Here is a 57,671-nt window from a genome sequence, read left to right as displayed (position 1 = left end):
CCACTGCGAGGATCGCAAGGGCCGGTACCATTGTTTCGGCTGCGGCGTCTCCGGCGACCATTTTCGCTTCCTGACCGATCTCGAAGGCTTGAGCTTCCCGGAGGCCGTGCAGCAGATCGCCGACATGGCGGGCGTTGCCATGCCGCAGCCCGACCCGCAGGCCGAGCGGCGCGAGAAAGAGCGCACCAGCCTTCTCGACGTCATGGAGCTGGCGACCGCGTTTTTTGAGGATCAGCTCCAGACCGCGGGCGGCGCCAAGGCCCGCGCCTATCTGCGCGAACGCGGCCTGACAGGCCGCACGATCGAGACCTTCCGCCTAGGCTTTGCGCCCGACAGCCGCAACGCGCTCAAGGAATTTCTCGCTGGCAAGGGTATCGGCAAGGAGCAGATCGAAGCCTGCGGTCTCGTCGTGCACGGGCCCGATGTGCCGGTTTCCTACGACCGTTTCCGCGACCGCATCATGTTCCCGATCCTGTCGTCACGCGAAAAGGTCATCGCCTTCGGCGGTCGCGCGATGTCTCCGGATGCGCCGGCGAAATATCTGAACTCCAACGAGACCGAGCTCTTCCACAAGGGCAACGTGCTCTACAATTTCGCCCGCGCCCGCCGGGCCTCGCAAGGGGCCGCCCGCCTGGGTGACGCCGGGCCGGACGATGCCGCCGGAACGATCATCGCCGTCGAAGGCTACATGGACGTGATCGCGCTGCACCAGGCGGGCGTCGAGAACGCGGTTGCGCCGCTCGGCACGGCATTGACCGAAAACCAGCTCGACCTTCTCTGGAAGATGACGTCGCAGCCGGTGCTCTGCTTCGACGGCGATGGCGCCGGCATCCGTGCCGCCAATCGTGGCGTCGACCTGGCGTTGCCGCACCTGAAGCCTGGCCGCTCGGTGCGTTTCGCGATGCTGCCTGACGGCAAGGATCCGGACGATCTGGTGCGCCACGAGGGTCGCGCGCCCTTCGACAAGGTGCTCGCCAATGCGCGATCCCTTGCCGACATGGTCTGGCAGCGCGAGATCCAGGGTGGATCGTTCGACACGCCTGAGAAACGCGCCGAGCTCGAAGCGCGGCTGAAGCAGGTCACTTCCGTCATCGCCGACGAAAGCGTGCGCCGCCACTACGGCCAGGACATGCGCGACCGGCTGAACGCCTTCCTGCAATCGTCGGGATCGGGGCGGGGGGGCGAGCGTCGCCCATTCGAGCGTGGCGGCGGCCGCGTAGGGGGCAAACGGTCGATGCAGCCCGCGGACGCGTTGAAGGGCGCTATTGTCGAGGCGGGGACTGCTGCCAGTTCGAAGCTTAATCAGTTGTTGAAAGCTGACCGCTCAACGAGGCCGCCAGAGTTACGCGAAAGCGTGCTGGCGTTCACCATCGTCAACCACCCGCAGCTGCTGTTCGACGAGTATGACGAAATCTCGACGATCGAGTTCGACCATCGCGACCTGCAGCGCTGCTGGGCGGCGGTGCTGAATGCTGCTGCCGCGCAGGGGCCGCGCCTGACGCGCGAAGGCCTGATCGAGCAACTGGATGGGGAAGGCTTCGGCGCACTGCTCGCCGCGATCGACCAGCAGATCCGCTATGCGCGGCTCTGGACCGCGACGACGGCTGCAGCCCCCGAGGATGCGCGCGAAGGTTATCTGCAGGCTCTGGCTTTGCACCAGCGGTCCAAGGCGCTGCACTGGCAGCGGCGTGAACTCGAGCGTGAGCTTGCGCATGCGACGGAGGAAGGCGACCTCGAAGCGGTGCCGCAACTGCTGCGCACGCTTCAGGAAGTGCAGCTCGAAGTGACTCGTCTTGAGAACCAGGAGGCGATCATCGAGGGTTTCGGGGTGCTTTCCGGTCGCGTGAAGGGGCCGGCAGCGCGTTAATTTAAAAACTCACGCTGCCACGCTGAAATCCTGCCCGATCTTAACAGAACGCCGACTATTCGCGCCAATGTTCGGCCACCCATGGAGCAGGGCGGATATAGTGGCGCAGGTAGCGGAACGGGTTCTTCTCGCGGCGGTCGCCGTTGAACAGGCGGCGAATATGTCCAAGCGGCGTGTCGACGCGTCCGCGATAGCCATATTGTCCGTCGATCGCATGTTGCGGCAGCAGGCTGCGCGGGAAAAGCACCACACGCGCATCGGCCGGCAGGCGCGGTGTGAAGAAATAGTTGAGCGGGAAGGTCCAATGGCAGTCCTGCCGGTAATGCAGGACCCAGCGCCTTGGGAAGAGCTTCACGCCACCGGGCGCATTGCGCGTGACGAAACGCTGCTCGAAGCGATACTCGTCGGCAATCGCCTGAGGATTGGCGCCAAACTTCTGCTGCAGGGGCACGAGTTTGCCCAGCGGGAAGCGGAACAGCGAGGTCTGGCCGAGGCGCTCGAAGGGCGTTGTCTGATTTCTGGCGAGGATCACGTCGTCGGGTTCGCCGACCTCGAAGAAGGAATCGAGCGATCCGACGATGACGATGTCGAGGTCGAGAAAGAGAACCGGGCCCTGGAGATTGCCGAGCTTCGGTCCCCAGAGCCGCGACTTCTGCCAGATGCCCGGCGTGTTCGTGGGCATGTCCGCGATGTTGAGCGGCGGCAGGTCCTCGCAGAGAATTTCCGGACGCAGTCCTTCGAAGTTGTCGGTGAAGCAGGTGAAGGTGAAGGGCGGGGTGATGTTGCGCGCCACCATGGCATAAAGCCGGTTGATGAACGGAGCGCCGTACTTCGTACCCCAGTTGATGCAGATGATCTGCTTGACGCCGCCGCTCGCCGCTAAAATGTTCGCCATGATGACTTCCTGATTTTTGGGAGCCACTAAAGTACTGCTGCGTTGGCAAGGTCAAGCTGGCAAAAGCTCAATCCCCGACCTTGAAAAGCCTGCTGATGGTGCGGGATTATCACGGCGTTCTCTTCATTTGCCCTGACGGCTATGGCATTGCGGTCACATCTTGCGATGATTGCAGGCAGTGATTCCCGTGAAGGAGACGTGATGGAGTTTGTCGAAAGGGCGAAGCGCGGCGCAAGCGCTGCCAGCCATCTCTTCGACGACGCCGGCCCGGCGCCGCTCGATGTGCTGAAGCGCGTCTATGGCTATTCCGCCTTTCGCGGCAGACAACAGGAAGTGGTCGAGCACGTGACCGGTGGCGGCGATGCCGTCGTTCTTTTTCCGACCGGCGCCGGAAAATCGCTCTGCTTCCAGATCCCGGCGCTCTGCCGTCCTGGGCTCGGCGTGGTCGTCTCGCCTTTGATTGCGCTGATGCGCGACCAGGTGGAGGCGTTGAAGCAGCTCGGCGTCAATGCCGCGGCCCTCAACTCGTCGCTGACCCGCGAGGAAGCGATCGCCGTGCGGCGACAGATCTATGACGGCACGCTCGACCTTCTCTATGTGACGCCGGAGCGGATCGTCACCGATGGCTTCGCCGATCTCCTCGGCGATGCCCGCATCGCGCTCTTCGCCATCGACGAGGCGCATTGTTTTCCCGTATTCACGGTTTCGGGCCTAAAACCGAAGGTATCAGCGGCGCATTAATTCTGCAACCTTATCGGCTGGACGGGGCCGAATTTGTTGGAAGGGTTTTCATCTCTAGAGCATCCGCCGACTAGGCGGATACCGTCTTGTTTTTGTATACGAGCCGTTCGGACGGCGACCGCAGAGTCTGGCTGTCCGTTCGGCACGTATACAAAAGAAGTCGGGCCTTTGGCCCGTCGTTATCGTCGAGCTTGCGAGACGCGTTGGACCCGGCGAAGCTGGGCTTGGTCACCCGTGGCATCGATGTCCAGTGACAAGGTGAAAAGACCAGGAGCGTCCCCGGCAATGAGGTGGTTTCTATGCAGGAGCTTGCAGGAAGACAAAACGTTCAGATCAGCGGCACGCTGTCTATTCGACAGCCGCGACGTCATTCGTTCGCGGACAGTAGAACGTTGCGAGCGACATGAGAGTGCGATAAATGTGGAACATGGCAATGCCACGGGGTTAGGCTATACGCCGACCGCCATGAGGGACCTTCGGGTCCCTTATGTGTTTTTGGGTGGTACCCACTCTTGATACATGCCGTCCTAGGCGGAAGATGTCGCCGCAATAGTCGGGCTTGGGGTAATAGTCTGATCCCGTGTGCTGATTCGAAGGACGGTCTGAAGAATGGAATATGATGCGACGATCTCTCATTGTCCAAAGGGCTGGGCAAATGATCGGCTCCACTTCTTCAAGTACATGTCCGCCGATACTGCCAAGATCGTCCTGAAGAACCGGACGCTGAGATGGTCCTGCCCCCCGTTGCTGAATGACCCGTTCGACATTCAATTTAACATGGAAATCCAAGCGGACCCCGTGCGGATGAAGGCAATGGCTCTGGAAAGGCTTTGGGATGTTTTTGAGGGCAGGGCTACTCCCCACCCGAACAACCCGCTGGGTGCCCTTTTCTCTATGCTGGCTGCGGCTCAGCTGCCCATTAGCAAAGAGGAGTTGCTTACGAAGATCGGACCGGCGTACGATGAGGGGTACGCGAAGATGCTCGCAATGTTGCCTTCAGTCCATGCTGAAGCTGCGGCGATTGTTGCGGATACGAAAATCCTTTGCCTGACTTCTCGCCCGGACAATATCCTCATGTGGTCGCATTATGCGGGCGGACACACGGGCATCGTTCTCCGATTTAGGTCCATACCGGAAATGGATACTCCGTATGGAATGGCAAAGCTTGTCCAGTACGTGGATGAGGTGCCGCCGCTGCTAAGCGAAGAGCAATTGGCGGATATCTTTGCGGGCGTAGGTTCGATGCACGATGCGGGGATATTGGACCGCAGTGTCTACACTAAGTCGTCGGCTTGGTCGTATGAAAATGAGTGGCGGCTAAATACGGGGTCTGGCAGGTCCCCCGGCATGCCCTATGAGGATTGTCCGTTCGGTCCAGAGGAACTAGATAGTCTGATATTCGGCCTTAAGACCACAAAGGAAGTGCGTGAGGAGGTTACCGCCCTAGTGTCGGCCTATCCGAACATTGCGCTGATGGAGGTGCGGCGGGAGGCGTCCAGCTTTGGCCTCTCCATCCAGCCCATATAGACTCTTTCAGAATCCTGAAAACACTTGCACGCCTGATTCCGAGGGCCTCAGCAATGTCGTTGGCCGTCTTGCCTTCTGCTTTCAGCCTCAGGACCTCTTCCGTCTTACCTCTCGCGGTTGGGGCTCTCCCCTTACATTTCCCTTCGGCCCTGGCTTTGGCTGCACTTTCACCAGCAGCTATTACCCGGCTTATAGGGCGTGACCCTAATCGTCCGCGATAATCGCCATGAACTGCTCTCCGTATCGGGCAAACTTTGTCGCACCGACGCCAGAGATTGATAGCATCTGCTGTTCGGTCGTCGGTCGGATGGTCGCGAACGCGATAAGTGTCGTGTCGGGGAACACCACATAGGGCGCGACACCCATTTCCTTGGAGATCGACAATCGCATGGCTCGAAGCGCCTGAAACAGTTTCTCGTCTTCGACCGACATCCCAGACCGGGCTGCTGAAGCGACGGGCTTACCGCGCTCGCGCTTACGCACAGCATCAACTGTATCGCGGCGCAACGTTACCGAAACTTCCTTCTTGAAAACCGCGTGGGCCGATGGCTCCAGTTTCAGCGCTCCGTATTCATCATGGGCGACCCTTATAAAGCCAAGAGCAAGAAGTTGCCGGAATACAGATTGCCACGCATGAACGGTCAATTCCTTGCCGACACCGAAAACGGCGAGTTGGTCGTGCCCGAACTTCTGCGTCCGGTCGGTTGTCTTTCCGAGCAGCACGTCGATCACGTGCGCAGCCCCAAAGCGCTCACCGGTGCGATAGACTGCTGCTAGCGCCTTAATGGATGCTTCGCTACCGTCCCAGGTCTCGACCGGATTGTTGCACGTGTCGCAGTTCCCGCAGCGGGCATGGGCTGCTTCTCCAAAGTGAGCAAGAATGGCTTTCCGGCGGCACCCGGCGGTTTCGCAGATGCCAAGGAGAGCACTTAGCTTCGCCCGCTCTATTCGCTTGATCTCATTCGTGGCGTCGCCCTCATCGATCATTCGCTGCCGTTGGACGATGTCCTGCATACCGTAGATCATGAAGGCTTCAGACGGCAGGCCGTCGCGACCCGCCCGACCAGTTTCCTGATAGTATCCTTCGACAGAGGAGGGCAGGTCGAGGTGAGCCACATATCTGACGTTTGGCTTATTGATGCCCATTCCAAATGCGACTGTGGCGACCAGGCAAAGGTCTTCCTCCATTCGGAACGCATCTTGGTTATCTGCCTTCACACTCGGGTCCATTCCCGCGTGGTAGGCTCGCGCCTTGATGCCCTGCTTATTGAGCCACTCCGCCGTCTCTTCGACCTTTCGTCGAGATAGACAGTACACGATGCCGCTTGAGCCGTCGTGACGCTGAAGGAACCGTAGAAGCTGTGTCCGAGCGTTGTCCCGTTCAGCGATGTGGTATGTGATGTTTGGACGGTCGAAGCTGTCGACGAAGATCGCTGCGTCGTCGAGTTGGAGTTGACGGATGATGTCGTCTCGGGTGTGTGGATCAGCTGTCGCGGTGAGAGCGATCCTGGGCACCCCAGGGTACAGTTCTTTCAGCTTTCCGAGCCCGAGATAGTCTTTGCGAAAATTGTGCCCCCAGCTACTGACGCAGTGGCATTCATCGATTGCGATCAAGGAAATCGGAACATTACCGAATAGATCGGCGAAACCTGGGAGGACGACACGCTCGGGCGTCACGTAGATCAGTTTCAGCTTTCCGGCGCGAAGCGTCGACCTGACTGCACGCGACTCTTCTTCCGATTGCTGAGACCACAGGCACTCAGCTTCAACACCCAGCGCTTTCAGTTCTTCAACCTGGTCTCTCATCAGCGCAACGAGTGGTGAGACGACCACGGTCACACCAGGAAGGCACACGCCTGGCAATTGAAAACAGAGTGACTTGCCCTTGCCGGTCGGGAAGAGCACGAGCGCGTCATTACCAGCCAAAATATGGCGGATGACATCCGCCTGCTTCCCGCGAAAGTCCGGATAGCCCCAGATGCGTCGAAGAGCGTCGAGGGGGTTCTCGATCAGTTGTCGGTCGAAAAGCGCGTTGACGGGAGATTGTTGACTGGATGCGTGCATTGATTGGCGGTGTGTTCTCGAATGGGAGGGCTTCGCAGATAGCCGAGCGGCCTGTTTAGAGTACAGTCAGGAAAGGCTGCTATGCGTTCGCGCGGTGTATCACGATTCGAGGCTGGCCTTGCTTCGGATTAGTGCCATGCAGAAAAATTGAGGGTACGAGGCTCCCGTGGCAGATACCGCAAGATCAACTGTGGACTGGTACGAGGTCGGCTTTGCCGAAGGGGCTAAAGCAGGCCGCGCGGACATGAAAGCCCGTGAAGCGTGTTTCGAGCCGCCGCGTCTCTCGGTGCCGATAAATCCTAAACCCTGCCGCTTGGCAGGGGCCGACTTCCTTCCACCCTCATACGGAAATATCGATGGCCTACGACAGAGCCGATTTTCAAAGACTGAAAGCCAGCTTGAGTGAAACATTGACCGACGACACTGGCGACCCGTTGTCCTGCTTATTGCACGAGACCCCACACTCGCATGGATTGCTGAACCTAAGTTTTGGCGACGCCGAGCACGAGTTTTATCATGTTGCGGAAGCCTGCAATATTGCCAGTGTCATCACTTCAATCGAACGCATCCTTAGCCTGCCTCGGTCGAATCTTGCTTGCGAGGAAATGGCCGAGGTGCTCCTACTGCGTCTTGACGTGCTCAGGGAGTACATTTGCACAGCTATCAGACGATCCCAATCCGTCCAATATGCGGAAACCGAGGCTGATCGGGTAATTCGCCGTTGGGCCGGGTTTCTGAAGCATCCAAATGACTATGTTTTCGCGCACTGTTGTTTCTCTGATCTGGACGTTTCCTTTGACCCTCCCGCTATCGAGATTGACTGCGCCTTCCTCGCCAATTGGGACAGTTTGAAAATCAGCGAGCGAGATCAACGGAAATCCGAGTTGGCGCACCGGATAGTCATCGTGTGCTTGCCAGGGATCGCAAAGATTGAAGCCTTCTTCAAATCTTCGGCCGATCATCTTAAACACCTCATCGCGACCAACTCGAAGGATGGAAGGGCCGCCGAACGCGCGCAATCGTGAACGTATGGCGACTCTGGAGCTTTAAGTGACGGATACTGTGAAATCGGACGAAGATTGGCATGAGATCGGCTTTGCCGAAGGGGCCGAGGCAGGCGGAGCGGAGATGGTCTTCCGGGAGCCATATTTTGAGCCTCTGGAAGAGGCGCTGGCGATGGGGCACGCTGTTCTGAACGGCACCTACAACCTCATTCGTCGCCGCCAAATCGATTTTCATTCTTTTGATGAACTCCAGGCCTGGATGGGTGGTGTCAATGCTGGGATAGTATCGGCTGGCGCTCGTGTTGGATTTCAAACGAGTATCGAGTATCCGTATTCTCGGCCGGATGGCGGCGCTGTGACATATATTCTCGTCACCCGCGATTTCGGACCATGGGATGAAACACTGAACTAGCCGTTGTTCTATTTCCGGGAGGAATTGACTTCGTGTCAAACGACGAGCCCGCTTCGAGGTTGTGAGACAACTTCGAAGCGAAGCTATCGTGCACATTAGGCAGGTCTACCTGCTCTTCACCATGGCCTCGCCCTTTCGGACAACCTGCCGAACCAACACGCCAAGCTCATGAAGCCATACTTTTGCCCGGACGAAACTGGTAGTGAACGGTGGCGGCTTAGCGGTCCTTAGCCTCTGCCGCTTGTCGCTTGCTGCAGACTGGCGCAAGTTTGTCCGTGATATTTTTGGAAAAGTCGTTGTCGCTTAGCGATTCCACTGGACGCGCCGAAGCCCCGGTGATTTACGACTGCGCGCCGAGAGAGAAGCATGCAGCGATTGTGGGTCAACATTAACGGGGACATTGAAGAAATCTGCGTTCCTGCGGAGATTGACGAAGTCATGCCAGGTGTCAGTTGGGGGCGTCCCGACGAGCTTTTCACTCCATCGTTCTGGAAGTATCAGGCGGAAGCTCAGGTGCGCCGTGACCGGTACAGCCACCACAGGCTGGGCTCAAACCTGTTGGAAGAGATCGCCGTATGCCTGCTTGGTGGTTATGGCATTCCGGCTGAGATTGGAATGGCGGCTTTCGAACGGCTGAAGCGGGAAGGGATGCTTCTTGGGGACACGAGTGAGCGGGAAATTCACGCCCAACTCTCGCAGCCCTTTGCCATGCGCGGCAATCAACGGCGTTATCGTTTCGCTGCTCAGAAAGCCTCTTATCTGGCACGTTCGCTTGACATGGCGAAGTACATCCAGGCTATCGATCCGCCTCGGGTTTTACGTGATCGACTGCTCGAACTTCCAGGTATAGGCCCGAAGACTGCCTCCTGGATCGTTCGAAATCATCTCAATTCCGATGATGTGGCGATCATTGATGTCCACTTGCATCGCGCTTGCGTCATGATGAACGTGTTTGAGGCCAAGTCTGACCCGGCCAAGGAATATTTCTCACTCGAAGCCCTGTTCCTTCGATTTGCTGAGGCGATCAAGGTTCGGGCGAGTGTTCTGGATGCCATCATGTGGGACTTCATGCGCCGCATTGGTCCAACAGCACGGAATGGGACGCCCCAGGCTCACCAACTCCAGTTGGCTTTCTAATCTCCCGCTTTCCTGCCAAGCGCGACCACTCCGACAGGGATGATTTCCGGGGTGCCGGGCAAGAGAGCGGCAACAATCTCGCCACCTAGTACGCCCAGGGGGCAAAAAGCCATTTCTTGCGCTTCCGCCGATAGGGCCATCAACTGGATCACCGCTCCGGCATCGCGCCATACAAGGGACTCGTGGTTTGAATAGAGACGACGCACGTTCCGGCTATCGGCGATGAGAGCCACCCAATGGCCGTTTGCGTCTGGAAGGACGGTCTCGCAAGTTCGCAGGAACGCTTCGAAAGCAACGGCATCTCGAACATGTACTGACAGAAACTGGTCCACGCTATCATCATAGACTATGGGCGCTTGGTTGCGGCGTAGGATCACCGCCTTCACTGGATGCAGGGCTCCGGCCGACAATACCGCTTTCAGTTTTCTACCCTGCTTCTCTCCATGGCCTACAAAGTCCGCCTTCAGCGTCTCCCGCACGACCCGAGCGACCTCTTCAAGGCTCGCTGTCGCTATGAACCGATGCGATCTTCGGGCTCGGACAACATTCGCAAAGAGCTTTTCGGGCGGAGCTGACCTGAAGACCAAATCGATGGCGCGTGGCTCAAGCCATTCCAAACGTTTGGAGAGAGGTTTGTCGCCTGTGGGCTCAGGATCAGTATGGCTCAATCCCGACAGCCTCCATCGTTTCGTAATGCTTCCGGCAGCCTCTGCAATGTCCGCAGGAATAATCGCTGACGTGACATGAGTGGGACCATGCTAGGATTTCCATGGGAATACCTGAGACGCGAACCAATTCGTCCGCGCTGTAATCAGCGGCAGGGGCGGCCAGCTTCAAGCCGCCTTCCTGCATCGACAGGAGCGCACTGAGAGCCTCGACGAACTCTCGGCGTCCATCGACATGGAACCCGTCGGTCCGAAGTGCTCCGATTTCCAGGACATCGATCTTGTGCTTTATGCATTCCATGGCAGCTAACGTGACCAGCATCTGGTTCCGGTATGGCCACCATTCGCTGGCGGGTGCATTCGGGTCAGCTGGTGTTCCCGCAAGGTCACCACTCCCCAACGCTGAAAGATCGGCTCGGATGACGCGTTGTTCGATGCTCAACACATTGCACACGGCCGATGCTGCCCTGATTTCTCCCTCTGCGGCCTTGTGTCCATAATCAATTGTGATCGCGAGATCAGGTTTTCGCCAGTATGCGAGGCAGGTGGAATCCATACCGCCGGAAAGAAGGAGAGCCCGTCTCATCAGCGCCACGCAATCTGGAACAATGCGCTAACGTAGTCGTCATGCAGATAAGCTCCCGAGCCCTTTGGAAGTTTGACATCGACGTCCCGCATGTTTTGCGTCACGCAGAACACTGGTTTTCCAAGTGCGCGAGCGTAGCCCACTTCGAAGACTGTCCCCGGACTGCTGCCATTCAAAATTGCGAAGACAGCGTCGCACTGGTCCACAGCGCTCAAGTCTTGCTTCACGACGACCTCCGCGACCCCAGGCCCGATGTCGTGAATGGGACTGAAAACGTCCATCCCCAAGGACTTCAAATGAGAGCGGGCGTCGTTGACAAACAACCGCTGTCCTGTTTCTCGAAATGGTCCCGCGAGATAAATTTTCCCGCCAGCCTTTCTCGCAACATCGCGCTCTCTAAGTTCTTCCGGGGGCAAAATCGGAAGGGTCTGGGTCTCGACGTAATTTGCAACGGATCGACTCGCGAAAAGAGCCGCCTCAGTAGGAGAGTTCTTTCTAACGGCCCAAGCGAGGGCAAAGGCGGCCACGAAGACGTCGCCCGATCCAAGGCTGAACACATTTCTGGTTTTGAAAGCGGGGATGCGATGGGACTGGCCTGCGGTGTAAACCGTTGCGCCATCTATCCCATCCTTTACGACAACCACCTCCGCTTTCTCGCGCGCGACGATGATACTCACGGCATCGTCAACCGTGCTCGCGTTCGCCATTCGGAGGATTTCTCCTCGGTTCGCGACTACGGCTAGGTGATCAGCGGACGATCCGGAAGAGGTGAACGCCTGGGGATTCTGAGGGGCTTGCGGATCGAAGATGACGTATTTGCCGGTGACTGTCGGGTCACTCTCCATCATGCCGAACTTGATAATGATTTCGGCAGCTATACGAGGAATATCGATTGGAGATGGGGATGGTCCGGGTGAGATCGTTGGGACTGCCAATGTGTGGATGTAGTCAAACTCGATAGCTTGCGTCCGTTCCTGCAGATGCAAGTCGATTCCCATGGCTGCAAACGTAGCGGTCGCTGTGATCTTTTCGTGAGCTGTTACGGCGCTATGCAGCCGGATGGTATCAACGTGGCCCGCCAGTGATGTCGCTGCGCGACCTGCTGAACCCAATAATTGGTCCCAGTACGGAAAGGCCACTTTTTCTCGATAAATACCGCCGACGACGTGGATTTCACTCATGCAGGATAAATCTCTACCCGAACTTGGCCACCGGCGATCTGCGTCACCCTGGCTTCATAAACCTGCCCGTGCCGGATGCATTCTATAATGTCAGCAAGGCGTGCAGAGGTTATGGAGCCAGTTATGACTCCCTGATGTATGGCCACCACCCGCAACGGACTCTCTTGGAGTACCACGGCGAGGACCGTCCCGACGCTTAAATTGCTAATGGCTTCCGCGTTTGGTGACGCAAGGACCGCCAGCTCCGTAAACATGCAGGGATTGGGACCTAAACCGCCACCCGAACCGATTCCGCCAGCAGTTCCATCCGACGGTGGGACTGAGGAGACAGGTCTCCAATTCTTTTTGTCATCATTAGAGTCGCCGCCACCGCCAGGTCCTGACATTACTTCCCTCCAGGTTGTTGAGACGATGCTACTTCCACTTAGGGGCAAGTCAACGGGTAGAATCGCTCAAGAGTGGCACTTTCAACGAGTGATATTTTTGGGGAAGTCGCCTACAGGGCCTGTCTTCGTATTTCCAACTCGCTTATGGGTGTAAGATGAGGCCGAATGCTGCCCTGAAGGCGCTGAGTGCTGAGCAAAGGACGGTCATGTGAGTGAGTACCAAAGCAGGATTACTGAGCCCAACCAAGTGCCTGACTTCCGTAAAGACTATAAGCTGGATCGCCTTGCCGAGCATTTTAATGTAGCCCAGTTTGTCAGCTTCGCTCCCTCCTATGGCGAGCCTACACAGCAGTACGCTCGGCTAGCGAATTTGCCTGAAAATTCCAAATTCACATCACTGTCCGCAGCTCTGGAAGCTCTTTTTGAGAGAAGCGCCGATGGAACTATCAACGTCCGGAGCTTCAGCGAGACAGAGTCCCAGAGCCGGGAATTTCTCTACGCGCTAAGGACGGTAGATGAAGCAGCCGCCGCAATTCGTCGGATTGCGGGGGAAGGGGCCTACACCATCGCGAATGAGACGATTGACGTTTCTGACGGCGGCGTGTCGGGCGTTGCCATGGGCGGCCTTGTCGAATTTCGGCCCGATGCTACGCCACGAGGCGTGGAGCAGCCGGGCTTCGCGAGCCTGCCCACAGCTTGGGCTACTCAGCTTTTCAAGATTGTCTATGGGTTCGATCCAGGTCTTGAAGCCAGTGAGAGCACCCGGATCGAGTTCAGTTTGCATCCTCGTGCGCGGGGATGGCGTCAGACTAACACCGTCTTTTGGGAATATGGCTATATCGATCATTTTGACCGGTCTGCCGACGTGCGGTGGCCGAACGACTTCAGCCGCCTGATCGGCGATAAGGCTTATGGGCTCCTGATAGGCCATTTGGCTGGATTGCCTGTTCCTCGCACTACGGTCATTTCCCGCCGCATCGCCCCCTTCACATTCGGCCGCGATACAGGTTCGGCGGAACAGTGGATCAGAACAGCCCCCTTTGTCCAAGTGCCCGGAAAGTACACGACGTCCCGTGGTTGGCAGGACCCGTTCCGCCTGATGCAAATTGAAGACCCAGAGGGTGTCGCCATAGCATCAGTCCTGGCTCAACAGGGCGTCCGAGCTAACTACTCAGGCGCGACTATCGAAGCATCTGACGGCGAACTGATCATTGAAGGCGCTAAAGGTACCGGGGAGGGCTTCATGCAAGGGAGCGTTATGCCTCAGGCCCTTCCGAGTAACGTCCGTGATGCCGTGGGCGCAACGCATGCCGAACTTCGCCAACGCCTTGGTAGTGTGCGCTTCGAATGGGTTTTTGATGGCTCCAAAGTTTGGGTTGTCCAGCTCCATATCGGAGCGAGCCAATCGCTTGGCGCAGCGTTGGTCCCTGGCGAAGCAAAAAGTTGGATAGACTTCGACGTTGCCGAGGGGCTGGAAGCTCTACGACAGCTTGTTGCAAGCTTGGATCAGGATACTGGCATCTATCTCAATGGCAGTGTGGGGCGCACGAGTCATATTGCCGACGTTGTCAGAAAAGCGGGCGTCCCAACACGTCTCAAGGGAACTGGCGATCACGAAAAATCTTAACAACGTTCGAGAAACAGCAGGCGGAAGGGTTGCAATAGGCAATTTCCCGCTCAATCATCTTTATAGATTCTACGGACTGGCCAACGAAAAAAAAGCTGACAACCGTGAACGAAACGTAAACGAATTCGTTTATAATGGTAAAACAGCACTGATTTGTTTGGCACGCACAGGAGGCAGCAATGGCTTATGCAGCAGTGATCGACGTTCGGGAAATTGCCGACAAGAAAATGGACACCTATAAGGAAGCCATGGTGCTTCGCCGCGCGCGACTCGAAAGAGAGGCAGCGAAGCGCGCGCAAGAACAGCAGGCCAAGGAAAACGACCAGAAGTGACAACCGTTAAGCTTTATGATGAAACGGACTTCGAGCGCCCAGCGAAGAAGAAGGATGCGCAGCACAAAGAGTGGCGCACGCACATAAAACGAGACTACGGTCGCATTATTCACAGCGCCAGCTTCCGACGGCAGCAGGGAAAGACGCAAGTCTTTCCGGGGCACGAGTCTGATTTTTTCCGCAATCGTTTGACCCATTCCTTAGAGGTCGCTCAAATTGCGGAAGGTATCGCTGACCGGTTGAACGTAATTTACAGAGATGAGCTACGTGGGAACGAGATCGATGGCCGCCTTTGTGCTGTCGCTGGGCTCGTTCATGATATCGGACATCCACCATTCGGACACAACGGCGAGCGGGCTCTCGACGAGCAGATGTTGGAATTCGGTGGGTTTGAAGGAAATGCTCAGACACTCCGCATTCTCAGCCGCTTGGACAAAAAAGTGAAATACGCCGACGACGTCGATGGCGACGAAAGGGCGGGACTAAACCTATGCTACAGGACACTTGCATCAATTCTGAAATATGATGCGGTAATTCCTGGCAAGCGGGAAGTGGGTGCCAAGGTAAAGAAGGGCTACTACGGGTCTGAGCAGACGCTTGTTACAGATATCAAAAAGCAGGTCCTGAGAGGAAAGACACTTCCGTCTGGCGTGGAATTCAAAACCATCGAATGCCAGATCATGGATATTGCGGACGATATTGCCTACTCGGTTTATGACCTGGAAGACAGCCTGAAGGCGGTTTTTCTCACGCCAGCCTCGATTCTGGCGTCTGGCGACAAGTTGCTCGATACCGTCGTCGAGGCAGTTTCCGAACAGTTGAAGCAGCCGGTCACGAGAGCCGACATTCTTGACGCCTTTTTTGAGGTCTTTGCCGATGTGACCCCCGCTGATGACGCAGAGAAAATTGAGGCCGTCCAGTATTTTATGCAGGCAACTCAAGCGTCAAACGCGTATTGCAACGATGGCTACGTGCGGACCGAAAAATCGTCCGAGCTGGTTCACAAGTTCATCAATGGTGTGGAGTTCAAGCTGGATGAAGAAAATCCAGCGCTTTCGAAGGTTTGGTTGAAACCAGACATTCGGAAAACTGTCGAAATTCTCAAGCAGTACACCTTTAAGGCGATCATTTACTCGTCGCGGGTGAAGCTCGGTGAATATCGTGGCACCGAATTGGTCACCGATATTTTCAAAGCGTTGAACGCCGAAAAGGGCTATCTTTTGATGCCGGATGACGTGCGCGAGCGGTTCCTTGATGCGAAGGACAAAGGGACAAAAGCGCGGACAATCTGCGATTTCGTGGCTGGTATGACCGACCGTTACGCGGTGGAGTTTTGGGCTCGTCTGCGCTCTGATGGAGCGGAGAGCATGTTCAAGTCGGTGTAATCGAATTCCTTGAAGCTTGGGGCTTCAACGCCCCAAGCTCGCCCGGTCCTACATCCCGACGGTTACCCGTCAACACTTCAGCCCGACGAGTCAGCTGTTCCTTGCCAGGAAGGCGAAGATGGCAAGTAGATTTGTTGCGCTGATACGTGTGTAAGCTCCACTTCCTGTTGTGAGCACGTTGAAGTAGCGATTTGCAGCTGCTAGATGTTTATTCAACAACTTGGGGCATGTTTTTGCGAATTTTGTAGGTAGGCCATGAGTGGAAGGTCGCGTGTCGAGACGACTAGCGCAGAAGATCAATCAATTGGTTTCGACTACCAGTATTATTACTTTCTCAATGAGTTGCTAAATTTGAAGAGCGGCCAAGTTGTAGGCTTGGAGGTTCTGGATGATGTCCACATTGAACGTCCTGACGGCAGCTATTTGCTAATCCAGCTGAAACATACGGTTCAGAGGAACGCACAAGACCTTCCCATCAATCTTACGACCATGGACAGTGATCTGTGGAAGTCGTTTTCGAACTGGTGCAAGGTGATCGCTGACCCTGCAGAGGGGCGAGTAACCGTCCCCTCCCAGCTTGCCTTCATTGAGAAGACCGGGTTCTTGCTCGCCTCGAACAAGTCTGACAACGACAAGAACACCATGTTGGTGTCAATCGACGCTTTCAAAGCTGGCACCAAAACCCACGCTGAGCTGGTCGCAGATGTTACATCGCTCAAAGCTCAGAGCAAAGATGCGACGATACATGGCTACATCGACGATGTGCTCAAACTTGATCCCACTGTGTCACAGAGATTCTTCTCGCAGTTGCGGTTCGCATTAGGTCGAGACCAGATCATCGACGAATGCAAAACATCAATCGCCGAGAAGCAGATAGACGCATCACGGATCGATGATGTGTTTCATGCCATCGACTCCGAGATACGGCAAAACTCCTACACGACCGTCAAGGCAGGGAAGAAGATCACGATCAGCTTTGAAGAGTTCACTCGGAAATACCGACGGCATTTCGATAAAGCCCGGAGCGGTGGGCTGCTTTTCAGGAAATTTCCGCCTGTTTTGCCGGACAACCTTCTTGGCCAGACGTTCATCAAGCAATTGGTGGACATCGATGATATCTCGGACAATAACATTGAGTTCCATACGAAGTTCACCACCAGGCGTCTGCATTTTCGCGATAACCTGGAACGGCTGATCCAAGATGGAGACATCACCCAATCCGATATTGACGAGTTGGAGGAGGAGGCTTCCGCCATGTGGGAAGGCAAGTTCCTCGAAGCCTATTCCGGCCCACAGGCAACTGACGAGGTAGCATCTGCCCGCGCTATTGTCGGCGATTTGCGACAGAGAAAGCTGACGCTTGCATCGCAGGCGATGCCGATACCCATGAGCAACGGCGGGTTCTACGATCTCTCTGATCGACCGGTGATTGGCTGGTTGAGTAACTGGAAAGATCGCTACAAGTGAAGTTCAGCTCATATTACAACAACCTGGGGATCAATGCGTTCGCGATCTCATCTGTTCTGAAAGAGGCAGGATTTCTAACGCTTCCCAAGATTGCGTTGATTTTGCCAGTTGTTGCGCATCGCGAGATGGTAAAAAAGCTTGCCCATGGCAGGTTCCGCTTTGTCAGCTTCGAGCAGTACCTAATTGATAACATCGAATTCTTCTACAACTTCAATGAGCGATACTTGGCGTCGCTTACTCCGACCGTTAATGCTCTCCAATTTTTGCATGAGATTGGCGTCGTCCAATTGAAAGATGACGGCGCGATGATTGCATCTGATTTACCTTTCGACGCCTCAATGGGCAAACGCGCCGAACGTGTGAAGCGGGCGTCAGCGAACATAGCTGCCCTAGTTTCGGGAAATGCTGACGTTTTCTACCTCAATGCGAGGATCGAGCTGTGAAATTCTACATTGAAAGCCTGAACCTGTGGCTCCGTAGCGGGCAGAGAAGGTCTGTAATCTTCCTGCCGAACAAGGTGAATGTGATCACCGGTGAAAGCCACACCGGTAAGACAGCCATCTTGGACATCGTCGATTACTGCATGTTCGCGAGCAAGCATCGAATTTCCGAGAGCATTATCAACGAGAATGTCCTCTGGTACGGGCTCCGCATTCACGTGAACGACAAAGTCTACACGCTGGCAAGAAGCGCGCCGGTGGGGACGAGCCCGTCGTCCGATTACTATTTCTCCTCGGTAGGACAGGTGCCGGAAACCACGCCCAGCCCGAATATCAGCGAAAGTATCTTGAAGAAGCAATTGAGCGCTGATTTCGGCATCGACCAAGACGTCAAAATTCCTTTTGGTGGGAGAATGCTGCAAACCGGCTCTCGGGTGTCGCTGCGGTATTTCCTGCTCTTCAACACGATCTCTCAAGACATAATCACTCATAGCGATCAGTTCTTCGACAAGCAGAACGAGTCTCGCTACCAGGAGGCGTTACCACGCATATTCGACATAGCTGTGGGGATCGACACGGTCGAAAACATTCTAAAGCGAGAGAAGCGAGCGGAATTGGAGCGAAACCTTGCCCGCCTGCAAAAATTATCGGCGAAAACCCTGGAAAAGCGCGATCAATTTCATGCCCAACTGGCTGAAACCGTCGCGCGGGCTAAGGGCTACGGACTCGTTGCTGACGATACGGACGCTGATGCCTCAGTCGACGTGTTGAAGCGAATGGTGACCGAGCGGGAAAGTGGCTCCGACCTCCACGTATCGGCGCAGTATGAAGAAATTTCTTCGCAGATGTACCGAGTTTCTCGAAAGATCAGGGGGCTTCGCAAGTTCGCAGCGGAGTATGGAAACCATAAGGCGACCCTCAAGGAGACAGCGGATAGCCTCCAGCCCGTTGAGTATCTGATGAGGAACTACGAAGAGACGGTTCGGACGTCTGTATTCGACGACATCGTCAAGAATCTTTCCGAGGGGCTACAGCAGATCAAGGACGCTACCGCCAAAAAGACACCACTGGACAGTAACATCTCTGAAATGATCAAGGCGCTCGAATCTCAGCGCCAGAAGCTCCAAAAAGACCTTCAAGCCCTCCCTACCGAGATGGAAAGCTTCGAGACCGATAAGGATAAGTACATCTTCATTGGCGAAACGAAGGCGAAGCTTGAGCTGTACGCCGATCCAGCGTGGGAAAAGGCTCCAGACAACAGCGAGTTGATCGCAAATCTAGAAGCGCAGATCGAAGACCTCGCCGTATTGCCTGCCAACGACCGGCAAGAGCAGTTTACCAAGGTCCTAGATGAAGCAATCCAGGACTACATCTCTCTGACGAAGGCAGCGCTCGGGAACTATGGCGACTATCGCTCCGCCTTTAACTACACGGAAAAGAAGCTGCATCTGCGCAAGCCCAGAACCGCATCGACTGAGAACGTCGGCAGCAGTTCCAATCACATGTTCCTTCACCTATTTCTCTTCCTTGGCCTGCATGAACTGATTATGCGGAACGACGGCATTCACGTGGCCCCGTTCCTTATTATCGATCAGTTCTCCCGGCCTTACTGGGGTGAGGATGACGAGCAGGACGAAAAGGACGTCGACGAGAGCGATGTCGCAAAGGTCAAGTTGGCGCTGGAGCTTTTGGACCAGTTCATCACTACGGCAAATGAAATGGGTAGAGAGTTTCAGATGATCGTCTTCGAGCACATAAACCCCCGATATTGGGAGGGGCTTAAGAACGTTCACCTGGTTGAAATTTTTCGAGATGGAAACGCCCTGATCCCCACTTCCAAGAAGGAGTAGGGGTGTCGGGCTTCAGCACAGTGCCAATTTTCACCACTCGAAGTAACCTGGAGGGGTACGTCTGCCTCTCAATGGACAGCATCCATGGCAATCCAATCACCATTTCCGCTCATCGCCCGCGCCTTTCAGCTTCGCATTCAGCCATCCCTAGTCGCTATTTATGCGCCGCACTCGCATCGACCGAACATTGTAAATCAGGTAGGTACTGGTTTTCTTGTGTCGCACAACGAAAGACCCGTAGTTGTCACGGCTATGCACACTCTCTACGGACGGTCATTTTCTGAGGACCCGGGGGAAAAGAGCTTTCATTGGAACGGTCAGCTTCATTTCATTGATGGTTCCAGCCGAACGATCCTACAGAATAAGGTCCATGACATCGCCGCGTTCTACGCTGATGAACTGGCAACGAAGCCCCAGCTCAGCCTATCGAGCATCGCGTTGCCCCGTCCCTTACCGACGTTCATCACTATCGGCGGCTACCTCGCGAGAGATTTCAACCGGCATGGTGCCAGGCTTGCGCCAGCCCCATTAATTCACACCGATCAGCGTCTATCCGCAGCAGCGGGGACCGGGTATGTGGCAGTCAGATACACGAAGCGCCGGAACAAGAACAGCTTTTCAAGCACCCGAATCCAGGCAGCCCCTGTACCAAGCGGGCTGTCCGGTGGACCTATGGTAGACACCCTCACGCTTTTCAGGCCGTTTCCCAACGTGGTCGGAGTTTTCACTGATCTCGAAAACGGTCAGGGTTATGGCCCAGATGCTGACATCGTTACGAGACTGTTGGCGGGCATATAGGAGACCTACTGGCGCATTTTTCTGGGGTCCGATAACGAATGTTATTGGACGCCAAGGCCCGAAAACCGGCAATTGCGACGTTTGAAATTACCGCGAGTTAGGCTCAAACAGGACGAAGCGCTGCCCGGATTTCCTCGGTCACGTCCTTCACGTCAGCACCCGACGGAACCGATAGGTAACCTACACCCTCCAACATGGAGAAGTCGGCTCCTCCCGAGGTCGATTATCAAGATGGGATCAGCTGGCTCCAGTGCGTCGGCCAGAGGGCTCTGCTACGCGGTTCTGAACGGGTCGAAACTGCTAGGGACGCCGCTTTCATCTCAGTTAACCCTTTCGAAACCATATTCTGGACCCCGAACAATCTATGCGGTACTCACTTGCTACCTATAACCTGTGGTAACCACAATAGTTCTGGAAAACATGGCCACTCCTCGATTTGAAGCACTGAATCGGCTCTGGGAAACAGTTCGAGAGTCCAATCATGATTTTCGGTCTACGACCGATGTTTTTCCGATTATCGAAGTCGAGAAGGTCAGCCGAACCCTCGAACTTGTGGAGCGTGGAACCGAGAGCGGCTCCGCGAACCAGCCGCCAAAATCTGCCCGCGCGCTCGATGATACAGAGCAACGGATCGTGGCAAAGGTCGAAGCCGAGAAAAAGGCTTCCTATCAACTTCTGGAAGATCGGTTCGATCATTTCTCTGACCGTTTGAAGAGCCTGGATTTCCAGGGACAGTTCAGTCTCATACGCAGCGCAAACGCAAGTAGCCTCTCCGACTTCAAGGCAGAGGCGGTCAGAGGCGAGGACGAGCTTCACGTCCTTCGCGACGATATGATTGTCGCCGAAAACCAGCTCGTTAAATTCAAGCAAAAACACAATCTGGAACGTGCCGCGAAAATCACCAGCCCGGAAATGTGGGCATTCAAGGTTTCGGTTATCGTCTTCCTGGTCCTGATCGAAACCGTGATGAACGGCAACTTTCTTGGGGAAGGCAGTTCGCAGGGTCTGGTCGGGGGCATCATCGAAGCGTTTGTCTTTGCCGTCGTAAACATCGGGTATGCACTCGCACTCGGACTTGCCTGTTCCAAACTTCTCGCGCATCGGTCCATCGTGTTCAAGTTAGGCGGCTATCTCACCTTCGCGGCGTATGTCGTCGTTGCTGTCGGCATCAACCTGGCGCTCGCGCACTACCGTGAAATCGCTGAGGTGAGTTTTGAAGGCGCTAGCACCGCAGTTATGGAACGATTGCGAACGAATCCTGCCGGGTTGGCTGACCTGAAATCATGGTTGCTTCTCGGGCTTGGCCTCCTGTTCTCAATTGTGGCCTTCGTTGACGCCTGCCTGATGACTGATCCATACCCCGGCTTTGCATCGACAGAGAAGCAGCGCAACGTAAAGCGTACTCGCTACAGGAGCCGGAAAGATCAGCTGATCGAAAATCTTACCGACATCCGTAACGACCATAACAACAAGGTCAACGATATCATCCGGGAGCTTAGCAACCGCCGTCAAGATTTCCAGGCAACGATTGCCCACCGCGCTCGTGTGATCTCGTTGTTCAACGGACATCAAAACCAGCTTGAGCAGGCCGCCAACTCGCTTTTGACCATCTATCGTGAAGCGAACCGAAAATCACGGACGAGCCCGGAGCCAAAGTATTTCGGAACGACTTACAATATGGACCGGTTGAATGCTGTGCCTCACGTGCATGAAGAATGGAACGATCAGGAACTCGCTGTCGAAATCAACAAACATCAACAAGAGCTGACAGAACAGGTGAAACGGATTGGGGAGGCATATTCAGTTGCCATCGACCGTTATCACCAGCTCGATACTATTTTCCCGGGGACATAAATGGCCAGACGCAGACAAAGTAGCTCAGAAAGCAATACCGGGCTGATTATCGGGACGATCCTGTTTGGCCTTTGTTCTATAGGGTTGGTGGGCGCATTTTTCTGGTTCCAGGCAGAGGCCAATTCCAAGCCGAAGTTGGACAAAGTAACGATGTGCCCCGAGACCGGTCCGAAGGCGATCACGGCGGTACTTCTTGATGTCACCGACCCTATTTCCGATGTCACGGCGCTCGATCTGCGCAATCAGTTCCAAGATATCGTCAAATCAGTCCCCGAGGGCGGTCTCATCGAGGTGTATGCGCTGACGGATGAGCAAGGCGAGCTTGGCCAGACCTTCAGCGGCTGCAACCCTGGGGACGGATCAAGTGAAGACGACATCACCGGGAATAAACGCCTGGCAAGGGAGCGGTGGGAAAAGGGCTTTCAGAAACCGTTGGATGAGATCGCAGGGGAGATCGGCAATGGGACTGGAGGCAAACAGTCGCCGATCATGGCGGGCATCCAGAACATCAACTTGAACATTTTTGGTTCCCCGAAGTATCGCGACATCCCAAAAGAAATGGTCGTTGCCTCGGACCTGATCGAGCACACCAGCGCATTTTCAATGTACGCAGACGGAGCTGACTTCCAGAAATTCCAAAAATCTCCAGCTCGCGACCAGTTTCGTACCGCGCTCAACGGGACGGAAATCCGACTTTTGGAGTTCCAGAGACCTGGGTTGAAATTTGACTCGATGCAAATCGCCGAGTTCTGGACCGCTTGGATCAGGGGCAACGACGGAGAGATGAAGCGATTCACCCGGCTGGAAGGGATGAACTAATGGCTACCCGGGAGCAACTGCAGGCGTTCGTCCGTCACAAGGGGCCGATTTTCGTCTTCGCCGCCCTGACTTTCGGCGGCATGGCATTCATTTGGACGGCCAAGACGTTGGAATGGAATACCTATGTGGTCACGGCGGTCCCGATCTGCCTCATGCTTTTTTACTTCGGGCTCTCCTTTGTCGCCAACGGCCTGAGGCTTCACAACGAGCAGGCGGGGGACAACCTCTATTACATGGGGTTTCTTTATACCCTCTCAAGTCTCGGCGTTTCGCTTTACAGGTTTTCCGGTGAGGCATCCATCGACGACATCGTCCGAAACTTCGGTATCGCGGTCACGTCGACAATCGTCGGCATTACGCTGCGCATTCTGTTCAATCAGATGCGCCGCGACCCACTGGATATCGAGCGAAGCGTTCGCCACGAACTCGCCGAGATGACACGGCGGGTGAGAACCGAACTCGATTCATCGGCCCGCGAGTTCTCCAGCTATCGTCGCACGAGCAGCGAGATGCTTTCCGAGGGTTTTGAGGAAATCGCTCGTCAGGCCGAGAAGAGCGGCGAAGCGGTCCAGAAGGCTATCGAGGCCGTTTCCAGGGAGGCAATACGTCCGATCCAGGAAGCTGCGGAAAAGCTGGCCGTCATCATGGATGCCAACAACAAGATCGTCGAAGATCGCGTCAAGGCCAACAACGAACTGGCCGAAGCTGCCCTTGCTAAGCTCAACGAGACGTCAAAAAGCCTGACTGGTATCATTGCGTCCTTCGGCGGGCAGGTCGAGGCCGCTGGCGAGCGGCTGGCGGCTATGCGCCTTCCAGAGGACGTGATTAAGGTCGAACTGGCTCCCGTTCTTTCTGCCATTGCCGATATGGCAGCACTACAGTCAAAACGGCTTGATGAAACGGCCGCGAATACGAGAGAGCAGGCCGACCGAATGACCCAGGCCTTGCTTCCGCTGGATCGGCTCCCGGAACGTTTGGACGCATCCCTGAAACCGTTGGACAAGCTCCCCGAAGCAATGCGTGCGGGATACCAGGCCATGGATCAGGTACCTGCCAAGATCGAAGCCTCGCTCAAAGTGTTCGAAGGTGTCGGTGATAAAATCGATCTCGCACTCAAGCCGTTGAACGGGATTGCGAAAAGGGTCGGAAGCGCAGTTGATCTTTTGGATAAGGCATCCGCTAAAATCGGCGACGCGACGACGACGCTGGAAAAGAGCACCAAGAGCACGGCCCAGCGGCATGACGCCCCTGATCTTTTCCAGGCGACGCCATTTGCAGCGCCTGGAAACGCAACGAGCACAATGATCGAGGCTGTGACAGAGCCAAAGGGTGATCCCATCATCCTCGACGGCCATCCATCGGTCCAAACTCCGCCTTCGGAGCCTGCATTCCTAGCGTCGGATGTGCAGACGGCGGAAACGTCCCAGGCGGCGGACGAGCAGCCTGAACCGAGGAAGCTTTGGAGATGGTAGACTACGCGGAACCGGCCACGAAGCTGGAGCATAAGGGATACAATCGCGGACTGATCCTTGGCCTGACGATGGCCGAGTCCATGCTGTTGCTGGTCTTCTGCCTTCTCCTCGTGGCGGCGGCGATCATCAATGCTGAACGAGCTAAAACTCGGCTTGCCCAGGATGATCTGCTCAAATCAAAGGTTGAGGTCGCTTCCCTCAAAACAAAGGACAAACAGGCTGAAAAGGCCGCGAAGGAACTGAGGGACAAGCTCGCTGCACTGGAGAACCAGCTCCGGTCTGTCAGTCTCATTCCAGCTGATCGTGCCAAATTCGAAAAGGAATGGCGCGATCTTGTCGATGCCAATACCGAACTCCAGCTTTTGAAGAAAGAAGGCGTCACGGCTGAGAAGATGGCCGCACTTCAAAAAGCTGCGGACGAACTTGAAAAAACAATGGCTGTCTTGAAAGACAGTGGTCTCTCGACCACAGACGCCAAAGTTCTTGCAGAGCGATTGAAAGCCCTCTTGGAGAATGAGCAGAAACAGGCTCAATCCAAACCGCATGAGTGGCCGCCCATCATCAATCTGAGCGAAGCCGAAGGATACTACTTCCAATCCGGAAGTGCGGAGTTGGCGGGTCCTTTCGACGAAAAGCTTCGGGGGCCGATTTCGAACAAGATAGCAACGAGTCTGCAGACATACGATGTCGATGTTATCGAAGTCATCGGCCATACCGACGAACAGCCAATCTCACGTGGTACCTCGAACCTCGATCAGAGCTTTATTGACGTGCTCGCTGGCAAGAAGCCCATTTCGAGTGTTCTACCTGCCGACAATGCTGGCCTTGGCCTGGCGCGGGCAATCGCAGTGGCGAATGTCTTGAAGGCTGACGGCAAGCTCAAGAACGCCACAATACTGCCGATGTCAGCCGCTCAGCTGGTGCTCCCAGGAGATATCCTAACAACTGGGCAAGCGGGCGATGTGAAATCCCGCCGCCGTATCGAAATCCGCATCCGCAGTCGCAATGCGACTGTAACCCCGTAAGTCAGCGCCCCCAAAAGGGCGCTCTCCATCCGGCTTCTACGGCTTCCTTCTCGGTGCAGAACCAGCGCTCGCCCTGTTTGATACTGACCTTCGTGCGCCCGTACCAAGGTGACCAGGGCGCGTGGTAGATGTGACCGTTGCCTGAAATGTTGCCCTTGATCGGGCAACCGTCGGGCGCGGCCTGCTTTGCAACGTCCCATTTATGGGCGCGATAATCCCAAGGCGCTTCGGTCTCCGCCTGCCAGATGCCAACGTGGTTCTGATGAGCGATTTCTTCCAGGTCCGCGTAGTCCTCTGAATATTTGCGGAACGCCCATGCGTGTCCGGTCTGGACCATGGCGGCATTGAGGTTCGTGGACCCAATCTTGCAAACACCGATGGTCCGACCGTAACCATCTTGGCCACGATTGTCGCACGAGACGTCCTTGCCAAGAACAAGAGCTTCCATCGCTGCTATCGCTTCCTGCCCGCAAGCCCAAGCTTTTCCATTTGCAGAATTGCATTTTTGTCCTGCCTCGGGAGCGTCGATACCGTGAAGACGATAGACGACGCCGGAAACCTCCACGGTGTCGCCGTCGACGACTCTGATGCTCGAAGATGCTTGGAGCGCAGACGTATATAGCCCGACAATGAGCGACCCGAAGATTAAAGCCCTCACTTGGCCTCCGATGCTGTTTATGATCACTTCCACTTCGCCGCCCAGTTTCGAAGCGCTGCTCTTGGCCTCTCCGGCCATGACTTGACCTCCGGATTCACCTTAATCTTCTGCCCGGACGGCTTCCAAGCGAGGTACATGGTTTTGTGAGGGATATCCGCGATGACGATGGCTTCTTGGTCTAGGCACATGTGGCGGGAACAAGAGGTGCCCACAAAAAGATCGCCATCATATTTGCCGGAGCCAACACCCATCAAGATGTCATTCACCAGCTTAGCGTCGGGTCCTGCCAATCGAGTTATCTCGGCGTTCAGCTCTGCATAGCCGAGCAGGTCTGCGGGGTGAGAGGCGGTTCGCTCCCGTAGTTGAGGCCACCCTTTCGATACGTCGGCAACAAAAGCTGCGTTCTCCGCTTCTTTGATGCCGTCAGACGGCGTCCATGTCCACCGTTTGCCGGGTTCATTCGGAGTGGGAGCGGTCGATAACGTCAAGGCGATATCAGACGCTTCCACTTTGACACCAAAACAAGTGTCCAACGGCCCATCGAGACGAGGGGATTCGTTTCGCGGAAAGGAAACAATAAATGGAGCCCCTTCGCATGCGTTTCCGCCCCCCGACGATGTTCCCACCACGGTAGGTGTGCCATTAATGACGTAAATTTCATCGAGGTCGAGGTAATAGTTGCGAAGAACTTCGCGTTCATCAATCTCAAGTTTAAATTGGTCGCCAGATGGAGAGATCGAAACCTGGTGGCCGAAAAGGTCATTGCGAAGGGAGACGAACTGGCAACCGTCGCGTAAACAATCATTGGCACTGCAGCAACCAGTGCGAGCCAGGGAGATTTTGGCATTTTGGGTATCCAAAAATATCGGGGTCTGTGTATTCTATTGTAAGGTCTCAAAAGCAATTATGACTCGCAGCTCTCTCGCATAACTGGCTGCACGTCACGCGAAATCTGCCGCTATATGACCCGACGCCGGTCATACCGACACGACGGATTTATCAAGCCTAACCCGACACGTATCAGTTGGTGCCGAACACTAATCAAGCCGACACGTATCAGGCGCTGCCCGATACAAGCTCAACGGATTCCGACCCGAATTATTATCCTCCAGTTCCGCAAACGCAGGAAACGAAGGTTCTTCCAGGGAATTCCGATAAGTTTCGGCAAATCGTCATTCAAGTTCAAAACGCCCTGAGCCTCTATGGCTATTACCAAGGGCGTCATCGACGGTAAAATTGGACCCCAATCGAAAGTGGCGCTGGCGAAGATGCAGGAGGACTACGGTTTAAAGGTCACCGGTACGATTACGCCACAAGTGCTCAATGCTTTAAATATCACGGCCAATTGACGGACGGAACCATCGGGCCAAAATCGCATTGATTTGCGTTCGGATCGAGCCGAGCAGGCTGCACTGCATAATACGTCCGGAGGCTCAGCGTGCCGAGCCCCCAAGCTACTCATCAAAAATGCTGGTGGTGTGGACCGCTGCCTTCCTTCAAAAGCGTATAGCTTTGAATAGGCTCATTCTTCACTTGCACGCGCCGAGGTTTGCCGTCGGTATGAAGTTGTGGTTCTGCGCCAACAGCATTTTTAATGTACCATCCAAGGTACATGTTCAGAGGCGTCTTTCCAGGTACGCCCACATCATACGCTTTGCCGTCGATGGCTCGCTCATATTTCGCAAGAAACTGAGGGTCATCCATCGCGTGCTGGAAAACCTTCAGGACGAAATTTTCATCGAATTTTCCCTCGCCGTATAGTTTTCTGGCAAGACTAACCGTCAAGTTTATTATTTCCTGGGATGCGAGGAGTCTCTTGATGTTTGTGTCAGCCATCCCACCATATTCGATGGCGTAGTTTGTGAGTATTTGTTGAATAAACGAGTTCGTTTCAAAGCCCGCTTTCGATGCCAAAGTAGAGATTGCATTATGGACATCGGCATCCAGGCGAAATGTCAGTTTAACGGTTCTATCTTCCGGCATGTTTTCACCCCCTAAATTAGCAGTATGGCCAATATACGCACTCCAAGAGCGCCCGTCAATCGTATGTCGACAAACATTACTGCGATGTCGACATACGTGTTCATGGTCACGCGCCAGTCGGCCTGATTGCCAATCACTTTGGCCCTTTGGGAAAGAAGATCGAGGAACCGGTGCAACCTTACTGTGAACACAAGGACGTTGCGGTTTCTTCATCGTGAGCCCGTACCAATCACTCTTGTCGTCTCCCTCTGGTTTCAAAAAACCAACCGCACCCCGACCGGCGACGAAATGGACGCCGGGTAGATTCAGTGTCCTTTCACAGGACATAAAGGCGCTCTGTGTAATAGGTCGGCGGCAGGGTCCGGCTTGCTAACGTGCCAGGAAGTAAGCCAAAAAGCGATTCAAAATAATAATAACAATAAAAATATATAATCATCTTTTAAGATTTATCGAAGTAAAAAAACGCCTATTTTTTGCTATATAAACCAGACTATTGACTGGTTGCTCAATGTATATTACGTTTTACGGATGAAGTGAGACGATTGCGCTACGCTGAATTTCAAAAGTGGGAGAGATGCATGATGCCGTCAATATTGCGCTCAGAACGAACATCTAAACTTGGGCGCTTAGGAGAAACCCTGGCGGAAGAATGTTTGAAGGCAGCCGGATACAAAGAAGTGCGGAATTTAAACCTGGGAACCAATTTCCCCTTCGCCGACTTGATCGCTGAACTATCCGGGAAACGATATATTATCTCCGTTAAATCTCGAAATGAGTTCCGGGCGGATGGAAATTTGAACGAATGTTACAACGCCGTAAAGCTCAACGAAGCTGAGAAGCGTGCCTTACAAGCCCAAGGCAAATCCCAGGACGAAATAACCGCAATCATCTGGGAGGCCGTTGACGGCTTAGCGCAACGATGGAATGCCTGCCCGGCGTGGATAGCGGTCCCGATGCGGCCCGAGGAGAGTAGCTATTCAGCCTACTTTGGCGAGGTTTCGCTGATAAGGCACCGCAGATCGATACCAGTCCTTCCATCAGATAGAGTACGGTACACCGAGCTTGCTCCGCTGGGAACATACGATGCGCGGATAACCGCCGATCTTTGGAACCGCGACTAGCATAAAAATCCGCCAACGGGGCGCATTCACGGTAAACCGCGAGAGATTGCAATGTCCCTGCGATGCGTTGATGAGACTGGTGCTGATCTCTATGCGTTCGATTTGTCTCCGGAGGCATGGCAGACGCTGATTGAGCACAACCGCAAATGCCGTTCGCTTCGGATGCCCTGTTGTCCGGCGGAGGTGACTTTACGGAGACATCGGGGAACACAGCATTTCGTGCACAAAACGGTTGGTGATTGTACGACAGCGCCGGAAACAGAAGTTCACCTGCGACTGAAGCAGATTGCCGTTGAGGTTGCTCGTAAGCACGGATGGGACGCAAAGACCGAGGTTGCAGGGGCTACTCCGTCCGGTGAGACATGGATAGCCGACGTCTTGGTGCAAAAGAACAACGCCCGGGTGGCAATCGAAATCCAATGGTCATCCCAAACCAATGACGAGACAATGAGAAGGCAGGAACGATACAGGCAATCCGGAATTCGCTGCCTTTGGCTGCTTAAGAAGCCTGGCTTTCCAACGACTGAAGCTCTGCCCGCCGCGCAGATTCTCGAAGTCGATGGGACGTATTCCGCCCGCGTGGCTTATTCCCAGGAGTTGTCTGTCGAGGCGTTCCTTGACGCAGTATTTGGTGGCCGGTTCCGGTTTGGGATACCTTCTCAGGGCGGGGCGGTTGCTCATATCCGGGTTGGGGAGATCGAGTGCTGGAAAAAGACATGCCGTGTGAAGACGAAAATAGTCACGGGAGTTGACGTCGTGTTCGGTCCCCATACGAGCACCTTCTCGGTCCCGCAATTGGGGGAATACCCCGCACTCTTGAATGAGGTCCTCAGCCACCTGCCTCGGGACTCCAAGATGGGTCGCTTGAAAAAGCGTTTCAGCAAGACCCAAGAACGACAGTACATGAGCAATGGGTGCTACCGATGCGACAGCATTGTCGGGGAATTTTTTGAAATCGAGGCCCGTCATTCGGAGGAAATCGTAAGTTCGTTTCCAATTCAGATAACCCCGGACTGGAAGCAGGCAATCGAAGAAGAGATGGGAGATCAACCCGAATGGGCTGTTTATTCACCCGGTGAGCTTGGCATGTAACAGCACCACATCGGCTGAATTTGTTGCAATGTGTCGGCCTCAGGCGTCTGATGAGCTAACCTGACGGGATGCCATCGACCTTGCTTCATCCTGGATCGAACAAAGCTGGCATAGGACGCTGCATCTTTCGGCCGCTTCGGTCGGTGCCGAGTTCTGTTGCAGTAATGACAAGCGGCGACGATGTTCTCTTCGATATCGCGCCCTCCGTCACACCGAGCCTCCAAATGCTCTGCAGTGCACCGGAAGAGAAAGACGGCCCGGTCTGATATTCGAAAGCGTGCGCTGAAATTTTTTGGATCGGTCTCCCACATGGGCAGCTGGCAGTAGTAGCATTGCCACCCTTGGCTCTCCGCTGCCTTACGTCTGAGATTTCGTATTCGGCTGTTTGGTTTCATGAGTCCACGTCCGTTGCTTCATTGCTGAAGCGGACGTGCAGCGACTTAAGAGCCGCCCCTCAGTTGGGAGGATATTCCTCGCACAAGACGACGCATACAAATGCGTCACTCCGCAGTCTTTGAACGATACGAGCGCCTTATCTGCGCAACGCTGACGGGTCTTCAACCAACCCCAAGCAAGCAGTACGTCTTGCCTCCGTCCAATCTCAAGGTAAATGGGTTAGCCAGATTGTCAACCAGGACCGCTCCAGAGGCCATCACCGCCCGCGACGCAGGTGGGGCTACCGACCAATCATTCGAACTGGCCGCGAGGATCGCTTCTGGCGTGCGGCAAGAGTTCGTAGCTTTCCAATTTGGCCATATCGAGAAAATATCGAGCCTTGCGCTTGGGCGCGGCTCGAAGCCAATCCGCAAGTTCTGATTGCGCAAGCTTTAACCAATCAGGAAAATCCTCGGGACCCCGAAAGTCGCCGTCAATCAGGCCCATCAAGGCATTCGTATAGATGATGCGACCAACGCCAGGGAATTCGTAAATCTCGTTGTCGCGCTTTCCCTGCAATCGCTCCTCGATGAGCCGACATCCGAGAGCGAGTACCAATTTGTCTTCAGGAAATCGCTCATCTTCGAGAAACCAGTTCACGATTTCTGCTCGTCGCTCGGTATCGCTCAAGCCATGGTAGGCACCGAGTCCCATGTTACAAATCGTGCAACATGGGACAAGCTTACACTGGCCGAAATGCTCCTGAATCTGTTTCTTGGTAACGAGACCGCCGTTGGCAAACCGGTGAAGAATATAGACCGGCGGCTGGTGGTCGAATTTGCCGTCATTAGGCATACCGCAATAAATGCATCGGTCACCTGGGGCCGTTGCATAAACCCGGGCAAAGCGCTTCTCTGCCTCACGTCGATTATATTTAAGATTAAGATGTGTTCCGATCACAATGTTTACATCGATATCCCGGACAACAATGAGTGCGTTCTTATCGTATCTAGATTAAGGCAATGCTAAATTGCGGACGATTAAAGAGCGCCGACATGCCGTTCTAATGCGTCGCGCCGAGATAGGCGGTTCACTGCCCACGGTGCGGCACAAGAGCGGTGACAGTCGTGTTCATGCCGCCATCTGAGGGGGACAAGAGCGGAGGGCGGCGTAAAGACCGAAGGCGCGGAAATCAGCGGTATTCGCCGGTGGGTTTGTAAAAGACGTGGCCGCTAAGCCCGGCCACTTTTCCGTCCTCAGTTCGGTGCCACGTTAGCCTGGCGTCCATCGGGAACGGACACCCTTTTTGGAGAAACTGGGCTAGACGAGCGCTCGGAACGTTGGGACATGGTGAAACGACCTTGAATCCCATCGACAACAGGTCTCGTTCTACAGCGGCTGCAACAATGTTGGGCGGGAACAGCACCTGCAAGCGCCTTGTAAGCTCCGGCGAAAAAGCCTGTTTCTTCCCTGCGGAAAGTCCGCATCCGGGGCTCCACACATCCCCTTCGTCGACAGCCGATAAATCGCGCAGTAGCGGAGGCAGGGGGCGGTCGCACTCCCCTGGCAAGCATCCGGCAAGGAGAGCGCAGATGCCGACCACAACCGCGCCCTTGGCGAAATTGGCAATCATCGGAGGTGCCCGTTTGTGGCCGGGTGAGCTTTATTCCTCGGCCGCCCTGCTTTCGCCGCGAGTTTGCCGAGTCTGAAGCTCACCCGTCAATTCACTCAATCGAGCTACTATACTCAACCACTGGTATACGTCATCGTGCCTCTTGGGCACACCAAGCGGGAAAGTGGTCACATATGAAATACGCAAAATTGTTTTGCTTCGCGGCACCTATGATATTGCTTTCAGCTAATTGCGCATTTGCATTCAATTGGGGCTTTGTAAGAGTCCCGGACTGGATGGACCCATATCTCGCCGAGCTTTTTGTTGCCGTTATAGTCAGTTTACTGGGACTGCGGGTGACGAAGCCGCGTGGGGTGCCTGTTAGTCAGCTATCTGGGGTGAAAATTTCCCCTCTCGCAAACTTCTTCCGGGTCCTCTTCATCACCACCTACGCGATGATGATGGTTATGCTGTTTGCAGGAATGGCCCTGCGTCGGTACGCCGAAGCCATATCCTAGTTTCCCGCCACGCCGCAGATCGCGATCTGGACGCCTTAACGGGCGATGACCTCCCGTTAAACAGCGATATGCTGGAACGGCGCGGTCCAAAGGCGACTTGAACAGCGGAGAGCAAAGAGATGCAAGAAATGGTTGGTCCAAATGGCTTCTTTACGAGTGTGTTTGGAATCAGTGCCTTGGTATCGGCATCTCTCTTTATCGTCCTGATCGGGTAAATTGCATTGAAAGACTTGCCTCTAATGGACAAGCAGGGGCGGTATCTCAATTATTTCTTCACCCACAGAAAGCGAGAGGCAAAGGCTCTGAGCGCAACATGGGTGATTGCTTTCTGCTTCTTCGTTACAGCATGGTTTCTATCAACGCTTTAACATGTAACCCTGTTATGGTTGTAGACGAGGCGGCGTAACCTTGAAGCGACTTGGGTAGGCAGGAGGCCGGGTTCGGAAAGCTCGTCACGAGCCATCCTGGCGACCGCTCTCCGCTACCCAAAGCAGGAGCCTACCAAGCCTCTATTTCACCGCTAGCCACGAAGTGCTCAGCGACGTGGGGCCAGAGCGCTGATGATGGCCGCCGCACGCGCGAGTGATACTTGGGCGGCATTCAGCTCAATCGATACTTCGAATAGGTCACGCCCGGCCATATGCAGGAAAGCGTGCAGCACCGCGTCGGAGTTCCTTGCGAGCTGTACCAAGTGCCAGCCTCCCGGCTCCCTCTCTCCATTGAGCCAATACTTAACCGCTCGATCACTTGCCCCGGTCCAACGCATGATTGTCTTGGTCGCGGCCGGGTTTATTCCGATGTCTTCCTTCAGCGCCTGTGAAATCTCGATGGCGTAGTGCTCTCGTGTCGGAACAATTGTGCCCTTATTCGGAACCATTGTTCTGCCTCCTAGGTCTATACTGCCGTCGCCCCGGCCATAATCCGTAAATGGAATTGTTGACATGTGATGGTCATCGATTGGAGCCAGAAGGCGAGTGATGGAAAGTCATCCGCCGAACGACCTCAGATTCGAGCTGCTGCTTATGTTCGGATGTCGACCGAGCATCAGAAGTATTCGACTGACAACCAGATCGCCGTAATCCGCCGATACGCCGAGAAAACCGGCTTCGAAATTGTCCGCACCTACGCAGACGAAGGCAAAAGCGGACTACGGCTGGTGGGGCGAGATGCTCTTCAAAGCCTGCTTTCCGATGTGGAAGGGGCGCAGGCTGATTATAAAGCCGTGCTCGTCTACGATGTGAGCCGCTGGGGACGATTCCAGGACCCCGACGAAGCCGCCGAAATTGAGCTTCGCTGCAAGCGCCAAGGAATTCTTGTTCACTACTGCGCGGAGCAATTCGAGAATGATGGCAGCATGGGTTCGTCGATCATCAAAACGGTCAAGCGGGCGATGGCTGGCGAGTACAGTCGCGAACTCTCTGTCAAAGTGTTCAACGGTCAGGCCAACCTTATTCGCTTAGGCTACAGGCAGGGCGGCGTCCCCGGTTTTGGCCTGCGCCGCCAACTCATCGACCAACACGGCAACCCCAAGTCCGAACTTTCGCGCGGTGAACACAAGAGTATCGCCACCGATAGGGTCATTCTCGTTCCAGGGCCGGAGCGTGAGGTTCTCGTCGTGAGAAGGATTTATGATCTCTTTGTTGTTCAAGACCGGGTCGAAGCCGAAATCGCGGAAGCCCTGAATGCCGAGGGCACCCTAACAGACTTGGATCGCCCCTGGTCCCGGGGGGCCGTCCATCAGGTGCTGATCAACGAGAAATACGTCGGAAACAACGTTTGGGGCCGCACCTCGTTTAAGCTCAAGCAAGCCCACGTAAAGAATCCGGAGTCGGAATGGGTCCGCGCCGACGGTGCTTTCGAAGGTATTGTACCCCATGAGCTATTCCAAAGGGCCCGAACCATCATCGCTGCCCGGGCAGAGCGTTTGTCAGATGACGCCATGCTGCAGAAGCTGGCCGAGGTGTTGGAAAAACAGGGCTACTTGTCTGGCTTGATAATTGATGAGGCGGATGACTGCCCGTCGAGCAGCTCATACTCGCATCGGTTTGGTAGCTTGCTGCGGGCATATGCTTTGGTCGGCTTCGCTCCGGATCGCGACTACCGTTATCTGGAGGTCAACCGGGCACTGCGCCGAATGTACCCAAAGCTGCTCGAAGAGATAATCCAAGGTCTCCAAGCGGCGGGCGGCACGGTGCTGCAGAATCCTGAGACCGACCTGCTCACGATAAATGAGGAGTTCACCGCATCTCTCGTTGTCGTCCGATGCCTTCGAACATCGGCGGGGGCGCTGCGATGGAAAGTGCGACTTGATACGGCTCTCAAGCCCGACCTCACGGTGGTGCTTCGGATGGGGCCCGGAAATTCGGAACCATACGATTATTACCTATTGCCGTTACTCGACATGCACGAAGCGGTTCTGCGGCTCTGCGAATTCAATGGCCTTTCTCTCGATGCATACCGTTGTGAATCCCTTTCACGTTTCTACGCGATGACGGCTCGTAGGTCGCTCATGGAGGTGGCGTAATGGCTGCTATTCCTGCCCAAAAGGTCGAGATGATCCCGATAAACAAAATCACGGTGCTCAACCCCCGTATTCGAAACAAGAAGCACTTCAAGGAAATCATCGCGAACATCGAGCAAATCGGGCTCAAACGTCCGATTACCGTTACGCGCCGCATGGAGGCCGGAGGGCCATTCTATGACCTCGTGTGTGGCCAAGGGCGGCTCGAGGCATTCAAGGCCTTGGGACAGCACGAGGTCCCCGCACTCGTCGTCAACGCGAATGAGGAGGACTGCCTGGTTGCCAGCCTGGTCGAGAACTGTGCCCGTAGGCAACACAGGGCAATCGATCTCCTTCACGATATTGGCGGGATGAAGGAGCGCGGCTACAGCGTCCCGGAAATTGCCCGGATGATCGGATTATCTGCGGAATACATCCATGCTGTAATCCGGTTGCTGGAGAAGGGCGAGGAAAGGTTACTGAGGTCGGTCGAATCCGGTCAGATTCCATTCAGCGTTGCTTTGGAGATAGCCGAAGCCGAGGACCACGAGATTCAAGCTGCCCTGCAAACCGCATACGAAAAGAAGCTTCTCCGTGGCAGGAAGCTATTGATCGCCAAGCGTATTGTTGAGATGCGGCGACAGCAGGGAAAAGGATTGAAGTACACTACCAAGCCCAAGTCGCGGCCTCTGTCGTCGGAGGTCTTGCTAAAAGCATTTCAAGAAGACGCCGACCGAAAACGTATGTTGATACGCCGTGCCGAAACCGCAAAAGCTCGCCTGACGTTCATAACGGAGGCCATGCGTCAGCTTCTGGCCGACAATCAGTTCACCGCCATTCTCGCGGAAGAAGGGTTCACATCAGTGCCCGACGCCGTGGCAAAAAGACTTCAGAGATAGGTGTGTGCAAAATGGTCCAGTTTTCCTTTGAGAGCACAAGTCTCCGAATACCGATTGCTGAGATTCTTCCGCTGAAGCAACTCACCGCGTCCGTGCTTAAGTCCGTCAAATATATGCAAATAGCGGCTTCCATAGCGGAAGTCGGCATAATCGAGCCCCCGGTTGTTATCCGCGACCGACGGCAACCCGACCTTTTCCACTTACTTGATGGCCATATCCGACTCGACGTGCTCGCCAAGAGGAACGAGACCGAGGTTGTCTGTCTGGTGGCGACGGAAGACGAGGCATACACTTACAATCGCCGGATCAGCCGGTTGGCGACGATCCAGGAACACAAGATGATCCTCAACGCGATTGAGAAGGGGGTGCCGGAGGAGCGTCTTGCGCGTGCGCTAAACGTCAATATTTCCAGCATTCGCCACAAGAAGAGTTTGTTGGACGGGATTTGTCCGGAAGCTATTGAGATGCTTAAGGACAAACACGTTCCGATCAATACCATCGGTCAGTTGAAAAAGATGAAGTCGATGCGCCAAATCGAGGCCGCTCAGCTGATGATTGCAATGAATAAGTTCACGATAACCTATGCTCAGTCCTTGGTCGCCGCGACGCCGGACGTCTTGCTCGTGCGTCCGAAGAAGAAGATCGGTGGACTGAGCGAAAGCCAAATTGCCATGATGGAGCATGAGGCCGCGACCCTCGACCGCGAATTCAAGACCATCGAGCAGGATTACGGCGCGGATCACCTTGATCTCGTCCTGGTTACTGGTCATCTCACCCGCCTACTTGGTAACGCACGCGTGGTGCGCTATTTGGCGCAGTTCTTCCCAGATATCCTTTCCGAGTTTCAAAAGATCGCTGACCTTCGTAAGGCGGCGTAGATCGGCTGTGGGTTGCAGTGAACGCAGGGTGGCCGAATACTACCTTGCGTTCGCCGCCAACTCGCGGCGCGATCAATCACCCACGCGTCGGGTGCATGCGTAGGACTTCTTGATGCAAGCAATCGTTGGCGTGGAGCAATTGGCTTGCCCGTCTGCGATGGCGCATATGGAACAGCCGTCGCTGAATTCCATGCAATCAGGATGGTCGCCGATAAAGTCGGCCATACTCCGCTCAGTAGAAGCGCGTTCGTTAGCGAGAGGAGCAGTCAAGGGGGCCAACGTAAGTGCGAGCCCTGTCAAGATGACGGAGATTCGCCTGGTTGTTGAGAGCGGCATGATCATGTTGGTTCGAACTTTCGCGAGGTGCGAAGTCTGCTCGCCCAGCATAATAGCCGTAGGCAGCATTGGTTAATTAAATAGTGCGAAACCGGCCCGAGCGCATCGGCTCGGTGTCACGCAGACGTAGGTCTCCATGTTGATTGATGGGCCGTGCGTATGGTTCGCTCGACCCTGCGTCATTCTAGTGGTGGGTTACCCAGCCGGGTTTATCCCTCAGCATTTCTTCTTCCTTACGTTGGTTCCCCTCAAAGTCGAGGGCCCGAGGATAATGCAATGGAGTCGGCCAATCATCAAGACGCCGTATCCCCAAGAACCGCCCGATTGCCGGTCAGCGCTTAACTGCTTGATACGGATTCATGCCGGACAGCAGGCGCTGCCGCATACTTTCGAGTTCTGCAAGGGTCTTCGCGGGGTCGGCACGAACGCCAGGCCCGATTTCAATCCCGTCCCGATATGCCGTGTGGAAGTCACCTTCATCACGCCACTCGATCTTTTCGTCCGGTATGAAATCGAACGTGCGGCCGACATACATCGGTGCAGGGGTCACGCAAACGTATTCGCCGTGTTGATCGACGACGGAATGTAAGACGTATTGTCCGTCTTGCGGCCACCAGCCGGTGACCTGCCGCAACTGCTTGTCCGGATCGTTGTCCTGCATGAAGCGAGCGTTGGCGTGGCACTCTCGCGGTGGCATCCGCATATATGCCAAGTGTTCGTCGGGATAGCGGGTGACCTTTACGACGGGAAGCTGGCTGATTTCAGCGACCGTATGCGCTTCCCACTCCGTTGGCGGGAACGACCATTTTTCCAGTTCCGCAAGGAATGACGTCCTCGCTTCTTCCAGCTTACGCTTTGCCTCGCCCACGGCGTCCCCCAGCGTCATTGAGATGGTGTTCGAGCTGTTGATGTAGGAGAATCAGGCCGCACTCGCAGTAGATGCAGCAGCCGCATTGTTCCGTGTCGCCCGAACATCTGGCCATGGCTCCCGTCAACTAAGACCGGTTCGCGCGGATGATCGTTTCTCCGACCTTTATGCTGTCGGCAATCTTCACCGTGTCTCCGCGCACGTTCGTTGCCGAAACGCCCTCAACTCATCTTCCCCAGTAGGGAGCCCGCCAACCGGCCTTGATCGCATCGGCTTCCGAGCAAAACCAATGCTCTCCCTTATCGACGCTGACCTTCGTCTTCGTATACCAAGGGGACCATGGGGCATGGTAGATATGGCCGTTTTCTGAAATGTTCCCCTTGATCGGGCACCCGTTGGGCGACTCTTGTTGGGCCACTGCCCACTTCTCTGCCCGATATTCCCAAGGAGGCTGCGTGTCGGCCTGCCATACGCCGACATGGTCCTGATGAGCCTTGTCTTCGAGATCGGCATAGTCGGCCGAGTATTTGCGGAAGGCCCAGGCGTTGCCGGTGACGACCATCCTTGCGTTGATATCCCGGGTTCCAACCGTGCAGACACCGATTGTCCGGCCATAGTCATCCTGGCCGCGATCATCACAACGGACATCCTGGCCAAGGACGAGTTCTTCGAGAACTGAAATGGCAACTTTTCCGCAAGCCCAGGATTTTCCGTCGGGCTTCGTACATTTTTGACCGGCTTCCGGCGCATCGATGCCATGTAGGCGATAGACTACGCCACTGAGTTCCAAGGTATCGCCGTCCACCACGCGCAACGAAGGTGCTGCGTCGGCAATGCCTCCGGTAAGCATAAGAACAAACAAGCCGAGTAAGGGTTTCATTGCAGATTCCGCTGCCGATTCGAAGGCGCAGAATACGTTGGATGCCAGACATATTGGAATGAGCATTTCTGTTGTGGATTTTTGGGCGTGATTTTTCACAGAATCCGCAGGTTGGGTCGGGATAGCCCGGCGCTGTCGAAGGCGCGGGCTCTCGGTTTTCTTGATGTTTAAATGCGTTGGGTTCGCCGAAGCCTGCTCCGTTTGCCAAGAATTGCTAAAATTGTGCTACATTAATCAAGGCGATCTTCCGGCCTGCCATCGGCCCAACGGCCTAGAATTCGGCATCTATGGTTGGATGCAGTCTGCTGTAACAAATTGGGCGGGCTTCTTTACAAAGGGCGGCAAACCGGGGGAGATGATCGCCTTGCCGTCAGTTTCGAGCTTTGCCAAGTCGAGATTGAGATCAAGTAGGAACTGCAGCGGGTCTTGCTTTTTCGCCATCCCGTATGCTTTCCGTACTGCGTCGTCCAGCGTGGCCGTCGCAACTTTCAACGGATGATCGCCCGGCAGTTCTATGGACCTGTAGAGTTCGCGAAGGGTGATATTATGTTTGGCGAGCAGGCGGCGACGTTCATCACGCAGATGTACGCTCGCCGCCGCTACGTCCGAGATGGCGCGGCCGGTCGGCGCTTGAGGCCACGGGAAGCTATCGAAGACCGTGTTGGACGTGTACCGGGGATCGCTTTTGATGGTGGAGCATCGTTCCACAAACCAAAGCCAATGAACCGACGACTGGAGAATTCCGAACGTGTAGTCGTCCGCGTGAGAAAACACCGTTAGAGCGTCGTTGGGTCGAATGCTCGGTGAGACGAACTCGAAAATCGGGCGCTTCGTGACCCTCCCGCATGCGATATATCGTGGAAGTTCGGTAATCTCTGAAATCATATCGGCGCGTGCATAGGACATTTGCCACCAGCGTTTTAGAAAGCCTTCGTGGTGGCGGTTTACCTTTGCCTTGGGATTATCATCCAGAAGCTCCTTGTTCCGCTCGGCCTCCTTCTTAGCAGCCTTGATGCGATCAGGAAGAACGCTTGTCTCAACCTGAGAAAATAGCTCTGGGAACTCCCTGGCCTCCAGTAGCTCAAGGCCGGTGAAGTCAATCACGTATCTGGATGGCTTTCCGCCTTGTTCGCCCATCAGGTCGTCGGAGATCATAAACGGCTTCAGGACCGCCGAGTAAGCGGGCTTCTTTTTCAACAGCGCCTCTGCCGTTTCCTTGGCGACTAAGAAACCCTCGTGGCCGTGGGTCTGCCCCTGATGGCAGCCGCCGCGTGTATTGGTGATAAGCGGTATGGCCTTAGTGACATCGAGTGCGAATGAAAGCGAGGAGGGAATACGGTCGAGGTCGGCAAAGCGCCAGCCGGAGTTAATGATATTCCCCTCCTGGATATATAGCCGCTTCGGCCCTGGAGCGTCCCCTTTCATCCAGTTGGCGATGGACACATGAACGACTGCCTTACCCGGCCAGATCATGCTTGAGACGGCCTCGGTGATCGTTCCGCCGTTCCCGACGATATAGTCCAGGCCGCTATGGCGGCTGTAGTTCTGTCGAATAGTGTTCGTCCCGACCAACCCTGCGTGCTGTCCGTCCTTCAGGCGATCATGCGCCAGACGATACCAGTAAACGCAATAGTCTGCGCGACCATCCACCTCCGGGTGACGCTCGCGGAGCTTGTGCAAGTATGCAGGGCCAAGTTCCGCCTGAAGCTTGTTCTTGCTCTGATAAGGTGGGTTGCCGACGATTACTTCGGCGTCCGGCCATTCCATAAACAGCGCGTCGCCGAGAAGGAGGTTGTTGTCGAGATTGTCGAGGGGCAGTGCCTCCTCGTTGTGAAAGGCGAATTCCTTCGTTCCCCGCTGAAACTCGCCTTCTCCTTCTGCGAAGGTCTCTACTGCCTCGTCCAACGCAAGCTTTTTGGCGAGCATCAGAGTCACTTTGGCCAGCTCGACGCCGAAGGGATCATTGTCCATTCCGAAAAACTGACGTGGGCTGATTACACTCAGCAACTTCGCTTGGTTCAGAAAATCTTTTCTGCTGATCATCAGCTTCAGGCGCATCATGAGCTGAATATCGAGGCGTGCCAGTTCGCGGAATGCCACATAGAGAAAATTTCCACTTCCGCACGCCGGGTCCAGAACGCGATACTCTGATAGTTCTCGCCGCAGCGCCAAAAGCTCTTGGCGGTTCTTAGCGGCGTCAATCCTCGCCTGCCATGGGCGAACGATGCAGGGTCCAATGACGCGCTGAATGTCGGCCTCGGACGTGAAGTGGCGACCGTGCTGATGCCGGAGCTTTTCGTCCATGCTTTGTTGAAAGAGCGTGCCGAAGATCGCGGGATTGACCTTGGACCAGTCTTTTGTGGCCACACCTTCCTCACCGCCTATAAGCGCCATCTCCCCCGGCGCAAGGTCGATTGCCTCGACTTCTGCGAACAGTCCGCCGTTGAAGTAGGGAACGCCGACAAAGCGGCCACCTTTCGCCGGTTTGGGGTCATTCATCTGACGGAAAAGCCCACCAAGCAGGTCATAAGAGGACATGCCGTGCTTAAGGCAGTCGCGAATGATCGATGTAACTGTACCAGCCGGAAGCATGTCGATGTCCTCGGCGAACATGGCAACCACTAGCTGTAGCACGAAGCGCTGCGCCTCATGTCGGGGAATCGGCTTTTGAGGTCTTCCTACTAAGCTCCGGAAGAGTTCCGCTGTTTGGTCAGCCGCCCGACGAGATACCGCTTCCCGGTCGTTGTTGAAAATCGGTTGTCGATCTTCAGGGAATAAGAAATTCAGGGCAGTATAGCGGACGGGAAGTTCGGAGACCGCAATCCGATCAACCGGCTCGTCGAGCTGACGGTCGAAGTCATAAATCCAGAATTCATCAAAATTGCAGAGAACCACGTAGCGTGGCCTGTTCGGAACGGCGTTTAGCCAATAATTGAACGCTTGGTAATAATGAAGTTGGAGCTTCTCTCCTCGCTTTTTCATCTCTAGGAGAAGACGGGGCTTCCAGATCAAATCGGCAAAACTGGTGCCCTTGCTCGATCTTTTTTTAATCCTAAACTCTAGGAAAGCTCCTGCTTCTTTATATCCATCATGACCAAATGCCTTGAATAGTCTGTCGCAAAAGACCTGAGCTTCGCCCTTTTCGTCCCCATCGAGTAACGCGACATATGCTTGAAAGGATTTAAGATCGTCGACGACTTTAGACACGCATTTCCATCCCATGCACATTAGGCGACGTTTGAGCAGCCGCTTGGTGGCGCAAAAGTAAAGGGAAATCGCTAACAATCCACGATAGATTTGGGCACAGCATTGATCGGCCTTGCATCCCAAGCCTGCAATTGGGCTAAGAAGATGGGCTGGCAGAACACGCTGACATTGTGGCCGCCCAAAAGCCTCGGCGCGAGGACGGGTTGTTTGCCCTCCATGGCCTCAGCCCGCGCCGCATTTAGAGCCCACAATCACTCTCTTTGGTTGCGTTATCCCCTCGAAACTTGAGCCTGACGATGATGAATCGGGTTTCAGCAAAGACGACCCGCTCAATAACTGGGTTGCTAAGACTTCTTCCAGGACCGATCTTTTCCCCGTCTAACGGGTTCGGAAATTTCATCGGTCTCAACATATCTGCGCCTTGGGTCGAAAGCGGTGCGGCCGAGGCCGGGCGGCTTTTTCCATTCCGTACGAGCCAGTTTGCACCTGGTGGCCGGTTCGAGCATGCAGAGAACGCGCTCAGGCAAAATGTGGGCGCTGCATTGTTGGTAGCTTGACGCGCAGGAAAACCGCCCCAATCCTTTAAACAGGAGTGATTGGGTTAAGCCGACCATGTCAAAGATACGAACTATTGGATCGCAAGCGAAGATGCGGGAGGTAGAGGACGATATAAATCGCGTTGCGGCACAACTTCTTGAAGAGGTGCGACAAAACGGAGACGGTTATAGCTGTATGACAATGGACGACGCCCGAGCAATCGCGGCCGTTCTAAGGGAGTATTGTTTCAGGTCTGGGCTGCCTGGCTCCCGAGATTAGATATCGACCACCAAACCGGAGATAAAGCTGGTGTGAGCGCGTTCACGCTCGTATCCTCGCGGATTGCAGATGACGCGCGTGGTGCCTTCTCGATAGTCGAGGAAGTGATGCACATGGCCATGCACCCAAAGGTCGGGTTTGCCCTGCTCGATTATCGCAGAAAGGTCGGAAGCGAATGCGCCATTGCTTGGATGCCCCTTGAACTGAGGATGTAGTGATCGAGGCAGCGGTGCGTGATGTGATAGGACCACGGTAGGCCCATCGAATTTATCGGCCAGTTCGCTGGCGATGAAGGTGCGACTTTTTATGTGGCGCTCGATTAACTCCTTGGGAGTGACAAGCCCGGGAATCCCGCGTTCGGGCCAATCCGAGCGAAATATGGCGTGAAAATCCATCATATAGTGCTTGCAAACATTGATTGCGCAGGCCTTCCGTTGAGGAACCGGCAGCTCGCTCTCGACGCCGTGTTCGATTTCAAAATCGGTCCACAGCGTCGCGCCAACTATCCGCGCGTTTCCAAAAAAGAAGGTCTCATTTTCGAGCACGGTGACGTTCGTGCCTTTTGTCATTCGCCTCGCGGTTTTAAGCCCCGCGTCTATGGTAGCTCCGTAAAATTCGTGATTGCCTAGAGTCATTACGACCGGCATCCGAGGGCTGATGTTTCGGAGAACGAATTGCACCGACATCTCTACAATGCCAGAAACATCACCCGCGCAGATGCAGACATCTGCATCCGGGACTTCAAGGGAATTCCGAGCAAGTTCGGAATTGTTGACGTGCATGTCGCTGACGATCCAAGCCTTCAAGGTCATTTCCTTCCGGAGAAAGGGGACAAAGGGAGAGAGACCGGTGAAAAATGGTCAGCACCGACCGTCCCTGAGGACTGGCCACGATGGGTCAGCCTGACATTCCAACAAGTTTTGTTGGACCTTCTGCTGCGGACAGGCCTCGCAAGAGGGTCCGCAGACGTTCCGCTTCCAGTCGTCTTTCTTCCTTCAGTGCCTGGGCGAGGGTGATCACGGTGTTGAGGTTTGCATCGAGCAGACTCTTTGCTCGCGAATATTCTGCGCGCAGGATTTCATCGACGTCGGCTCTGAGTCTGGGTGCCTCTTGAAAAACCTTGTAGACCGGACGGTCGACATCGTCAGGAAATACCGATAGCCGCTTTCCGAGGCCAAACCTGGCAATCATCAATGCTGCAGCGTCGGTCGCGCTCGTTAGATCGCTTCCACGCGAGCCACCGGCTGTAGTCGAGCGATTGCTGAAAACAAGTTCTTCACCAGCCATCCCTGCCAAGCTGATTGCGATGTCCCAACGGAACCATGCCTCCGTTCTCAAAGCGGGAACCGGGGAATCTAACGACGTCCGACCCAGCGCTTCATACGCGTCAACACAGTCGTGCCTATCGTCGAACACTTCGACGCAGGTCACGCTTCCTAGATCAGAAAGCTCGGTCACCACCGCATGAGCAGCTTCATGGATGCAAATTCGCCATCGATCTTCATCGCTGAGGGGTGGTCGCTTCGGCACGACAGCCCAGATGTCCGCGATCATCGGCTTTCGGTTCTCAGCCCGTGCCCGCTGTTTTGCTCTACGAACCAGGCGTTCTAGATCGGCTCCTGTCTTTCCGTTTAGCTGCCGGGCAATCTCATAGAATTCCTTGGGGGCATCGAGCGCGGGCAGGTAAAACTCAAGGATATGCGCACGTTCAATTGCATTTGGCAGCTTCATCTCCACGTGTGTTTCCAACCGACCTGACCGCAGCAGAGCTGGGTCGAGGGCTTCAGGAAAATTCGTCGATGCGACGACGACCACGCCCTCGCCCTCGCGACCGGCCACGCCGTCTAAGGCTTCCAGAAGGGCATTTACGACCTCGATGCAGTAGTGCCGGTTATCGCCGGAAAATGAGCGACGATCCCCGACACTGTCGATTTCGTCGATCAGTAAGATCGACGGGGCTCTGTCGCGAGCCTCGGCAAAATCCTGCCTCATCGCTTTAAGCAGGTCACCCAAGTGACCGGCGCTCTGCCATTTGGAAAGCGACGTCGCCACCAAATGGGCACCACATTCTGAGGCGAGTGACGCCGCAAAAGAAGTCTTACCGATCCCCGGCGGGCCATACAAAAGGACACCCCGATCCAGTTCAGACCAATCCAACTGACCGGCTCGCCATAGGCGGAGATCGGTTTTGAACCTCACGCCCCATTTCCCGGCCTCACCATATGAAGCCAGCGGGACCAATCTTGGCCCCTTTGCCGGTTTCGTCAAAAGTCGTTCAAGTCTGGTCAGCGCAGCGGCAGTCGAGCGACCTCTACGGAAGATGGAATCGATGAACGTCGGGTCGTGTTGTCTGAGCTGTTCCTTCTCCTGCGCCGAAAGTGGACCTGTATCCAACTGCCGCGCGAGGCTATCGAGATGTCGATCATCGAGGATTTCAAGATCGATGACGGCATTGGCGCTGATTTCGAATTCCGGATGGAGTTCCGCGCCGCGTGGGAGGAATACAATGACCTTCTGGGCATCGAGATAGCCGCTTGGGCTAAAGTCCCAGCCTCCTTTTTTTGTCCGAGGCGGGTGACAGAAGGTCTTTACTGTCGAGAGTCCTCGGTCGCCGGACTTCAAGCAAAGATCGGCGACATACTCGAAATCGTCGATAGGCCAGTCACGCGCCACGGTCACCACCAAGACTGATGTCGCTTCGGCGAAAAAATCCTTCTGCTGTCGCATCAACCTAACGAAGCCGCAAAACGCGAGGAATTTCCTTGGGCTCGCGGCTAACGCGGTGGGGGCCGACCGACGGCTCAGCTTTGCCGGTGTTCTAGAGATGACTGCCCTTAAGTTTGATGTCGCATCCATCAAATGCTGGATAGCTTCGTCGAGTAGTTCCTGGTCGGGTTCGGATTTCACTGATTGCTGCCTCCGACGAGAGGACGACCGAGACGGTACCAGCGGTTTACGGTACGCGCGAGTTGCCAGTGCTCGTCCCAGAAAACGATTTCTGTTGTCGCCGCTGGTCTCCCATCCGCCACGCGAGGATGCCCGAGTACGGTACCCAACAGGATTGGGACGGCACGCTTCGCAATCATCCAGTCTGAAATTGAGACTTCGGGTGCGATAGATTCGGGTCCATCCCGGCCGACCTGTTCGAGGTCGTCAGCCAGACGCCTGTATATTTCAATCGTCTCTTGAGGAGCTAAAATTTCGAGACCGAGGGGGTGTGAGAGCATGTGACCTCCGGTGATTCTGTTGAATGCGACAGGGCCGACTTCTTCGGCGCATTCATTTTGAATACTGTAATGTTCATAATGTCAACAATGGCATTCATTTTGAATAATGTTGACATTTTTTCCCCGCGCGCTTTTTTCGCCTTTATGGCCATTATTCCGACTGCAGAAATGTTGCGCGCTGCCAGGGCTTTGCTCGGGTGGAACCAGCGTCAGCTGGCCGCTTCGGCAGGCGTGGCTCGGCCCACCGTGTATAAGTTAGAAACTCGTGGAATAACGCGGGGCGAGACTGCGCGGGGGAGTGGGGACAACGCCACTCTGGAATCTGTGGAGGCGCTTGTTCAGGCCTATCAAGCTCAAGGGATCGAGTTTATCGAGGCGACGTCATCGACAGGGTGTGGCGTCCGTTGGCGGACGCCAGCAGGCAGAATTGGACAGGACCCCTCAGAAGAAGCCGTCAAAAAGAGGAAGTAGACCGACTATCTTCTTTGGGCGCACGCTCAAAGGGCCGAGGGCGGGGCGCGTCCCATCGAGTTAACATCTTTGCACGACGCTGTTAACGAGCACGTTTGGTGGGCATGCTTCATTATTTCGGGCTGCCCGCACGCTGTCGACGACGGAATTGGACGGAGCGCGCAGGCGATACCTCATGCCGTGACACGGTAGATTGATATTATTTTCGAGCTGTCACTTCGGCAATCGACCGTTGTCGCTGACCAAGCGAAGGTGCGTCGCTGGTGCGGGAGACAGATCGATCAGGCCACCAGGGTTATAATCCGGGTTGGTCATAGCCCAGGAGAGCATACCGTACATCTGGCTCTCTTTCGGCACCTCTGCGAAAACCTTCATCGCCGTTCCGCAAAGTTGGATACGCTCGTCATCCATCATGTCCTTGCTCTGCAGAAGCATTTCCCAAATCTTCATGATCCTGCTCCGCTTCCGTGAGCTTTCAAGTCCGGTTGAATGGACCACGGCCAGATTGGTGTAATGCTTGGTCGTGGTCGTAACCTTCGCATGTCCGAGTCCCGTTGCAACTTCATCGAGGACTGTGTTCAGAACTGCGTGTGTGAAGTAGCCAAAACGATCCAGGTTCCGACTAAGGATTCTCGCAGCCAGGTTCGTGGCATAATTCTTCCTTAGATCATGTCCGCTCCCGGCGACATCGGCGGCCTTGAAGGCTTTCAGCATGATGTCGCTGACGGCCCCGGCCGTGAGGGCATCACTGGTTTTGAAAGAGAGGAACAGCGTGTCCTCCGGCTCGTAGGTGGGATCGACAGTCTGCCATTGCTTGATCAGAACGGCCCGGCCGCCCCATACCACGACAGTAAGGAGGTCATATATGAGGTCGATCATAAACCCGGCATGGCGGACCTTCCGGCCTTTCCCCTTAATCTTGACGCCGATGTAGAGCCTTCTTCGTTGCACCTCGAAATGCTTCAGTCCCTTGAGGACGATGTCCTGAGCGGCGCTATCGTGAGCAAGCTCCGCGAGCGATACAATGCTTCGCGCACGTTCTCGTCCCAATCCCTTGAAAATGCCTTCATTCGCCAGCGCCTTGGTCAAGTCTGTCAACTTCAGCTCTGGGACTTCATCCGCTCTAAGACCGGCACCCACCATCAACCGTCCCATCGCCCAATCGCGTTCGCGTTTAATCACCGGGTCGATGTATGAGATTTGACTGCTGGAGATCGGCTTCGATGGAGAACGCAGTTCAAGAAGGACCCTGTCGCACTGGTCGTTGTCCGGCACCGTGAGGTCTGGCGTCGAGTGTTTGATCGCCCTGGAGCCAGACCAGACAGTTATTGGCTCCCCGCTTCTGGTCCGAACGCGCTTGGTGGTGATCGGGTACCGGCGCAGATTGCTTCTTTTGTTTCGGCCGACGAAGTCCGGCGTGAGCGATCCATCTTCAAGACGCTGCATGGCATCCGGAACATGAAGGTAGAAATGATAAACGCTCCGCAATTTTTTTTCGCGCTGCTCTTCACTGACGCCTTCGTCCGTCTGCCGCTGCCGCCAGCGGTGCATGACAAAATCATCAGCTTGATACCAAGGTATTCCTTCGCCAGTTAAGAATGAGAACCACTCGCGCAACATGTAGGCACGCGGCTCCATGGAACTGGCTTGCTCCAAATTCAGTCTGCAGAGATACCCAAAATAAAAGATCAAAGGCTGGCAAAGCCTACCATCCGGCCACCTTATGATTGGCATGCCGCATTGCACTTCACCAAACCAATGAAACTTGTCGGTTCCAAAGCTCATTCTGAAATCGCTGGTCGAAACGACTTTAGCTCGCTCTAATACTTTTTCCGGCATTGCTCGTCGCTCTATATAGTTGATCCATCAAATCGAGAATTTGTGCTTCCAGATTCTCGATAACGCGCTTCTGGTCATCGATCTGTTTTTGCAGGGAATATTTCTTTCCCTTTCTGATGATGTCCAGGCCAGCCTCTGCCGACTCGTAGATGAGAAACAGGTCGCCATAGGTCCCGTCCGGACTGTCAATTTCCGGGACACTCCAGGGCCAGAGACCTCGATTAGGGTCCGACCAACGCCTAAGGGCCGTCGGGGTCTTGTATTCATTTACCGAAATCGTGTCGCGCAAGTCTTGGTCATCCATCATGTCGACCAGCAGAGTGACCTTCCGGACAAATGAGACGAGCGTACGCTTTCCCTTCAAAAGCGGCGCTGTCCTGAACAGCTCCTCCTTGGTCAGCTCACGGTCCCATGGCTCGTTGCGCTTGGAACTGTCGACGCCAAATACCTTGTTGAAAATCCCCAATCTCTCTCGCAGCTTTTCCGAGTTTTCCAGGCCAATCGGTTGCTTCTCGCGAACTTTGACCGTGACATTCCTTGCCTTCTTCGATTTCTGTTTTGCCATTGCAGCTAAGCTCTCTTCGCAGCCAGTTCCGCCGCCTGGTATGCCGCCATCATCTGATCATATTGGGCCTGTCTCGCACTCGCTGCCACCTCATGCGGTGCTGTCTCAATGGTTGCCTTGATCGCTGCCATCTTCTCTTTGATGACACGCTGGTTCGACCTAAATATTACCCCATAAATGCAGGTCAGGCACGGGTATGCGCCGCTGAACGCCAAGTTGACCTTCGCGTTCCTGCCTTCCGGCTGAGCGGACTTCCATGGAGACCGACCCGCTGCTGCGAGCTTGTTGCACTCCGCAAGAGAAAGGTCATCGCCACCGTTCAGATTTGCGGCGCAGTGCGCGACACCCTCTGGGACTGGTTCCAGGAACTGACTGGCTGCCTGTCTTTTGGCTCGGACACACAAAGCTTCACGATATGTCTCCTCATCATTCGCACCAGATTTGATGCGAATATCGGCAGCCGCTGCTTCGATCATGGCTTCCCGGTCCATTTTCAGCCGCTTCACACCATGCCCAATAGCTTCGTCAAGACCATGCTTGCCCTTTGCTAGCATTCGATAGGCATATGCTTCCACACGTACCTCATCGAATTCGGCCTTCATCCCTCTAAGGTTGCCAAGTTCTTCCTCTATACTCGCGATCCAAGCTTTGAGTTCTTTGTTCTTGATGATCTTTACAACTTCGGACCGCGCTCGAAGCTCGTCTTCAAGTTGCCCGATAGCGCCTGATATCGCCTCTGTAAGGTAGATACGGGTCATCTCCGGGTCAAAGTGCCTCAACAGGTGTGCCACGTTGTCCAGCTGGCCCCAGTCGTTACCATAGTAGTAGTAAATGGCTGCTCCGCGACGGAGTTGGTGACTTGAGAAATTCCACTCCGTTTCACCCTCGGGCGGCGGTATCTCGTTATACGAGGCAAACGCCTTGAGATTCGCGGTGAATTCAAAATACAGAGGGGTGTCCTGCCGCATTACGTGGAACAGGGGCGAGGGCTTATCGGATGCGCCGGATTCGCCAGAAGCAGCCTTCAAGATATCCACCGCAGCGACGACCATTTTCGGGACTGGAACGATCTCGGTCCGCTGCAGGGTCTTCAATATGTGAACATTGAGGTAATACAGTGCTCCAACCTGAGAAATACAGTTGGACATGAGCATCGAAATCTCGCCGCCGCGTCTGGCTGAAAAGGACGCGATGATGATTGCACAGGCGGTCATCAGATGCTTCACGGCATCGCCTAACGAGATACGATCAGATTTGCTTTCCGTATCGAAAACAGAAATCGTCCACCCGTGATGCAGTTTCGGCGCTCCTTCCGGACGGATTTTGTCGAAATGAGAGATAAAATTCTTCTTATGGGCAGCCCAGTATTTGTGCTTGAAACCTCGGCGGGCCCCGGCGGCCTCCAAGATGTATTCGCCATATTCAAAGGCCCATTTGCAGGCGGTTTGAAGAAGCCTGATAAAGTCCTCGGGTGCCAACGTTCCTGTGCGTTCAATAAGGCGCGGGTTCAAGCTACGAACCGTTTGTTTCAGCGTGAGTTTCTTAAACGGGTTGAAGGAGAGCCCTCCAATCGGCAAAAGACCAGAAACAGTAAGCCTGTGAATTAATTTCCACAGATTTAGAAGCTTTTCGACGCTTGCCTCGGAGTAGTCGTCTCGCGTCTCTTTATCGTCGGTGCGAATGATGGAGTTTACTATTCTCTCTGTCAGCGGATGTTCAAGAGAGCTTAGTCTGTCGGCCAGATCAATTACGAACGGCCTGGAGGTGGACAGCGCAATCTTCGTTGTGCCGAGAAGCTCAGCCAAAAGCTCCCAGTTGAATAACTGCTTTTTGTTCTTTTCTGCGGGCCTATAAAATTCGTCCAGCATACGTTTGCCAGAGTATAGATCGCTAAGGACCTGATCCAGCCGTTCATTTATCGGAAGCGGGCCAAGCGATTTACGCTTAAGCGTTTCGAGATACGCATCGTAATGCTCCTTTCGGAGCAGATCATTTCTTTCGATTCCCAGGGTAAGCCGCCATCTTACCAACCTGTCATAAAACTGGCCGCGTATTTGCAGCACTTTGACAGAAAACATTCGTGATTCACCCGCGCCAAGGCCGACGAGAATCAGAATCTTCTTAACCACATAATCGGAGCGCAAATGCGGGGCGTCCATTCTAACCCCGCCACTCGCGACTACATTGTCGAAGCTAAACCAAGCAAGGCGCGTTCTGTGACGTCCAATGTCCGACTCAACCCCCCAGTGGCTATGGTGGATGCTCCGGTCCTTCCCGTAACACAGTGGCCCGTCCTCAGTCGCTTTGGTGACATGGACGACGTCGGGCAGAGTGAAGCGGTTCAACATCTTTTCGATGTCGGTCTCGTGGTTGATGAGCCAAGAGTCAGTCATGTTAAATCTCCAACATCAAGGGAACGGTCAGTTCGCCAGACTTAATTCTGGCATTGGCAATACGAGCAGCGGTTCGGTATTCCCTGCCCAACTGCTTGTTACTAAGTTGTCTGCCGTATCCCTTGATGATGCCCAGCAACGCTTCGCCTTGTATCTCCCAACGATGCTGACTTACCTGATACCTCTGTTGCTTTACTCCCTTGTGCGCAAGAAATAGATCGATGTAATTTTTTTGATTTGGCACGAAGATGTAATCGTCCGTGACCTCGCCATCCAACTCCATCTGCTCCAGACCGCAAGCTGCCGTGATTCCTGTCAGCATCCCGAACATTCGAAACCACTCTCGGTTTTTTTCCGGAATGGAGAGCTTGAAAGCAATTTTGTCGTTCAGAAGAATTTCCTGGATGCAGCCTTGCCAGAATCGCGCAGGCTCTTCGTATGTCCTGGTGGCTTGGGCACCAATAATATAGTTCTTCTGTAGTATATTGACCGACCGATGCCCGGCTATTTCGCTAATGAAGCTCGGTTCTAAGCCCGCGGAAGACAGGCTATTTAGAAACGACTTGCGTATTGCGGAGAAATTTACCCCCGGCCTCTTAAACGGACTATCAGCTGGCATCAAAACACCGATGTCGCGATCCGCAACCTGAACTCCGATAGCCCTTTGACTGAGGGCATAGAAGAATAGGTCTTTCGTCTTTTCGTTCGTCCAAGAACGGCTCAGAGTTTGCATCGCCTGGTATCTTTGAAGAAGGTCAAGCAACTCACTGTCAAGGTCCAGGCGAAACTGCTCGTCACCCTTTTCGACCTTGAGGCTGGCCGACAAATCATCCCATTCTGAAGAGAAGTTTGTGGCTGCCAACCCCCGGATAAGTTCGGCGTTTGCAGGATCGGCGTGGACGACATGACCAGCGCGGACCTTCAGCGATGCGAGAACCCGGTTTGAACCAATAAAAATTTCTTTATCAGTTCGATATGCAAATGGCTGCGCGGGCAGATATTGGATCGGCTGTCTGTTCCAACCCGTATCACAACAGAAGATTGTCTGTATCGCTTGATTCAGCCGGTAGGTGGGAGCGATGCATGAAAGAATCAGGTCGGCTACCAACGTAAAGTGCAGATGATCGGTTTCGAATTCGATATCGAGGCCGAGGTCCTGCCAAACGGCTGGGCTTGCCAATGATGCGATAACTTCGCTTTTTTCCTCGCCCCAGCTTTGCGAGAACTGGGAGTAGCCATGGGTCGACCATGACGAAATCTCATCTTCGATCAGCGTGCGGATATGATGCCAGGCAGTGTTTTGAGTAGGGGCGGGCTGATGGAGAATCCTTTGACCAAAGGCGTAGAGTTTCTCGTATCGCTTAAATATCTCCAAAGCTGCTGACCGCAAGATGGCAATCCCAGTCGCATCGCGTCTGGATGGATCGAGATTCTCGAATTCTATCCAGTCCAGTTCGCCGAGTGCGCGTCGGCCCGTACTGTCTTTATGAGCGCCAAGAGGCATCAACCTTGGATCGATCAGTGGAAAACTGTTTTCGTCGATTTCCCGAAGCCGGTCGATTGCTGTCAAAAGGTGGTTGCGCTGCGCGCGAACGCTCGTTGACTTCCATTTTTTTGTTTCCAAAAGAGCCGTTGTCCAGCTCGCAATGCAGCGGTGTACCCGCCTTATGATGGCCAAGTCATCTACATCGCGGTTGTCGTTTGCCAGGTAGCTCTTCATCCACTCGGCGTCTTCGGTGGCAGCTGCTGCAACCCAGGCGAAGAACCTCCGCACTCCCGTTGTTTTCGTCCCGGAGCCAACCAGGTCGCTAATCTGCTCGACGAGCCGGTATTTTAATTTTTTTCGTATCTCAATCCACGTTGGTATCTGCTCAAATGCGGCTGCCATTCTGCTTCCTATTGCGAAGGTATATAAAAAACGCTATATGTTCCCTCGCAATAGATTGAATTTATTACGAAAAAGTTATGGGCGTCTGATACCTTCAGGTTGTGCAAAACGGGAAAAGCTATTCGTATCGCAATGGGGTCATGATTTTCGCCCGGAGTACCGCGCGCTCGGGTTGCTGGCGGAGCGTTATCCAGGCGTGCCGCGCATCGCGCTGACGGCCACTGCCGATCCGCATACGCGCGACGACATCGTCGAACGGCTGGCGCTGACCAATGCCAAGGTCTTCACGACCAGCTTCGACCGGCCGAACATCGCCTATGAAATCGTCGAGCGCGACCAGCCGCGCCAGCAATTGCTGCGCTTCCTTTCGCGCTTCAAGGGTTCGTCCGGTATCGTCTATTGCCTGTCGCGTGCGAAGGTCGAGGATACGGCCGAATGGCTGAACGCGCAGGGGATCCGGGCGCTGCCCTATCACGCGGGCATGGACCGGACGCTCAGAGACAAGCATCAGGACGCGTTTCTTAAGGAAGAGAGCCTCTGCCTTGTCGCGACCGTCGCCTTCGGCATGGGCATCGACAAGCCCGACGTGCGCTACGTCGCCCATCTCGATCTGCCGGGATCGGTGGAGGCCTATTACCAGGAAACCGGGCGTGCCGGCCGCGACGGCCAGCCCTCCGAGGTCTGGATGGCCTATGGCATGGCCGACGTGCTGCAGCGCCGCCGGATGATCGACGAGGGCGGGGCGGCGGACGACATCAAGCGCATCGAGCGCGGCAAGCTCAACGCGCTCTTGGCGATCTGCGAGACCGCCGGCTGCCGCCGCCAGGCGATCCTCGCGCATTTCGGCGAAGCCCATCCGGGGCGCTGCGGCCATTGTGATACCTGCCTGAAACCGGTCGAAACCTGGGACGGCACGGAAGCGGCGATCAAGGCGCTTGCCGCCGTTTATCGCACCGGCGAGCGCTTCGGCACCGGCCATGTGGTCGATGTGCTGATGGGGACGGTCAACGAAAAGACCGAGCGTTTCGGTCATGTCGATATGCCCGTCTTCGGCGCCGGCAAGGATCTTCCTGCCCGTACCTGGCAATCGGTGTTTCGGCAGTTGCTGGCGGCGGGGCTGATCAGCGTCGATCATGCTGCCTTCGGGGCGATGAAGCTGGAGCCGGAGGCGCGTGCCGTCTTCAAGCGCGAACGCCAGGTGTTCTTCCGCAAGGACCGTCCGACCTCGGGCAAGGCCGCGCGCGGCGCAAAATCGGGTTCGCAGCGCGAGCGCGCCGATCTCGCCGGTTCGGACCTCGAACTGTTCGAGCTCTTGCGCGCAGAGCGTTTCTCGATCGCCAAGGAGCTGAACGTACCGCCCTATGTCGTTTTCCCCGACGCGACCTTGATCGCGCTCGCCAAGGAGCGCCCGCGGGACTTCGACGAACTGCTCGACGTCCCCGGCATCGGCGAAAGCAAACGCGAGCGCTACGGCGAAGCGTTCCTGGCGGTGATTGACGGGTATGTGGACGGGTGAGGGGCGGAAGTATCTGGCCCACGGCAAAGCGTTGATCTCTTGAGCGCTCGTTTACGTCGCGTCGGCGGTGCAACGGAGGCAGGCAACCGCTGCCGTCGCTAGAAAGAAAGCGTCGCTTGCTTCAGTGCTTGCGACACAATATTTCCGCCGCGCCATCTCGCCGTGAAATGCCCTGTCGTTTTTGCGCCAGCCTCCTCGGCGTGCGGGAATTTGCTGCAAGTCAAATGCCGTCATGATACTCGTCAGGAACGCGATGTTTTCTGTGAGCGAGAGCGCCATGACTTCAGCCTTTCTGTCCCATCTTCGTTCTGAACTCGAGGGCCTGAAGACGGCCGGGCTTTACAAGTCGGAGCGTGTCATCACCTCGAAGCAGGCGGGCGCGATCGAGGTCGCCTCGGGCGACCGCGTGCTCAACTTCTGCGCCAACAACTATCTCGGCCTTGCCGACAACGCGGAACTGACTGAAGCCGGCAAGAAGGCGCTCGACCGTTACGGCTACGGCATGGCCTCGGTGCGCTTCATCTGCGGCACGCAGGAGGAGCATAAGCAACTCGAGGCGCGCATCTCGTCGTTTCTCGGCCTGGAAGACACCATCCTCTATTCCTCCTGTTTCGACGCCAATGGCGGCCTGTTCGAAACGCTGCTTGGCGAGGAGGACGCGATCATCTCCGACGCGCTCAACCACGCCTCGATCATCGACGGCGTGCGCCTCTCCAAGGCCAAACGCTTCCGCTACGCCAACAACGACATGGCGGCGCTGGAGGAGGAGCTGAAGAAGGCGGAGGGCAGTCGCTTCAAGCTGATCGCCACCGACGGCGTGTTCTCGATGGACGGCATCATCGCCAACCTGCAAGGCGTCTGCGACCTCGCCGACAAATACGGCGCCATGGTCATGGTCGACGACAGCCATGCGGTCGGCTTCGTCGGCAAAAATGGCCGCGGCTCGGCCGAACATTGCGGCGTCGAGGGCCGCATCGACATCATCACCGGCACGCTCGGCAAGGCGCTCGGTGGTGCCTCGGGCGGTTATACCTCGGCCAGGGCCGAGGTCGTCGAGTGGCTGCGGCAGCGCTCGCGGCCCTATCTGTTTTCCAACACGCTGGCGCCGGTCATTGCCGCCGCCTCGCTCACGGTCTTCGACCTGATCGAGAACGGCGATGCACTGCGGCAGCGGCTCTATGCCAATGCCACCCTGTTCCGCACCGAGATGTCGAAACTCGGCTTCACGCTCGCCGGCGAAGGGCACCCGATCATCCCGGTCATGCTCGGCGATGCGGCGCTCGCCCAGGAGATGGCGGCGCGCATGCTGCAGAAGGGCGTCTATGTCATCGGCTTTTCGTTCCCGGTGGTGCCGAAGGGCCAGGCGCGCATCCGCACGCAGATGTCGGCGGCCCACAGCGAGAACGACGTACGCCGGGCGATCGCCGCCTTCGAAGCGGTCGGCCGCGAGCTTGGCGTGATCTGAGGGAGAGACTGATGACGAACATGATGAAGGCGCTGGTGAAATCGAAGCCGGAAGAAGGCCTCTGGATGGAGCGGGTGCCGGTGCCGGAGATCGGCCCGAACGACGTGCTGATCAAGGTGAAGAAATCGGCGATCTGCGGCACCGACGTGCATATCTGGAACTGGGACCAGTGGGCGCAGAAGACCATTCCGGTGCCGATGGTCGTCGGCCACGAGTTCATGGGCGAGATCGCCGAGGTCGGCTCGGCCGTCACCAAGTATCATGTCGGCGAGCGGGTGTCGGGCGAGGGCCATATCGTCTGCGGCAAATGCCGCAACTGCCGCGCCGGCCGTGGGCATCTGTGCCGCAACACGCTCGGCGTCGGCGTCAACCGCCCGGGCTCCTTCGGCGAGTTCGTCTGCCTGCCGGAATACAACGTCGTGCCGATCCCTGAGGACGTGCCCGACGAGATCGCGGCGATCTTCGATCCGTTCGGCAATGCCGTGCACACCGCCCTTTCCTTCGATCTCGTCGGCGAGGACGTGCTCGTCACCGGCGCCGGGCCGATCGGTATCATGGGCGCGCTGGTTGCCAAGCGCTCGGGCGCGCGCAAGGTGGTGATCACCGACATCAACCCGACGCGGCTGGCGCTCGCCAAGAGCGTCGGCATCGACTACGTCGTCGACGCCTCGAAGCAAAACCTCGCCGACGTGATGAAGGCGATCGGCATGACCGAGGGCTTTGATGTCGGGCTGGAGATGTCGGGGGCGGCACCGGCCTTCCGCGACATGATCGACAAGATGAACAATGGCGGCAAGATCGCCATCCTCGGCATTGCGCCGGCCGGCTTCGAGATCGACTGGAACAAGGTGATCTTCAAGATGCTCAACCTCAAGGGCATCTACGGCCGCGAGATGTTCGAGACCTGGTACAAGATGATCGCCTTCGTGCAAGGCGGCCTCGATCTTTCTCCCGTCATCACCCACCGCATCAGGATCGACGAATTCCGCGACGGCTTCGAGGCCATGCGCTCCGGCAATTCCGGCAAGGT

46 protein-coding genes and 2 pseudogenes (1 of these 48 running past the window's edge) are annotated in these 57,671 nt (G+C 55.4%); 28 read left to right on the top strand and 20 right to left on the bottom strand.

What is annotated here, in order from left to right; translation table 11 throughout:
• A protein-coding gene (gene dnaG / locus ACTJKE_RS19765) for a DNA primase (RefSeq protein ID WP_057253182.1) crosses the window boundary here: on the top strand, positions 1-1,867 show its 3' portion. 158 nt of this gene lie to the left of the window's left edge; only the last 1,867 of its 2,025 coding nucleotides appear in the window; its start codon lies beyond the left edge, outside the window; the stop codon is at positions 1,865-1,867.
• 55 nt (positions 1,868-1,922) lie between these two features.
• Here the strand turns inward: dnaG and ACTJKE_RS19760 are convergent, their stop codons facing one another.
• On the bottom strand, positions 1,923-2,762 hold the full coding sequence (locus ACTJKE_RS19760) for a glycosyl transferase (protein ID WP_113511292.1): 840 nt from the start codon (positions 2,760-2,762) through the stop codon (positions 1,923-1,925).
• Positions 2,763-2,963: 201 nt separating this feature from the next.
• Between ACTJKE_RS19760 and ACTJKE_RS19755 the strand changes: the two are divergent.
• Both ACTJKE_RS19755 and ACTJKE_RS19750 read left to right on the top strand, forming a co-directional pair.
• Positions 2,964-3,449, top strand: a pseudogene (locus ACTJKE_RS19755) (DEAD/DEAH box helicase); the annotation flags it as partial.
• Positions 3,450-4,112: 663 nt separating this feature from the next.
• Positions 4,113-5,030 carry a DUF2971 domain-containing protein gene (locus ACTJKE_RS19750; protein WP_440692192.1) on the top strand — a complete coding sequence of 306 codons (918 nt, stop codon included), beginning with the start codon at positions 4,113-4,115 and terminating at the stop codon, positions 5,028-5,030.
• 204 nt (positions 5,031-5,234) lie between these two features.
• On the opposite strand, the gene recQ is transcribed toward ACTJKE_RS19750, so the two are convergent.
• The gene (gene recQ / locus ACTJKE_RS19745; RefSeq protein ID WP_440692190.1) at positions 5,235-7,094 is read right to left on the bottom strand and encodes a DNA helicase RecQ; all 1,860 of its coding nucleotides are present in this window, start codon (positions 7,092-7,094) and stop codon (positions 5,235-5,237) included.
• Between the two features lie 356 nt (positions 7,095-7,450).
• Here recQ and ACTJKE_RS19740 point away from each other — a divergent pair, with 356 nt between their 5' ends.
• The 3 genes from ACTJKE_RS19740 (at position 7,451) to ACTJKE_RS19730 (ending at position 9,647) form a co-directional block, all read left to right on the top strand.
• Positions 7,451-8,119, top strand: coding sequence for a hypothetical protein (locus tag ACTJKE_RS19740; protein ID WP_440692188.1), 669 nt, complete (start codon positions 7,451-7,453; stop codon positions 8,117-8,119).
• Between the two features lie 25 nt (positions 8,120-8,144).
• Complete coding sequence (locus ACTJKE_RS19735; RefSeq protein WP_440692186.1) at positions 8,145-8,510, top strand: hypothetical protein; 366 nt, start codon at positions 8,145-8,147, stop codon at positions 8,508-8,510.
• Between the two features lie 366 nt (positions 8,511-8,876).
• Entirely contained in the window at positions 8,877-9,647 is a 771-nt protein-coding gene (locus ACTJKE_RS19730) for an 8-oxoguanine DNA glycosylase (RefSeq protein ID WP_440692184.1), read from the top strand.
• Here ACTJKE_RS19730 and ACTJKE_RS19725 read toward each other — a convergent pair.
• Genes ACTJKE_RS19725 through ACTJKE_RS19715 form a run of 3 tightly spaced genes read right to left on the bottom strand, consistent with a single transcriptional unit; the run spans position 9,644 to position 12,079 of the window.
• Positions 9,644-10,315 (bottom strand): nitroreductase family protein, encoded by a 672-nt coding sequence (locus tag ACTJKE_RS19725; protein ID WP_440692182.1) that lies wholly within the window; start codon positions 10,313-10,315, stop codon positions 9,644-9,646. The genes ACTJKE_RS19730 and ACTJKE_RS19725 overlap by 4 nt on opposite strands.
• Positions 10,302-10,898, bottom strand: coding sequence for a 7-cyano-7-deazaguanine synthase (locus tag ACTJKE_RS19720; RefSeq protein WP_440692180.1), 597 nt, complete (start codon positions 10,896-10,898; stop codon positions 10,302-10,304). The genes ACTJKE_RS19725 and ACTJKE_RS19720 overlap by 14 nt, the downstream gene beginning before the upstream one ends.
• The gene (locus ACTJKE_RS19715; protein ID WP_440692178.1) at positions 10,898-12,079 is read right to left on the bottom strand and encodes a PfkB family carbohydrate kinase; all 1,182 of its coding nucleotides are present in this window, start codon (positions 12,077-12,079) and stop codon (positions 10,898-10,900) included. Before ACTJKE_RS19715 ends, ACTJKE_RS19720 begins: the two co-directional genes overlap by 1 nt.
• Positions 12,080-12,673: 594 nt before the next feature.
• On the opposite strand from ACTJKE_RS19715, the gene ACTJKE_RS19710 reads away from it, so the two are divergent.
• From ACTJKE_RS19710 to ACTJKE_RS19660, 11 genes are all read left to right on the top strand, one after another.
• Positions 12,674-14,092, top strand: a complete 1,419-nt coding sequence (locus ACTJKE_RS19710) for a hypothetical protein (protein WP_440692176.1) — start codon at positions 12,674-12,676, stop codon at positions 14,090-14,092.
• Between the two features lie 179 nt (positions 14,093-14,271).
• Positions 14,272-14,424 (top strand): hypothetical protein, encoded by a 153-nt coding sequence (locus ACTJKE_RS19705; protein WP_440692174.1) that lies wholly within the window; start codon positions 14,272-14,274, stop codon positions 14,422-14,424.
• Positions 14,421-15,809: a dGTP triphosphohydrolase gene (dgt, locus tag ACTJKE_RS19700; protein ID WP_440692172.1), complete on the top strand. Its 1,389-nt coding sequence runs from the start codon at positions 14,421-14,423 to the stop codon at positions 15,807-15,809. Before ACTJKE_RS19705 ends, dgt begins: the two co-directional genes overlap by 4 nt.
• A gap of 255 nt (positions 15,810-16,064) precedes the next feature.
• Positions 16,065-17,276, top strand: a complete 1,212-nt coding sequence (locus ACTJKE_RS19695; protein WP_440692170.1) for a hypothetical protein — start codon at positions 16,065-16,067, stop codon at positions 17,274-17,276.
• Positions 17,273-17,719, top strand: a complete 447-nt coding sequence (locus ACTJKE_RS19690; protein WP_440692168.1) for a three component ABC system middle component — start codon at positions 17,273-17,275, stop codon at positions 17,717-17,719. Before ACTJKE_RS19695 ends, ACTJKE_RS19690 begins: the two co-directional genes overlap by 4 nt.
• A complete protein-coding gene (locus ACTJKE_RS19685; RefSeq protein ID WP_440692166.1) occupies positions 17,716-19,566 on the top strand; it encodes a DUF3732 domain-containing protein in 1,851 nt (616 codons plus the stop codon). The genes ACTJKE_RS19690 and ACTJKE_RS19685 overlap by 4 nt, the downstream gene beginning before the upstream one ends.
• An 84-nt stretch (positions 19,567-19,650) precedes the next feature.
• Complete coding sequence (locus ACTJKE_RS19680) at positions 19,651-20,364, top strand: hypothetical protein (protein WP_440692164.1); 714 nt, start codon at positions 19,651-19,653, stop codon at positions 20,362-20,364.
• 420 nt (positions 20,365-20,784) lie between these two features.
• Positions 20,785-22,218, top strand: a complete 1,434-nt coding sequence (locus ACTJKE_RS19675) for a hypothetical protein (RefSeq protein WP_440692162.1) — start codon at positions 20,785-20,787, stop codon at positions 22,216-22,218.
• Positions 22,219-23,037 carry a hypothetical protein gene (locus tag ACTJKE_RS19670; protein ID WP_209790921.1) on the top strand — a complete coding sequence of 273 codons (819 nt, stop codon included), beginning with the start codon at positions 22,219-22,221 and terminating at the stop codon, positions 23,035-23,037.
• Positions 23,037-24,509: a hypothetical protein gene (locus ACTJKE_RS19665; protein WP_209790920.1), complete on the top strand. Its 1,473-nt coding sequence runs from the start codon at positions 23,037-23,039 to the stop codon at positions 24,507-24,509. The genes ACTJKE_RS19670 and ACTJKE_RS19665 overlap by 1 nt, the downstream gene beginning before the upstream one ends.
• Complete coding sequence (locus tag ACTJKE_RS19660) at positions 24,503-25,534, top strand: OmpA family protein (RefSeq protein ID WP_209790919.1); 1,032 nt, start codon at positions 24,503-24,505, stop codon at positions 25,532-25,534. The genes ACTJKE_RS19665 and ACTJKE_RS19660 overlap by 7 nt, the downstream gene beginning before the upstream one ends.
• Position 25,535: 1 nt before the next feature.
• On the opposite strand, the gene ACTJKE_RS19655 is transcribed toward ACTJKE_RS19660, so the two are convergent.
• Complete coding sequence (locus ACTJKE_RS19655) at positions 25,536-26,270, bottom strand: thermonuclease family protein (protein ID WP_209790918.1); 735 nt, start codon at positions 26,268-26,270, stop codon at positions 25,536-25,538.
• Positions 26,216-27,052: a hypothetical protein gene (locus ACTJKE_RS19650; protein WP_440692159.1), complete on the bottom strand. Its 837-nt coding sequence runs from the start codon at positions 27,050-27,052 to the stop codon at positions 26,216-26,218. Before ACTJKE_RS19650 ends, ACTJKE_RS19655 begins: the two co-directional genes overlap by 55 nt.
• A gap of 342 nt (positions 27,053-27,394) precedes the next feature.
• Between ACTJKE_RS19650 and ACTJKE_RS19645 the strand changes: the two genes are divergently transcribed.
• Positions 27,395-27,541 carry a peptidoglycan-binding domain-containing protein gene (locus ACTJKE_RS19645; protein ID WP_234941894.1) on the top strand — a complete coding sequence of 49 codons (147 nt, stop codon included), beginning with the start codon at positions 27,395-27,397 and terminating at the stop codon, positions 27,539-27,541.
• 112 nt (positions 27,542-27,653) lie between these two features.
• Here ACTJKE_RS19645 and ACTJKE_RS19640 read toward each other — a convergent pair whose 3' ends face one another.
• Positions 27,654-28,175, bottom strand: a complete 522-nt coding sequence (locus ACTJKE_RS19640) for a hypothetical protein (protein WP_209790916.1) — start codon at positions 28,173-28,175, stop codon at positions 27,654-27,656.
• A gap of 578 nt (positions 28,176-28,753) precedes the next feature.
• Here ACTJKE_RS19640 and ACTJKE_RS19635 point away from each other — a divergent pair.
• Positions 28,754-29,296, top strand: coding sequence for a hypothetical protein (locus tag ACTJKE_RS19635; protein ID WP_209790915.1), 543 nt, complete (start codon positions 28,754-28,756; stop codon positions 29,294-29,296).
• Between the two features lie 51 nt (positions 29,297-29,347).
• Positions 29,348-30,388 (top strand): competence protein CoiA, encoded by a 1,041-nt coding sequence (locus ACTJKE_RS19630; protein ID WP_440692156.1) that lies wholly within the window; start codon positions 29,348-29,350, stop codon positions 30,386-30,388.
• Here ACTJKE_RS19630 and ACTJKE_RS19625 read toward each other — a convergent pair.
• Positions 30,361-30,699 carry an HNH endonuclease gene (locus ACTJKE_RS19625; RefSeq protein ID WP_412728390.1) on the bottom strand — a complete coding sequence of 113 codons (339 nt, stop codon included), beginning with the start codon at positions 30,697-30,699 and terminating at the stop codon, positions 30,361-30,363. The genes ACTJKE_RS19630 and ACTJKE_RS19625 overlap by 28 nt on opposite strands.
• A 376-nt stretch (positions 30,700-31,075) precedes the next feature.
• The gene (locus ACTJKE_RS19620) at positions 31,076-31,723 is read right to left on the bottom strand and encodes a hypothetical protein (RefSeq protein ID WP_209790912.1); all 648 of its coding nucleotides are present in this window, start codon (positions 31,721-31,723) and stop codon (positions 31,076-31,078) included.
• Between the two features lie 846 nt (positions 31,724-32,569).
• On the opposite strand from ACTJKE_RS19620, the gene ACTJKE_RS19615 reads away from it, so the two are divergent.
• A complete protein-coding gene (locus ACTJKE_RS19615; RefSeq protein ID WP_440692154.1) occupies positions 32,570-32,893 on the top strand; it encodes a hypothetical protein in 324 nt (107 codons plus the stop codon).
• 535 nt (positions 32,894-33,428) lie between these two features.
• Here the strand turns inward: ACTJKE_RS19615 and ACTJKE_RS19610 are convergent.
• Positions 33,429-33,770: a hypothetical protein gene (locus ACTJKE_RS19610; RefSeq protein WP_209790910.1), complete on the bottom strand. Its 342-nt coding sequence runs from the start codon at positions 33,768-33,770 to the stop codon at positions 33,429-33,431.
• A gap of 69 nt (positions 33,771-33,839) precedes the next feature.
• On the opposite strand from ACTJKE_RS19610, the gene ACTJKE_RS19605 reads away from it, so the two are divergent.
• Genes ACTJKE_RS19605 through ACTJKE_RS19595 form a run of 3 tightly spaced genes read left to right on the top strand, consistent with a single transcriptional unit; the run spans position 33,840 to position 37,170 of the window.
• Entirely contained in the window at positions 33,840-35,417 is a 1,578-nt protein-coding gene (locus tag ACTJKE_RS19605) for a recombinase family protein (protein ID WP_209791125.1), read from the top strand.
• Complete coding sequence (locus ACTJKE_RS19600; protein ID WP_209790909.1) at positions 35,417-36,292, top strand: plasmid partitioning protein RepB C-terminal domain-containing protein; 876 nt, start codon at positions 35,417-35,419, stop codon at positions 36,290-36,292. The genes ACTJKE_RS19605 and ACTJKE_RS19600 overlap by 1 nt, the downstream gene beginning before the upstream one ends.
• Before the next feature lie 11 nt (positions 36,293-36,303).
• Positions 36,304-37,170: a plasmid partitioning protein RepB C-terminal domain-containing protein gene (locus ACTJKE_RS19595; RefSeq protein ID WP_209790908.1), complete on the top strand. Its 867-nt coding sequence runs from the start codon at positions 36,304-36,306 to the stop codon at positions 37,168-37,170.
• A 667-nt stretch (positions 37,171-37,837) separates the two neighbouring features.
• On the opposite strand, the gene ACTJKE_RS19590 is transcribed toward ACTJKE_RS19595, so the two are convergent.
• The 5 genes from ACTJKE_RS19590 to ACTJKE_RS19570 form a co-directional block, all read right to left on the bottom strand.
• Entirely contained in the window at positions 37,838-38,392 is a 555-nt protein-coding gene (locus ACTJKE_RS19590; RefSeq protein ID WP_209790907.1) for a hypothetical protein, read from the bottom strand.
• 208 nt (positions 38,393-38,600) lie between these two features.
• Positions 38,601-39,254: a thermonuclease family protein gene (locus ACTJKE_RS19585; RefSeq protein ID WP_209790906.1), complete on the bottom strand. Its 654-nt coding sequence runs from the start codon at positions 39,252-39,254 to the stop codon at positions 38,601-38,603.
• 285 nt (positions 39,255-39,539) lie between these two features.
• The gene (locus ACTJKE_RS19580; RefSeq protein ID WP_440692150.1) at positions 39,540-42,461 is read right to left on the bottom strand and encodes a DNA methyltransferase; all 2,922 of its coding nucleotides are present in this window, start codon (positions 42,459-42,461) and stop codon (positions 39,540-39,542) included.
• 812 nt (positions 42,462-43,273) lie between these two features.
• Positions 43,274-44,089 (bottom strand): metallophosphoesterase, encoded by an 816-nt coding sequence (locus ACTJKE_RS19575; RefSeq protein WP_234941893.1) that lies wholly within the window; start codon positions 44,087-44,089, stop codon positions 43,274-43,276.
• Between the two features lie 85 nt (positions 44,090-44,174).
• Positions 44,175-46,184 (bottom strand): AAA family ATPase, encoded by a 2,010-nt coding sequence (locus tag ACTJKE_RS19570; protein ID WP_440692148.1) that lies wholly within the window; start codon positions 46,182-46,184, stop codon positions 44,175-44,177.
• A 389-nt stretch (positions 46,185-46,573) separates the two neighbouring features.
• On the opposite strand from ACTJKE_RS19570, the gene ACTJKE_RS19565 reads away from it, so the two are divergent.
• On the top strand, positions 46,574-46,975 hold the full coding sequence (locus tag ACTJKE_RS19565) for a helix-turn-helix domain-containing protein (RefSeq protein ID WP_327795867.1): 402 nt from the start codon (positions 46,574-46,576) through the stop codon (positions 46,973-46,975).
• A gap of 213 nt (positions 46,976-47,188) precedes the next feature.
• Here the strand turns inward: ACTJKE_RS19565 and ACTJKE_RS19560 are convergent, their stop codons facing one another.
• Genes ACTJKE_RS19560 through ACTJKE_RS19545 form a run of 4 tightly spaced genes read right to left on the bottom strand, consistent with a single transcriptional unit; the run spans position 47,189 to position 53,660 of the window.
• Positions 47,189-48,814, bottom strand: a complete 1,626-nt coding sequence (locus tag ACTJKE_RS19560) for a site-specific integrase (protein ID WP_209790902.1) — start codon at positions 48,812-48,814, stop codon at positions 47,189-47,191.
• The gene (locus ACTJKE_RS19555) at positions 48,786-49,379 is read right to left on the bottom strand and encodes a hypothetical protein (RefSeq protein ID WP_440692146.1); all 594 of its coding nucleotides are present in this window, start codon (positions 49,377-49,379) and stop codon (positions 48,786-48,788) included. Before ACTJKE_RS19555 ends, ACTJKE_RS19560 begins: the two co-directional genes overlap by 29 nt.
• A 5-nt stretch (positions 49,380-49,384) precedes the next feature.
• Positions 49,385-51,772 carry a hypothetical protein gene (locus ACTJKE_RS19550; protein ID WP_440692144.1) on the bottom strand — a complete coding sequence of 796 codons (2,388 nt, stop codon included), beginning with the start codon at positions 51,770-51,772 and terminating at the stop codon, positions 49,385-49,387.
• 1 nt (position 51,773) lies between these two features.
• The gene (locus ACTJKE_RS19545; RefSeq protein WP_209790609.1) at positions 51,774-53,660 is read right to left on the bottom strand and encodes a hypothetical protein; all 1,887 of its coding nucleotides are present in this window, start codon (positions 53,658-53,660) and stop codon (positions 51,774-51,776) included.
• A 118-nt stretch (positions 53,661-53,778) separates the two neighbouring features.
• On the opposite strand from ACTJKE_RS19545, the pseudogene ACTJKE_RS19540 reads away from it, so the two are divergent.
• From ACTJKE_RS19540 to tdh, 3 genes and pseudogenes are all read left to right on the top strand, one after another.
• Positions 53,779-55,176, top strand: a pseudogene (locus ACTJKE_RS19540) (RecQ family ATP-dependent DNA helicase); the annotation flags it as partial.
• A gap of 277 nt (positions 55,177-55,453) precedes the next feature.
• Entirely contained in the window at positions 55,454-56,641 is a 1,188-nt protein-coding gene (locus ACTJKE_RS19535; protein WP_440692141.1) for a glycine C-acetyltransferase, read from the top strand.
• A gap of 11 nt (positions 56,642-56,652) precedes the next feature.
• A partial coding sequence (gene tdh, locus ACTJKE_RS19530) for an L-threonine 3-dehydrogenase (RefSeq protein ID WP_440692139.1) occupies positions 56,653-57,671 on the top strand: 1,019 nt, incomplete at its 3' end.

The organism is Ensifer sp. 22521 (genome assembly GCF_052044795.1).
In the GTDB taxonomy this organism is placed as follows: domain Bacteria; phylum Pseudomonadota; class Alphaproteobacteria; order Rhizobiales; family Rhizobiaceae; genus Ensifer.
This window is presented reverse-complemented; position numbering and strand designations above follow the sequence as displayed.

What these genes read in the sequence shown, in the direction of transcription:
- ACTJKE_RS19585 (WP_209790906.1), bottom strand. Translation starts at nt 39,254, where the DNA reads ATGAAACCCTTACTCGGCTTGTTTGTTCTTATGCTTACCGGAGGCATT.
- ACTJKE_RS19730 (WP_440692184.1), top strand. Translation starts at nt 8,877, where the DNA reads ATGCAGCGATTGTGGGTCAACATTAACGGGGACATTGAAGAAATCTGC.
- ACTJKE_RS19615 (WP_440692154.1), top strand. Translation starts at nt 32,570, where the DNA reads ATGAAATACGCAAAATTGTTTTGCTTCGCGGCACCTATGATATTGCTT.
- ACTJKE_RS19720 (WP_440692180.1), bottom strand. Translation starts at nt 10,898, where the DNA reads ATGAGACGGGCTCTCCTTCTTTCCGGCGGTATGGATTCCACCTGCCTC.
- ACTJKE_RS19630 (WP_440692156.1), top strand. Translation starts at nt 29,348, where the DNA reads ATGTCCCTGCGATGCGTTGATGAGACTGGTGCTGATCTCTATGCGTTC.
- ACTJKE_RS19760 (WP_113511292.1), bottom strand. Translation starts at nt 2,762, where the DNA reads ATGGCGAACATTTTAGCGGCGAGCGGCGGCGTCAAGCAGATCATCTGC.
- ACTJKE_RS19670 (WP_209790921.1), top strand. Translation starts at nt 22,219, where the DNA reads ATGGCCAGACGCAGACAAAGTAGCTCAGAAAGCAATACCGGGCTGATT.
- recQ (WP_440692190.1), bottom strand. Translation starts at nt 7,094, where the DNA reads ATGCACGCATCCAGTCAACAATCTCCCGTCAACGCGCTTTTCGACCGA.
- ACTJKE_RS19560 (WP_209790902.1), bottom strand. Translation starts at nt 48,814, where the DNA reads ATGCCGGAAAAAGTATTAGAGCGAGCTAAAGTCGTTTCGACCAGCGAT.
- ACTJKE_RS19555 (WP_440692146.1), bottom strand. Translation starts at nt 49,379, where the DNA reads ATGGCAAAACAGAAATCGAAGAAGGCAAGGAATGTCACGGTCAAAGTT.
- ACTJKE_RS19635 (WP_209790915.1), top strand. Translation starts at nt 28,754, where the DNA reads ATGATGCCGTCAATATTGCGCTCAGAACGAACATCTAAACTTGGGCGC.
- ACTJKE_RS19695 (WP_440692170.1), top strand. Translation starts at nt 16,065, where the DNA reads ATGAGTGGAAGGTCGCGTGTCGAGACGACTAGCGCAGAAGATCAATCA.
- ACTJKE_RS19740 (WP_440692188.1), top strand. Translation starts at nt 7,451, where the DNA reads ATGGCCTACGACAGAGCCGATTTTCAAAGACTGAAAGCCAGCTTGAGT.
- ACTJKE_RS19610 (WP_209790910.1), bottom strand. Translation starts at nt 33,770, where the DNA reads ATGGTTCCGAATAAGGGCACAATTGTTCCGACACGAGAGCACTACGCC.
- ACTJKE_RS19550 (WP_440692144.1), bottom strand. Translation starts at nt 51,772, where the DNA reads ATGACTGACTCTTGGCTCATCAACCACGAGACCGACATCGAAAAGATG.
- ACTJKE_RS19545 (WP_209790609.1), bottom strand. Translation starts at nt 53,660, where the DNA reads ATGGCAGCCGCATTTGAGCAGATACCAACGTGGATTGAGATACGAAAA.
- ACTJKE_RS19750 (WP_440692192.1), top strand. Translation starts at nt 4,113, where the DNA reads ATGGAATATGATGCGACGATCTCTCATTGTCCAAAGGGCTGGGCAAAT.
- ACTJKE_RS19625 (WP_412728390.1), bottom strand. Translation starts at nt 30,699, where the DNA reads ATGTGGGAGACCGATCCAAAAAATTTCAGCGCACGCTTTCGAATATCA.
- ACTJKE_RS19565 (WP_327795867.1), top strand. Translation starts at nt 46,574, where the DNA reads ATGTTCATAATGTCAACAATGGCATTCATTTTGAATAATGTTGACATT.
- ACTJKE_RS19680 (WP_440692164.1), top strand. Translation starts at nt 19,651, where the DNA reads ATGGCAATCCAATCACCATTTCCGCTCATCGCCCGCGCCTTTCAGCTT.
- ACTJKE_RS19595 (WP_209790908.1), top strand. Translation starts at nt 36,304, where the DNA reads ATGGTCCAGTTTTCCTTTGAGAGCACAAGTCTCCGAATACCGATTGCT.
- ACTJKE_RS19575 (WP_234941893.1), bottom strand. Translation starts at nt 44,089, where the DNA reads ATGACCTTGAAGGCTTGGATCGTCAGCGACATGCACGTCAACAATTCC.
- ACTJKE_RS19640 (WP_209790916.1), bottom strand. Translation starts at nt 28,175, where the DNA reads ATGCCGGAAGATAGAACCGTTAAACTGACATTTCGCCTGGATGCCGAT.
- ACTJKE_RS19675 (WP_440692162.1), top strand. Translation starts at nt 20,785, where the DNA reads ATGGCCACTCCTCGATTTGAAGCACTGAATCGGCTCTGGGAAACAGTT.
- ACTJKE_RS19590 (WP_209790907.1), bottom strand. Translation starts at nt 38,392, where the DNA reads ATGACGCTGGGGGACGCCGTGGGCGAGGCAAAGCGTAAGCTGGAAGAA.
- ACTJKE_RS19705 (WP_440692174.1), top strand. Translation starts at nt 14,272, where the DNA reads ATGGCTTATGCAGCAGTGATCGACGTTCGGGAAATTGCCGACAAGAAA.
- ACTJKE_RS19600 (WP_209790909.1), top strand. Translation starts at nt 35,417, where the DNA reads ATGGCTGCTATTCCTGCCCAAAAGGTCGAGATGATCCCGATAAACAAA.
- ACTJKE_RS19605 (WP_209791125.1), top strand. Translation starts at nt 33,840, where the DNA reads ATGGTCATCGATTGGAGCCAGAAGGCGAGTGATGGAAAGTCATCCGCC.
- ACTJKE_RS19715 (WP_440692178.1), bottom strand. Translation starts at nt 12,079, where the DNA reads ATGAGTGAAATCCACGTCGTCGGCGGTATTTATCGAGAAAAAGTGGCC.
- ACTJKE_RS19665 (WP_209790920.1), top strand. Translation starts at nt 23,037, where the DNA reads ATGGCTACCCGGGAGCAACTGCAGGCGTTCGTCCGTCACAAGGGGCCG.
- ACTJKE_RS19655 (WP_209790918.1), bottom strand. Translation starts at nt 26,270, where the DNA reads ATGGCCGGAGAGGCCAAGAGCAGCGCTTCGAAACTGGGCGGCGAAGTG.
- ACTJKE_RS19645 (WP_234941894.1), top strand. Translation starts at nt 27,395, where the DNA reads ATGGCTATTACCAAGGGCGTCATCGACGGTAAAATTGGACCCCAATCG.
- ACTJKE_RS19660 (WP_209790919.1), top strand. Translation starts at nt 24,503, where the DNA reads ATGGTAGACTACGCGGAACCGGCCACGAAGCTGGAGCATAAGGGATAC.
- ACTJKE_RS19535 (WP_440692141.1), top strand. Translation starts at nt 55,454, where the DNA reads ATGACTTCAGCCTTTCTGTCCCATCTTCGTTCTGAACTCGAGGGCCTG.